Annotated in this window: 50 protein-coding genes and 1 pseudogene (1 of these 51 cut by a window edge); 27 read left to right on the plus strand and 24 right to left on the minus strand. The window is 62.1% G+C overall.

The window, feature by feature from the left end; translation table 11 throughout:
* Window positions 1-653: IS4 family transposase (locus ACF8GB_RS02245; RefSeq protein ID WP_392526511.1), on the minus strand; the 653-nt coding region annotated here is incomplete at its 3' end.
* Window positions 654-853: 200 nt separating this feature from the next.
* Between ACF8GB_RS02245 and ACF8GB_RS02250 the strand changes: the two are divergent.
* The 3 genes and pseudogenes from ACF8GB_RS02250 to ACF8GB_RS02260 form a co-directional block, all read left to right on the plus strand.
* Window positions 854-1,054, plus strand: a pseudogene (locus tag ACF8GB_RS02250) (integrase); the annotation flags it as partial.
* A 584-nt stretch (window positions 1,055-1,638) separates the two neighbouring features.
* A complete protein-coding gene (locus tag ACF8GB_RS02255) occupies window positions 1,639-1,821 on the plus strand; it encodes a type II toxin-antitoxin system HicA family toxin (protein ID WP_196121395.1) in 183 nt (60 codons plus the stop codon).
* A gap of 87 nt (window positions 1,822-1,908) precedes the next feature.
* The gene (locus ACF8GB_RS02260; RefSeq protein WP_058638931.1) at window positions 1,909-2,355 is read left to right on the plus strand and encodes a type II toxin-antitoxin system HicB family antitoxin; all 447 of its coding nucleotides are present in this window, start codon (window positions 1,909-1,911) and stop codon (window positions 2,353-2,355) included.
* 297 nt (window positions 2,356-2,652) lie between these two features.
* Here the strand turns inward: ACF8GB_RS02260 and ACF8GB_RS02265 are convergent, their stop codons facing one another.
* Both ACF8GB_RS02265 and ACF8GB_RS02270 read right to left on the minus strand, forming a co-directional pair.
* Window positions 2,653-3,810 carry an ATP-binding protein gene (locus tag ACF8GB_RS02265; protein WP_392526491.1) on the minus strand — a complete coding sequence of 386 codons (1,158 nt, stop codon included), beginning with the start codon at window positions 3,808-3,810 and terminating at the stop codon, window positions 2,653-2,655.
* Complete coding sequence (locus ACF8GB_RS02270) at window positions 3,803-4,615, minus strand: alpha/beta fold hydrolase (RefSeq protein ID WP_392526492.1); 813 nt, start codon at window positions 4,613-4,615, stop codon at window positions 3,803-3,805. The genes ACF8GB_RS02265 and ACF8GB_RS02270 overlap by 8 nt, the downstream gene beginning before the upstream one ends.
* A 337-nt stretch (window positions 4,616-4,952) precedes the next feature.
* Between ACF8GB_RS02270 and ACF8GB_RS02275 the strand changes: the two genes are divergently transcribed.
* Entirely contained in the window at window positions 4,953-5,159 is a 207-nt protein-coding gene (locus tag ACF8GB_RS02275) for a DUF3079 domain-containing protein (RefSeq protein WP_023535792.1), read from the plus strand.
* Window positions 5,160-5,231: 72 nt separating this feature from the next.
* On the opposite strand, the gene ACF8GB_RS02280 is transcribed toward ACF8GB_RS02275, so the two are convergent.
* Window positions 5,232-7,529, minus strand: coding sequence for a TonB-dependent siderophore receptor (locus ACF8GB_RS02280; protein WP_392526493.1), 2,298 nt, complete (start codon window positions 7,527-7,529; stop codon window positions 5,232-5,234).
* Between the two features lie 140 nt (window positions 7,530-7,669).
* Between ACF8GB_RS02280 and ACF8GB_RS02285 the strand changes: the two genes are divergently transcribed.
* Both ACF8GB_RS02285 and ACF8GB_RS02290 read left to right on the plus strand, forming a co-directional pair.
* Window positions 7,670-8,392: a response regulator gene (locus tag ACF8GB_RS02285; RefSeq protein WP_196186318.1), complete on the plus strand. Its 723-nt coding sequence runs from the start codon at window positions 7,670-7,672 to the stop codon at window positions 8,390-8,392.
* Window position 8,393: 1 nt separating this feature from the next.
* Window positions 8,394-9,761 carry an ATP-binding protein gene (locus ACF8GB_RS02290; protein ID WP_392475175.1) on the plus strand — a complete coding sequence of 456 codons (1,368 nt, stop codon included), beginning with the start codon at window positions 8,394-8,396 and terminating at the stop codon, window positions 9,759-9,761.
* Between the two features lie 69 nt (window positions 9,762-9,830).
* On the opposite strand, the gene ACF8GB_RS02295 is transcribed toward ACF8GB_RS02290, so the two are convergent.
* Window positions 9,831-11,150 carry an OprD family porin gene (locus ACF8GB_RS02295; RefSeq protein ID WP_078477829.1) on the minus strand — a complete coding sequence of 440 codons (1,320 nt, stop codon included), beginning with the start codon at window positions 11,148-11,150 and terminating at the stop codon, window positions 9,831-9,833.
* A 460-nt stretch (window positions 11,151-11,610) separates the two neighbouring features.
* Between ACF8GB_RS02295 and ACF8GB_RS02300 the strand changes: the two genes are divergently transcribed.
* Complete coding sequence (locus ACF8GB_RS02300; RefSeq protein WP_196186320.1) at window positions 11,611-13,713, plus strand: TonB-dependent siderophore receptor; 2,103 nt, start codon at window positions 11,611-11,613, stop codon at window positions 13,711-13,713.
* Between the two features lie 74 nt (window positions 13,714-13,787).
* Here ACF8GB_RS02300 and ACF8GB_RS02305 read toward each other — a convergent pair whose 3' ends face one another.
* Both ACF8GB_RS02305 and aguA read right to left on the minus strand, forming a co-directional pair.
* Entirely contained in the window at window positions 13,788-13,985 is a 198-nt protein-coding gene (locus ACF8GB_RS02305) for a hypothetical protein (protein ID WP_078477827.1), read from the minus strand.
* Window positions 13,986-14,162: 177 nt separating this feature from the next.
* The gene (aguA, locus tag ACF8GB_RS02310) at window positions 14,163-15,269 is read right to left on the minus strand and encodes an agmatine deiminase (protein ID WP_058605942.1); all 1,107 of its coding nucleotides are present in this window, start codon (window positions 15,267-15,269) and stop codon (window positions 14,163-14,165) included.
* A gap of 268 nt (window positions 15,270-15,537) precedes the next feature.
* Here aguA and rfbC point away from each other — a divergent pair, with 268 nt between their 5' ends.
* Genes rfbC through ACF8GB_RS02330 form a run of 4 tightly spaced genes read left to right on the plus strand, consistent with a single transcriptional unit; the run spans window position 15,538 to window position 19,795 of the window.
* A complete protein-coding gene (gene rfbC, locus ACF8GB_RS02315; protein ID WP_058638940.1) occupies window positions 15,538-16,083 on the plus strand; it encodes a dTDP-4-dehydrorhamnose 3,5-epimerase in 546 nt (181 codons plus the stop codon).
* Window positions 16,084-16,125: 42 nt separating this feature from the next.
* Window positions 16,126-17,940, plus strand: a complete 1,815-nt coding sequence (locus tag ACF8GB_RS02320; RefSeq protein ID WP_058605940.1) for an ATP-binding protein — start codon at window positions 16,126-16,128, stop codon at window positions 17,938-17,940.
* Window positions 17,937-19,340 (plus strand): sigma-54 dependent transcriptional regulator, encoded by a 1,404-nt coding sequence (locus ACF8GB_RS02325; RefSeq protein ID WP_182139392.1) that lies wholly within the window; start codon window positions 17,937-17,939, stop codon window positions 19,338-19,340. The genes ACF8GB_RS02320 and ACF8GB_RS02325 overlap by 4 nt, the downstream gene beginning before the upstream one ends.
* Window positions 19,340-19,795, plus strand: coding sequence for a YiiD C-terminal domain-containing protein (locus tag ACF8GB_RS02330; RefSeq protein ID WP_182139393.1), 456 nt, complete (start codon window positions 19,340-19,342; stop codon window positions 19,793-19,795). Before ACF8GB_RS02325 ends, ACF8GB_RS02330 begins: the two co-directional genes overlap by 1 nt.
* A 254-nt stretch (window positions 19,796-20,049) precedes the next feature.
* On the opposite strand, the gene cysQ is transcribed toward ACF8GB_RS02330, so the two are convergent.
* Together cysQ and nudE are read right to left on the minus strand one after the other, a co-directional pair.
* A complete protein-coding gene (cysQ, locus tag ACF8GB_RS02335) occupies window positions 20,050-20,868 on the minus strand; it encodes a 3'(2'),5'-bisphosphate nucleotidase CysQ (protein WP_392526494.1) in 819 nt (272 codons plus the stop codon).
* Window positions 20,865-21,431 (minus strand): ADP compounds hydrolase NudE, encoded by a 567-nt coding sequence (gene nudE / locus ACF8GB_RS02340; protein ID WP_058605999.1) that lies wholly within the window; start codon window positions 21,429-21,431, stop codon window positions 20,865-20,867. The genes cysQ and nudE overlap by 4 nt, the downstream gene beginning before the upstream one ends.
* 63 nt (window positions 21,432-21,494) lie before the next feature.
* Here nudE and yrfG point away from each other — a divergent pair, with 63 nt between their 5' ends.
* The gene (gene yrfG, locus ACF8GB_RS02345; RefSeq protein ID WP_058605998.1) at window positions 21,495-22,157 is read left to right on the plus strand and encodes a GMP/IMP nucleotidase; all 663 of its coding nucleotides are present in this window, start codon (window positions 21,495-21,497) and stop codon (window positions 22,155-22,157) included.
* Between the two features lie 59 nt (window positions 22,158-22,216).
* Here yrfG and lysM read toward each other — a convergent pair whose 3' ends face one another.
* Complete coding sequence (gene lysM, locus ACF8GB_RS02350) at window positions 22,217-22,657, minus strand: peptidoglycan-binding protein LysM (protein WP_196121388.1); 441 nt, start codon at window positions 22,655-22,657, stop codon at window positions 22,217-22,219.
* 191 nt (window positions 22,658-22,848) lie between these two features.
* Here lysM and fdhD point away from each other — a divergent pair, with 191 nt between their 5' ends.
* The 3 genes from fdhD (at window position 22,849) to ACF8GB_RS02365 (ending at window position 26,705) form a co-directional block, all read left to right on the plus strand.
* Entirely contained in the window at window positions 22,849-23,679 is an 831-nt protein-coding gene (gene fdhD, locus ACF8GB_RS02355; protein WP_058637086.1) for a formate dehydrogenase accessory sulfurtransferase FdhD, read from the plus strand.
* Between the two features lie 5 nt (window positions 23,680-23,684).
* Window positions 23,685-26,030: an FdhF/YdeP family oxidoreductase gene (locus ACF8GB_RS02360; RefSeq protein WP_326383682.1), complete on the plus strand. Its 2,346-nt coding sequence runs from the start codon at window positions 23,685-23,687 to the stop codon at window positions 26,028-26,030.
* Between the two features lie 195 nt (window positions 26,031-26,225).
* The gene (locus ACF8GB_RS02365; protein ID WP_058605994.1) at window positions 26,226-26,705 is read left to right on the plus strand and encodes a glycine zipper domain-containing protein; all 480 of its coding nucleotides are present in this window, start codon (window positions 26,226-26,228) and stop codon (window positions 26,703-26,705) included.
* Between the two features lie 50 nt (window positions 26,706-26,755).
* Here ACF8GB_RS02365 and ACF8GB_RS02370 read toward each other — a convergent pair whose 3' ends face one another.
* The 3 genes from ACF8GB_RS02370 to hslO all read right to left on the minus strand — a co-directional run bounded on the left by ACF8GB_RS02370 (window position 26,756) and on the right by hslO (window position 29,949).
* The gene (locus ACF8GB_RS02370) at window positions 26,756-27,193 is read right to left on the minus strand and encodes a thioesterase family protein (RefSeq protein ID WP_196185997.1); all 438 of its coding nucleotides are present in this window, start codon (window positions 27,191-27,193) and stop codon (window positions 26,756-26,758) included.
* 135 nt (window positions 27,194-27,328) lie between these two features.
* Entirely contained in the window at window positions 27,329-28,870 is a 1,542-nt protein-coding gene (locus ACF8GB_RS02375) for a phosphoenolpyruvate carboxykinase (RefSeq protein ID WP_023535742.1), read from the minus strand.
* A 179-nt stretch (window positions 28,871-29,049) separates the two neighbouring features.
* Window positions 29,050-29,949, minus strand: a complete 900-nt coding sequence (gene hslO, locus ACF8GB_RS02380) for an Hsp33 family molecular chaperone HslO (RefSeq protein ID WP_392526495.1) — start codon at window positions 29,947-29,949, stop codon at window positions 29,050-29,052.
* Window positions 29,950-30,054: 105 nt separating this feature from the next.
* On the opposite strand from hslO, the gene ACF8GB_RS02385 reads away from it, so the two are divergent.
* On the plus strand, window positions 30,055-30,849 hold the full coding sequence (locus tag ACF8GB_RS02385) for a phosphatase PAP2 family protein (protein WP_392526496.1): 795 nt from the start codon (window positions 30,055-30,057) through the stop codon (window positions 30,847-30,849).
* Between the two features lie 24 nt (window positions 30,850-30,873).
* Here ACF8GB_RS02385 and ACF8GB_RS02390 read toward each other — a convergent pair whose 3' ends face one another.
* A complete protein-coding gene (locus ACF8GB_RS02390) occupies window positions 30,874-31,275 on the minus strand; it encodes an RNA-binding S4 domain-containing protein (protein ID WP_058604726.1) in 402 nt (133 codons plus the stop codon).
* Between the two features lie 109 nt (window positions 31,276-31,384).
* Between ACF8GB_RS02390 and ACF8GB_RS02395 the strand changes: the two genes are divergently transcribed.
* On the plus strand, window positions 31,385-31,867 hold the full coding sequence (locus tag ACF8GB_RS02395; RefSeq protein ID WP_023535750.1) for an ATP-dependent zinc protease: 483 nt from the start codon (window positions 31,385-31,387) through the stop codon (window positions 31,865-31,867).
* The gene (rimK, locus tag ACF8GB_RS02400; RefSeq protein WP_027914119.1) at window positions 31,864-32,769 is read left to right on the plus strand and encodes a 30S ribosomal protein S6--L-glutamate ligase; all 906 of its coding nucleotides are present in this window, start codon (window positions 31,864-31,866) and stop codon (window positions 32,767-32,769) included. The genes ACF8GB_RS02395 and rimK overlap by 4 nt, the downstream gene beginning before the upstream one ends.
* An 84-nt stretch (window positions 32,770-32,853) precedes the next feature.
* On the opposite strand, the gene ACF8GB_RS02405 is transcribed toward rimK, so the two are convergent.
* Complete coding sequence (locus tag ACF8GB_RS02405) at window positions 32,854-34,167, minus strand: ATP-binding protein (protein ID WP_058604725.1); 1,314 nt, start codon at window positions 34,165-34,167, stop codon at window positions 32,854-32,856.
* A 13-nt stretch (window positions 34,168-34,180) separates the two neighbouring features.
* A complete protein-coding gene (gene ompR / locus ACF8GB_RS02410; protein ID WP_058637080.1) occupies window positions 34,181-34,921 on the minus strand; it encodes a two-component system response regulator OmpR in 741 nt (246 codons plus the stop codon).
* Window positions 34,922-35,137: 216 nt separating this feature from the next.
* Between ompR and ACF8GB_RS02415 the strand changes: the two genes are divergently transcribed.
* The 5 genes from ACF8GB_RS02415 to ACF8GB_RS02435 all read left to right on the plus strand — a co-directional run bounded on the left by ACF8GB_RS02415 (window position 35,138) and on the right by ACF8GB_RS02435 (window position 45,775).
* Entirely contained in the window at window positions 35,138-37,462 is a 2,325-nt protein-coding gene (locus tag ACF8GB_RS02415; protein WP_058637079.1) for a Tex family protein, read from the plus strand.
* Entirely contained in the window at window positions 37,462-37,845 is a 384-nt protein-coding gene (locus ACF8GB_RS02420; RefSeq protein ID WP_058637078.1) for a PaaI family thioesterase, read from the plus strand. The genes ACF8GB_RS02415 and ACF8GB_RS02420 overlap by 1 nt, the downstream gene beginning before the upstream one ends.
* A 139-nt stretch (window positions 37,846-37,984) precedes the next feature.
* Entirely contained in the window at window positions 37,985-39,577 is a 1,593-nt protein-coding gene (gene gshA, locus ACF8GB_RS02425; protein ID WP_145253835.1) for a glutamate--cysteine ligase, read from the plus strand.
* Entirely contained in the window at window positions 39,577-40,212 is a 636-nt protein-coding gene (locus ACF8GB_RS02430) for a TetR/AcrR family transcriptional regulator (protein ID WP_078477823.1), read from the plus strand. Before gshA ends, ACF8GB_RS02430 begins: the two co-directional genes overlap by 1 nt.
* Window positions 40,213-40,291: 79 nt before the next feature.
* A complete protein-coding gene (locus tag ACF8GB_RS02435; protein ID WP_392526497.1) occupies window positions 40,292-45,775 on the plus strand; it encodes a hypothetical protein in 5,484 nt (1,827 codons plus the stop codon).
* 48 nt (window positions 45,776-45,823) lie between these two features.
* Here the strand turns inward: ACF8GB_RS02435 and ACF8GB_RS02440 are convergent, their stop codons facing one another.
* The 8 genes from ACF8GB_RS02440 to ACF8GB_RS02475 form a co-directional block, all read right to left on the minus strand.
* Window positions 45,824-46,039, minus strand: a complete 216-nt coding sequence (locus ACF8GB_RS02440) for a molybdopterin-binding protein (protein ID WP_003255829.1) — start codon at window positions 46,037-46,039, stop codon at window positions 45,824-45,826.
* Window positions 46,040-46,070: 31 nt separating this feature from the next.
* On the minus strand, window positions 46,071-46,883 hold the full coding sequence (gene ssuB / locus ACF8GB_RS02445) for an aliphatic sulfonates ABC transporter ATP-binding protein (protein ID WP_058637074.1): 813 nt from the start codon (window positions 46,881-46,883) through the stop codon (window positions 46,071-46,073).
* Window positions 46,880-47,677, minus strand: coding sequence for an aliphatic sulfonate ABC transporter permease SsuC (ssuC, locus tag ACF8GB_RS02450; RefSeq protein ID WP_196126456.1), 798 nt, complete (start codon window positions 47,675-47,677; stop codon window positions 46,880-46,882). The genes ssuB and ssuC overlap by 4 nt, the downstream gene beginning before the upstream one ends.
* A 10-nt stretch (window positions 47,678-47,687) precedes the next feature.
* The gene (gene ssuD / locus ACF8GB_RS02455) at window positions 47,688-48,836 is read right to left on the minus strand and encodes an FMNH2-dependent alkanesulfonate monooxygenase (protein WP_058637072.1); all 1,149 of its coding nucleotides are present in this window, start codon (window positions 48,834-48,836) and stop codon (window positions 47,688-47,690) included.
* A gap of 57 nt (window positions 48,837-48,893) precedes the next feature.
* Window positions 48,894-49,859, minus strand: a complete 966-nt coding sequence (locus ACF8GB_RS02460) for a sulfonate ABC transporter substrate-binding protein (RefSeq protein ID WP_058637071.1) — start codon at window positions 49,857-49,859, stop codon at window positions 48,894-48,896.
* 84 nt (window positions 49,860-49,943) lie between these two features.
* The gene (gene ssuE, locus ACF8GB_RS02465; RefSeq protein ID WP_058637070.1) at window positions 49,944-50,537 is read right to left on the minus strand and encodes an NADPH-dependent FMN reductase; all 594 of its coding nucleotides are present in this window, start codon (window positions 50,535-50,537) and stop codon (window positions 49,944-49,946) included.
* A gap of 179 nt (window positions 50,538-50,716) precedes the next feature.
* Window positions 50,717-51,358, minus strand: coding sequence for a peroxiredoxin (locus tag ACF8GB_RS02470; protein ID WP_100850592.1), 642 nt, complete (start codon window positions 51,356-51,358; stop codon window positions 50,717-50,719).
* Between the two features lie 160 nt (window positions 51,359-51,518).
* Window positions 51,519-52,853: an OprD family porin gene (locus tag ACF8GB_RS02475; protein ID WP_392475182.1), complete on the minus strand. Its 1,335-nt coding sequence runs from the start codon at window positions 52,851-52,853 to the stop codon at window positions 51,519-51,521.
* Between the two features lie 491 nt (window positions 52,854-53,344).
* Here ACF8GB_RS02475 and tauA point away from each other — a divergent pair, with 491 nt between their 5' ends.
* The 4 genes in view from tauA to tauD are tightly spaced (at most 48 nt apart) and all read left to right on the plus strand, a layout consistent with a single transcriptional unit that may run on beyond the window.
* The gene (gene tauA, locus ACF8GB_RS02480) at window positions 53,345-54,316 is read left to right on the plus strand and encodes a taurine ABC transporter substrate-binding protein (protein ID WP_392526498.1); all 972 of its coding nucleotides are present in this window, start codon (window positions 53,345-53,347) and stop codon (window positions 54,314-54,316) included.
* Window positions 54,317-54,343: 27 nt separating this feature from the next.
* Window positions 54,344-55,129 (plus strand): taurine ABC transporter ATP-binding subunit, encoded by a 786-nt coding sequence (tauB, locus tag ACF8GB_RS02485; protein WP_392526499.1) that lies wholly within the window; start codon window positions 54,344-54,346, stop codon window positions 55,127-55,129.
* On the plus strand, window positions 55,126-55,965 hold the full coding sequence (gene tauC / locus ACF8GB_RS02490; RefSeq protein WP_078477816.1) for a taurine ABC transporter permease TauC: 840 nt from the start codon (window positions 55,126-55,128) through the stop codon (window positions 55,963-55,965). The genes tauB and tauC overlap by 4 nt, the downstream gene beginning before the upstream one ends.
* A gap of 48 nt (window positions 55,966-56,013) precedes the next feature.
* A protein-coding gene (gene tauD / locus ACF8GB_RS02495) for a taurine dioxygenase (protein ID WP_392526500.1) crosses the window boundary here: on the plus strand, window positions 56,014-56,638 show its 5' portion. Its footprint extends 209 nt past the window's final position; only the first 625 of its 834 coding nucleotides appear in the window; its start codon is at window positions 56,014-56,016; the stop codon falls past the right edge of the window.

Genomic DNA, 56,638 nt, shown 5'->3' on the forward strand with positions numbered 1-56,638 from the left:
AGATCAGCCCCCCAAAAACCTTTGTCGAACAACGTGATTGAGTTGTCTGGAATCTGACCGAGGAAGGTTTCGGCCAAGCGCATCTCGCTACCGCGATAAGGGCTGAGCTGGGCGTCGAGAATTACGTGAGAGCGCACATTCATCAAGGCAACCAGACGCAGCATTGGGAAAGGCGTCTGGCGCTCGGTACCGGTATTGCCAGAGCCAAAATGTTCTCTCAACTCAGGTGAATCGGGGGTTCGCAGCAACGCACCATCCACAGCGAACACCTGCAACCCGTTCCAGTCGTCGCCTTCGTACCGTTCGCAACCCCATTGTTTGCCGGTCTGGCGAAACAATGATTCGACCGGGTCAGCACCCAGTCGCTTGCGCGCTGCAGTCACACCACTGCGTGCCAGCAGTTGATCGGAAGCCAGGCCCTGGGCACAGATGTTCAGACGCCTGGCCACCTCGTGGACAGGCTCGTCACGAAACAGGGCCATGCCCAGCACCAACCAAAGCACCTGCTCACTCGGTAGACGTCGCCGCCGTATCGTGGCTTGGGCAGAGAGATTGAGCGCACTGGCGACCCATTCGACAGGAATGTTCTGAGTGAAGGTGCTGAGGTCGGAGAAGTTGAAGAGATCGCCGAGGTCGAGCAATTGCTGCTGAATGGGCATAAAAAATCCGATACCAGAGGGCTGGTATCGGATTCTCTAGAAACCCCGGCTTGGACTCAAATGCTTAAGTGAACAGCATTACGCCTTTTGGCGGGTTTTTTCGTTTTGGCGTTCCGTCGAATTTCGGGAATAGCCAGCGCTAATAAGGCTAGTTTCAAGGGTAGAGGTCCGTTTCGATATCGGAGACTATCCTTGTGGCCCGCAAAACTGCCCCGCCTACCGGTACCCCCTGTCGCACGGCAAATCCCAGAAAGCGCGAGTACAAGCTCTTCGATGGGGGCGGTCTTGACCTGCTTGTGCAACCCAACGGCCGCAAAGGAGGGCGGCTCAGGTACGTGAAACCCGATGGCCGAGAAGGCCTGACTGCCCTAAGCAGTTATCCAGTGATCCGTCTGTTTCACTGGGAAGAGACGGGCGCTCTTGACAGTGCTGCAGCCCTTATCGCATTCGGTTTTGCGGCAACTTCACTCCTGACATAGGCGTGACAGACGCCAATGGCTCCAGCAGCAGCGCTGTAGGGGATGGCCCCGCAGACCAAGGGACGGAGTGCACCTGACTAACAGTCGGGCATGCCCCGGTCATCGCATTGCTGCATTTCATCCGACTCAGGATCTCGCAGCACTGGTCTCGTCAGCCAATGCAGCCTCTACCCGCCCACCTTTAACGGCTTAAACAGGCCAGATTATGAGATGCCCTCGTTCCAGGACGTCAGGAGCCGCCAGCCTCAGGCTAGAGGACATCCCCCACAATTCGCAGGGGCCACCCCTGATAACACTCAGCATTCTGGGCAGGATACGGGGGGTCGAGGATTAGCAAACGGAGGTGAAGCGTATGCAACTAGGGTCGATGCGAGCTCATCCCCTGCTGTGGGGAACAAGCGTTGGGTTATCGGATCTTAGACATTGTGTACTGGTGTGTACAATCCTCTGAATCGTTGTGTAGTATACACACATCCGCGGCAAGCTTTGAGGAGGTACCCGTGCACAGCCGAGACATCATCAAGCGGCTAAAGGATGACGGTTGGGTCAGAGTTAAAGGGACTGATGGGAGCCACCAGCAGTTCAAGCATCCAACCAAGAAGGGACGGGTTACGGTTCCTCATCCGAGTAAAGATGTGGCAATCGGGACGCTTCGAAACATCTGGAAGCAAGCCGGTCTCTGACCGGCTTTACACTTGCTGGTAGATCGTAAGCTTGCTGTTAGCAATAGTGAAATCGAATCGCCGAACTTTTTCGGAGGGATGTTTAAAATGAAATACCCAGTTGTTTTGCACAAAGATGAAGATTCCGATTACGGAGTGACAGTTCCAGACGTACCGGGCTGCTTCTCTGCTGGCGAAACGATCGATGAAGCATTGAGCGAAGTCCAACTTGCGTTAGAGATGCACTTTGAAGGTTTGGTAGAAGATGGAGAGCCTCTGCCGCAACCTCAAAACATCGAACTTCATAGGAAGGACCCGGCTTATGCCGATGGCATCTGGGCTTTCGTAGAATTCGACGTCACCCCCTACTATGGGAAGTCGGTTCGCTTTAACGCGTCTTTACCAGAAGGTCTCCTCAAACGCATAGATGATCGCGTGAAAGAAGACAGCTCTTATGCGTCCAGATCAGGATTTTTAGCCGCGGCGGCGCTGCATGAGCTGGCGAAAAACTTAAACGAAGGCATAGACGCTTTAAAAACCAGAAAGACAGTATGACTTGAAAACATTAAGGGCGCCCTACGGGCGCCCTAATAATGACTAGGTATACGAGCAAGAAACGCAACTGAAGCACTGAACCAACTTTGCGAGACTTGAGAGCTCACAGGGTATCCATTGAACTTCTGAAATGCCTTGTTGAGGCTGCTGTGCAGCTCATCGCGGCGCGAGGCCGCTCCCACCCTGGGATTCGCTCGGTTCCGGATGCGGTATTGGGTGGTTGCTCGTATGGGACGGCGCTTACGCAAGATAAGGGTTAGTATTCCCGGCTCATTGAACGCACCTGCCCAAGGCCCCTCATCCCAACCAAACCTCAAACCGTGTCCCCAACACCTCATCCGAGCACATGCTCACACTCCCCCCATGCGCCTCGGCAATCTTCTTCACGATAAACAACCCCAGCCCCACCGACCGCACCGTGTCCTGGCAATCGCTGCCTCGGGTCATCGGCTCGAACAACGTGGGCAGCAGCGCGTCATCGATCGCAGCACCATGGTTATGCACACTCACCACCGCCCCGTCATCCGAGAAGTCCGTTGTCAGGGTGATGGGGTAGCGAAGGTCGCCATAGGCCACGCCATTGGCCACCAGGTTGCCAATCAACTGCTGCAACCGATCCGGGTCGACCTGCACCACGCGTCGGCCGCGGGCGTAGTGCCGAATCTGTGCGTCAGGGAAGGCCACCTTCAGCTCACTTATCGAATAATCCACGGCACGTACCAGGTCCACTCGCTCGCGGCGGATGGTCATGCCGGGGCCGAGCCTGACCGAGGCGAAGTCGAGCAGGTCGACGATCATGCGCAGCGCGCGCTCAGTCGAGTTGTCGATGCCGGCCAGCAACCGCCGCGCACGGTCGTTGGGTAGGTCGCGCTTGAGCATGGACGCGGCCATCTGGATGGCGGTCAGGGGGTTCTTCAGGTCGTGGCTGGCGATGGCGACCATCTGTTCGGAGAAGACGGCGCGGCGCTGGACTTCCTGGTAGGCGGCGGCGAGTTCGGCCTGGGCGCGTTGCAGGGCGCTTTCGGCTTCTATCTTCTGCGCCAGCATTTCTTCGGCGCGTTGCATGGCTTCCAGGGCGGCCTTGCCACTGCTGGTGCTTTCGAGGGCGCTGAACAGCGCCAGGTGGTAGCGAATGCCGTCATCACTTTCGCGGCGTACGCCGCTGAGCACCATGGGCAGCTTGCGGCCGTCGCGGTGGCGCAGGTCAATCTTCACTTCGGAGACGGACCCTTGCATGTTCAGCAATGGGCCCCAGTGGGTCAGCAGGAATACGCGGCCGTCAGCGGGCAGCAGCTGATCGAAACTCATCGCGTGCAGGGTGGCGCTGTCGTATCCCAGCCAGTCGGCCAGGGTCTGGTTGCAGCGCACCAGGGTGCCGTCGGGCGCCATCACCACCAGGGCACAGGGTGCGTGCTCGAAGAAGGCCTGGGTGGACAGCAGCGCCGTGTTATCCATGGTCGAGGCCAAGGTGGGTGAAGAACTCGTCCATCGCGGCAGCACAAGCGCCTGACGCGCTCAGCTGGGGGTAGTGGCCCATGTTCTCGATGATGCTCAGCTGGCTGCTCGGCATGACGGTGTTGAGGTATTTGCCAACCGCCACAGGCACCACGGGATCGCCCGTGCATTGCACGATCAGGGTGGGCAGCTGCAGGCCCGTCACGTCCTTGCGGTGGTCGGACAAAAAGATCACGCGGGCGAAATGCCGGGCGATCTGGGCGTCGGTGCGGCTGAAACTGCTGGCCAGTTCCTGTTCCAAGGCCGGCTGGCCGGGGGTTCCCATCAGCACAGGGGCCATGGAGCTGGACCAGCCCAGGTAGTTTTCGTCGAGGGTGGTCAGCAGGTCGTGCACTTCATCGGGGGTGAAACCGCCGGTGTAGGCCTCGTCGTCCACATAACAGGGCGAGCCGCCCACCATGATCAGCCCCATCAGGCGGCCCGGCCGCTGGCGTTCGGCCAGGGCAGTGATCATGGCGCTGACCGAGTGGGCGACCACGATGACCGGGCCCTGGGCGTATTCGTCGATGATTTGGTTGAGGTCGCTGGCATAGCCCCACAGCGTGGCGTACTTGTCGTGCTTGTAGGCACTGAGGTCCGAGCGCCCTGCCCCGACCAAGTCGTAGGTAACAACCCGAAAGCGCTCGAGAAAGTGCGGCAGTAGCAGCCGCCACATGGATTGGTCGCAGCCTAAACCATGGGAAAGAACGAGGGTCACGTCACCCGCTCCGGCTACCTGGACGTTGTTACGTTTTTGCAGGGTCATACCTCTCCCGAATACCGTTCAACGTCATGCTGAGCTGTCACGATCCGTTTAAGTCCTTGCTGAGAATAGTTGAGAGAAGCCCTTCGGGTAGGTGCCGTTGAGCAACGCGTCAGCGCCCCGCTAAGTGCTTAGTGGGGTTTTGTGCAGAAACAGTTCACGGATCGGGACGCCCACCTTACGCTATATAGGCAAGCGACGTAGAAATTTCTGCCAGTTTTCTGGGGCCAAAGGGTCTGGTGATGATCCGGATGCCCCTGGCTGGTGCTTGACTTCAGTCAACCTGAACAGAGCCAGGAGGGTTAGGCTCAGGTCATGTACTGCTTGCCGGAGGCCCCTCATGGCCAAGAAATTCCCGAAGCACCCCAGTCACCCCGAGCGCATTTGCTGGGGCTGCGATCTGTATTGCCCAGCCAAGGCGCTGGCCTGCGGTAATGGTGCCGACCGGACCATGCACCCGATGGAGCTGTTCGGCGAGGACTGGGACAGTTTCGATGACCGGTTCGAGCCGCCCGCTGTGGATAACGCGAAGCCCCCCACCCTCTGAACGCCCCTTCAGCCCTGCATGAAGCACCTCACCCGCTCAGCGCGGGTGAGGTGTTCGTCCTTGCGACGTGGATCAGAAGGTGGTGTTGACGGTCAGCGACAAGCTGCGCGGGTCACCGTACACGGCCCCTGCATAGAACCCGTAGCGGGTGTAGTAGTGCTTGTCGAACAGGTTGTTGGCATTGAGGGTCACGCTGGTGTCATCGGTCACTTGGTACTTGGCCATGGCGTTCCAGATGGCGTAGCCGGACCAGTTCACGTCGGTGGCACCGCTGCTCACGCCGTTGACAGGCTGGCCCGCCGGGCTGGATATGGCGCGAATGTTGGACTGCGCGGTAACGCCGGCGCCTACGGTCAGGCGGTCGAGTGGGCCGCTGAGGTGGTAGGTGGTGGAGGCCTTGAACAGGTGCGAAGGGTCGCTGCGCCCGTCGCTATCAACGCGGCGGAAGTGCAGGTAGGTGTAGCCGGCGTATACGTTCCAGTCCGGGGTCAGGGCGCCGGCGATTTCCAGGTCGATGCCGTCGGTTTCCTGGCCTGAGCCTGCTTTGTAGGCATCGCCACCGGTCGGGGTGGACAGGCCGCCGTCCAGCACCGCCTTGTTTTCCTGCTTGGTGCGGAAGTAGGCCGCAGAGGCGTTCAGGCGACCGTCGAACCAGGCGCTCTTGACGCCCGTCTCGTAGCTTTGCCCACGGATCGGCTCGACCCGGCTGCCAGCGCTGGTTTCCTGGGTTTGCGGGTTGAAGATGTCGGTGTAGCTGGCGTACAGCGAGTATGTGTCGTTCAGGTCGTACACCGCGCCCAGGTAGGGGGTCACGACGCCGTTTTCTTCCTGGCTGGTGCGCACGGCATTCACGCTGCGGGTGATGGCCGAGTAGTCGGTGGTGCGCACGCCCAGGATCACCGACAACGGGTCGGTGATGCTCAGCCGGGTCGCGGCGTACATGCCCTGCAGGCGAGTGGTGGTCTTGCTGTGCTTGCCGGTCTGCGAAGCCAGCAGGTCATAGTCCCCGTCCACGCCATTGCGCCAGTCGCTGATGGGCAGACCATTGTTGGCGCGGAACTGGCAGCCGACTACCGGATCGGTGATCTTGCCGCCGCCAACCATGCTGCAGCGGTACTCCGGCGACCACTGCACGCTACGGCTGTCGTTGTAGCCGACCATGGCCTGGTGAGTACGGCCGAACAATTGGAACGGACCGGACAGGTCGATCTGCGCTGACTGCTGGGTGGTGTCGCTCGAGCTGTGCAGGCCGTTGAGCACCGCGCCGCTGCCGTCCTGATTCCAGTAGCCGCCGAACCGGCCGCGCCCTGCCGAGTTGACCTTGCCCAGGCCTCGGTGGTTGAGGGCATCGGTGGTGCTCTGGGACGCCTTCAGGTCCAGCGACCAGTCGTTGTCGAAGCGGTGCACCAGCGAGCCGAAGACGGTACGGGTGGTGTACTCGCCAAAGCTCCAGCTCGGTACCAGGTTGGAGCTGCGTGGCAGGTCGGTCTTGCTGCCGTCGCGGTACCAGATGGGAATGTTCGCGCCCCAACCGCCGCCCACCACCTTGTTGTATTCGTACTGGTAGCCGGCGCCCAGGGTGGTGGCATCGTCCAGGTCGAACTCGAAGTTGGCCAGGGCCGCGCGTGAACGGTCGGACTGGTAGTCACGGAACGAGTTGGCGTCCTGCTGGGTCACCACGAAACGCGAGCGCAGGCGGCCGTCTTCGGACAGCGGCAGGTTCAGGTCGGCGCCCAGACGGCGTTTGTCCCAGCTGCCGTAGGTGGCGTACGCGCTGCCGCCGAAGGTGCGGGTGGGCGCCTTGCGAATCAGGTCGATGGTGGCGGACGGGTCGCCGGTTCCGCCGAGCAGGCCGTTGGCACCGCGCACGATGTCGATGCGCTCGTAGAGGTCCATGTTCAGGGCATTGCCGCTACCGCTGAAGTCCGACGCGCCGGGTGCCTGCAGGCCGTCGATTTTCCAGTTGGTGATGGAGTAGCCACGGGCACGGTAATCGGTGCGTCCGCCCACTTCGGATTTGCTGGCGGTCACCCCTGGGGTGGTCTCCAGCGCCTGCTCGATGCTGTGGATGGCGCGGTCATCCATCTGCTGACGGGTGATGGTGGTGACCGACTGTGGCGTTTGCCGTGGGGTCAGCGCCAGGCCAGTGGAGCTGCGCGTGCGTTCGACGGTGTAGCCCAGCTGGCCGGCATCGTCCTGGGGCAGCAGGGCGCTGTCTTCGATTTGCGTGGCATCGAGTACCAAGGGTGCGCTGTCGGCGGCCATGACGCCACTGCTGATGGCAAGGCCGACGAAGAAGGCAATTGGCTTGAGGCGGGTGCCGCCACAGATGATTGTAGTGAAGGTATTGGTGATGCTTGGGGGGGTCATTTGGGAAGGCTTCGTATTTGCAGATGATTTTTTGTTAGGATTCTAGGGATCAGTCCTCTGGGCTCTACACCCGACATGTACGGGGATGTAATGCAACGTAATGGGCGCTAACGACGCCCGCCTCACAGGTGTTTTTTCAGATGAGCACAACCCTGCTGGTTGTTGATGACGACGACGAGATTCGCGAGCTGCTGTGCGATTACCTAAGCGACGCAGGCTATGCCGTACTGGCGGCTACCGACGGCAAGCAGATGCACGAGCACTTGGCGCGGCAAAAGGTGGACCTCGTGGTGCTGGACCTGATGCTGCCCGGTGAAGATGGCCTGAGCCTGTGCCGTCAGTTGCAGGCCCTGCCGGGGCTGGCGGTGATCATGCTGTCGGCAAAGGGCAGTGCACTGGACCGCATCATCGGCCTGGAAGTGGGGGCCGACGATTACCTGGCCAAGCCTTTCGAACCCCGGGAACTCATTGCCCGGATCAAGGCCGTGCTGCGCAGGCCCCATCGGTTGGAGGCTGCCGTACAGGAGCCGACCCAGGTCGAAGCTCATGTCTTTGCAGGCTTTCGCCTGGAACACATCAAGCGCCTGCTGACGCGCCCCGATGGGCAAACCTTGACCCTGCCGCGCTCCGACTACCGGGTGCTGCGCGAATTGCTCGAAGCCAACAACCGTGTGGTGTCTCGCGACCAGTTGACGCGCAGTGCCTTCAGCCGCGACCACCTGCCAGACGACCGCTCGGTCGACATGTGCGTCAGCCGCCTGCGCCAGCACTTGCGCCATGCGCCCGGCGATGTGGCGCAGATCCTCACCATCCGCAATGAAGGTTATCTGCTGAGCATTGCTCAGAGCCAGGCCACGGCCTGACATGCGCTGGGCTCGCCGACTGTGGCCGCGCACGCTGTTCGGGCAGCTGATGCTGATCATGGTAGGCGGCACGTTGGCCATCCAGTTGATGTCCAGCAGCATCTGGTTCGATGTGCGCTTCGCCCAGGTGTTCGAAGCCCCCGTGCGCTTGATTGCGGCGCGCAGCGCCCCGCTCATCCAGCAGGCCAGCTGTCATGCCGGCGTGCTCAAGGTGCCGGCCCATTACCAACTACGCTGCGCCGAGCAGCTGCCCTCACCGCAGCAGGATGAACGGCGCGGGCGCAAACGGGTCGAGTTGCTGCTTCACCAGGCCCTGAAATACGAGCTTGGCCGTGAGCCGCAGGTGCATTTGATGAAGGTGCAGTTGACCGACGAACTGGGCCAGCCGATCGTCTGGCGCAGCCTGTTCGGCCTGCGCACGGCCCAGGCCCACCTTCAGTTTGCGGTGCCGTTGGCAGACGGGCATTGGTTGACCATCGACGGGCAGGAACTGCAAGGCTGGAGCGGCGAGTCCGCCTGGCTGCTGATCAGCGACTACCTGTTGCGGGTGTACGCGCTGCGCATTGTCGCCGTGCTGGTGGTGTGCCTGATCGCCGTGCGCCTGTGCCTGCGTCCGCTGCGCCGCCTGGCGGATGCAGCGCTGGCGCTGGGCAGCAACCTAGAACAACCGCCGCTGGCGCTCGACGGCCCCGACGAGGTTCGTCAGGCCGCGCAGGCCTTCAACGCCATGCAGCAGCGCCTGATCGCCATGGTCAACGACAAGGCTTACTTTCTCGCCGCCGTCTCCCATGACCTGCGCACCCCGTTGACGCGCATGCGCCTGCGCCTGGAGCGCATGCCCGATGACGAACACCGGAAGCGGTTGCGGCAGAACATTGCCCAGATGGACGACATGATCGGCCAGGTGCTGGACTACCTGCGTGCGGGCGAGCAGCAAAACCTGCAGCCGGTCGACATTGATCGCCTGGTTGTACGCCAGTGTGCGGAGCTGGCTACTGCCGATGAGCCCATCCCTGTGCTCGGTCATGGCGGGGTAGTGAGCGTCGATGCCCTGATGGTGCAGCGTTGTCTGCAAAACCTGCTGGTCAATGCATTGCGTTATGCCAGTCAGGTGAGTGTGTCGGTGGAGCGCGTAGGGCCACGGGTGCTGGTTCACGTCGAGGATCGAGGCCCAGGCATTGCGCCGCACCTGCTGGCGACCGTTACCGAACCGTTCGTACGTGGCGAGCGTTCGCGTAACCAGGCATCGGGCGGGTATGGGCTCGGGCTGAGTATCGTCGAGCGGATCATGACCAGTCATGGGGGGGCGTTGCGGATGCGCAACCGTGAGGGGGGCGGGTTGCGCGTGACCATCGAGCTGCCTGTCTAGACGTGGGCAGCCCGTGGGCTCAGGCCACCGGCGCACGCGGTGCGAAGGTGGCCTGCGTGGGTGACCGGATCAGAAGATGCTGATCGGGTACTCGACGAATACGCGGACTTCGTTGCCGTCGTCGTTGTAACCGTTCTGGCGCACGGCATTGTTGGTGCGCAGGAACGAGCTGCGCAGCTTGACCGACAGGTCCTTGGCCGGGCCTTCCTGGACCACGTAGCGGATCTGGTTGAAGATCTCGCGCTCCTTGCCTTCGCCGAAGCCCTGTGGGTTGGCGACGTTGCGGGTATTGATGTTGTCACCCACCACGTAGGCCAACTTATAGGTCAGGCCAGGAATGCCGTAGGCACCGAAGTCCAGGCCATAGCCCAGCTGCCAGGAACGCTCGTCCTCGGCATTGAAGTCGGACCAGTAAGAGTTGGCCAGGAAGATGGTCGAGCCACCGTCACCCACGCCGCCCTGGTTCTGGTACCAGCCGTAGTTGTAGCCGGTGCTACCGGTGCTGCGCTGGTGAGCGAGGGTGAACGAGTGGGCGCCGTAGGCGTAGGTAGCAGCCAGGCTCCAGATGGTGTTCGAGTCACCGTTCAGGCCCGCTTCACGCACGTACTTGTTGTCGATGCTCGACTTGTAGCCGTTGAAGTCCAGGGTCAGGGACTGATCGTCGGCGATGGCGTAGACGTAGTTCAGGCCCAGGTAGTGCTTCTTCATCACGTCTTCGGTGTCGGCGGTGTACAGCGACGCAGTGAAGTTGTCGTTGAACTTGTAGCTACCGCCCAACACGTTGATCGACTTCAGGCCACCGCCATCACGGCGTTCGGCGCTCTTGCGCGCTTCCTGGGTGAAGCGACCGGCGTTCAGCTCCAGGCCCTCGATTTCCTTGGAGGTGATCAGGGTGCCGGTGAAGCTTTCCGGCAGCAGGCGCGCATCGTCGTACTGGAGCACTGGCAGTGCAGGCATCTGGTCACCGTACTTGAGCACGGTGTTGGAAATGCGGAACTTCACGGCAGCACCGGCACGGGCCAGGTTGTGCGGCGAACGGGCATTGCCATCGGCATTGGTGGTGTCGTGCGGCTTGAAGAAGTCGACGCCGCCGCCACCGTTGTGGCCCTTGCCGCCGTCCAGGCGCAAGGCGTACAGGCCGAATGCATCGACGCCGACACCGACGGTGCCTTGGGTGAAGCCGGACGAGAAGTTGCCGATGAATGCCTGGCCCCACTCGATCTGGTCATCGGTGCCGTGCTTCTTGTCACGGTTGATGTAGGCGTTGCGCAGAAGGACGTTGGCGTGGCTGTCCTCGATGAAGCCGTTGCTGGCGGCCTGGTCATTGGCCTGGGCCTGGGTCGCGGCGATCATCGCCAGGGCGACCAGGCTGATCCTGGTATTCAACATGTTATTTTCCTTATTTCTTGATCGAAAACGCGCTGCGTAATGACGCCATGAACCAACGCCCCTTCGTAGGTTCGACGCTATGCAGGTTCTGCCAGAAGGCCCTTTGCCGGTAAACGCGGCCGGCCCTGGCAACAGCATGGCCAAACGGATTGGCCAGCAGGCGTGGCCGAATCCTAGCGGCGTGCGATTACAAATGTCAAAAAAACGTGAAATTCAGGTTGATATAACTAAAAACCGAGCGTTCATGAGGCATTTCCTTTAGAACTAAAGCTGTAGGAGGATATTCCTTCTCGGTATTGAAAACTCATCTTGATCAAGGCGACAAGTTCACTTAGGTCCCCATTCTGACTAGTCACAAAGTGATAGAAACGTAAAAATCCAGAAACCATAATAGGCGAGCGTTAGCAAATAGCACCCATTATCATTCGCGCCTTCATTACTGCCCGGTCAAACGCGCGTCATGCCTGCCCCTTCTCGCCTCGCTCCTATCACGCTCTCCATTTCATGCCTGCTGGCTGCCAGCCCCACAAGCGCCGCTACTACCACACTGCCTGAGCTATCCGTCACCGCCGACAGCGAGCGGGACAAAGACAGCCCGCGGGTGCGTGAAGTCAGTACTGCGACCCGAACCGCCACCGCCGTACGCGCCGTGCCGCAGGCGGTGGATACGGTCAAGACCTCGCAGGTGCTGGACTACGGCAGCAACACGTTGGGCAAGGCGCTCGAAGGTATCCCCAACGTCAGCAGTGGTGCCGACACGCGCTTCGATAGCGTGCGCATTCGCGGCTTCGAAGCCGGCAATGACTTCTACCTGGACGGCGTGCGTGATGACAGCCAGTACATCCGCGACCTGCACAGCATCGAACGGGTCGATGTGCTCAAAGGCCCTGCGGCCGTGCTGTATGGACGGGGCGGCCAGGGGGGTATCGTCAACCGCATCAGCAAGGCGCCCGAGGCGGGCCGTCGTTCCACCCTGGAGGCACGGGCAGGCAGCGAGGACCTGCGCAGCCTGTATGCCGACCTCAGCGCAGACCCCAGCGACACGGTCAGCCTGCGCCTGAACATGGGCAACCAGGACAACAACAGTTTCCGTGACGGTGTCGACGGTAGCCGCCAGCTGTTCGCGCCCTCGGTCAGCTGGCAGGTCACGCCGGCGCTGAACTGGCTGGTGCAATACGAGTACAGCCGCTTCAACCGCACGCCGGACCGCGGTATCCCCGGCGTCGATGGTCGCCCCGCGAATGTCAGCCGCAGCACGACCTACGGCGATACACAGCGTGACTTCATCGATGACCGGGCGCAGTCCTTGCGGTCACGCCTGAACTACGAGCTCAACGATGCATGGCAACTGCGTCATACCCTGAGTCTGTTCAAGCTCGACAGCGAATTCGACAACACCTACCCCACCGCCTATAACCCCAGCAATGGCACGGTGACGCGCCAGCGCTGGCAGCAGGACCTGAACACCCGCAACCTGTTCAATACCCTGGAAGCCGAAGGCACCTTCGACACACTGGGCCTAGGGCACACGCTACTGCTGGGCCTGGAATTCGGCAGCCAACGCCGCGACCCCACTTTGTACACCGCGGCTGCGGCAAACGCCGGCGGCAGGCCCGTGCCGCCCGTGGACCTGTACGACCCTGACCGGAGCAGGCAGCACAACGGTCGCATGGTGATGTCGAGCAATAACCACACCGTGGTGCAAAGCCGAGGCCTGTACCTGCAAGACCAGCTTCGCCTGAACGATCAATGGCAGTTGCTGGCAGGCGTGCGTTTCGATGAATTCGACGTTCAGACCACCAACAAGGTGCGCAGCCTGTCCGAAAAACAGAGCAGCCGAACCACCAGCCCTCGCATCGGGGTGGTGTATACCCCGTGGCAGGACCACTCGTTCTATGCGTCATGGAGCAAGACCTTCTCGCCAGTAGGCGGTGGCCTGATCGGTATAACGCCGGGCGCACCGGGCAACAGCAACGAGACGGCACCTGAGCTGACGCGGCAAAAGGAGGTTGGCGTGAAGAGCGACTGGTTCGACCAACGCCTGACCACCACCCTGGCGGTCTATGAGCTCGAGCTGTACAACCGTCGTACCCGCGACCCGCTTGACCCGGAAGTCACCTTGCTCAGTGGCCTGCAGCGCTCGCGCGGCATCGAGTTGACCGCCATGGGCAATGTGGTTGGCAACTGGTACGTGCGTGGCGGGATTGGTCTGCAAGATGCCACGATCGTCAAGGACAGCAATGGCCAGCAGGGTAACCGGATCAATGACGTGGCCAAGCGTAACGCCAGCCTGTTCGTCACCTGGAAGCCAGAACTGGGCTGGTACGCAGAAACAGGCCTGACGCTGGTCGGTCAGCGGTATGCCGACAACCAGAACACCACGGTCCTGCCAGGTTATGGCCGCTGGGATGCGCTGGCCGGGTACCGCACCCAGGAGTGGGACGTGCGGGCGGCGCTGAGCAACATTGCCGACCGGACTTACTACAGTTCGGCGACCAGTGCAGCGCAGATCCAGGTCGGCGACCCGCGCAGCCTGGTCGTCACAGGCACCTACAGCTTCTGAACGTCAACAGGGGCAGCCTTTGCGAGGCTGCCCCTGCCGGTGTGCTACAGGGTTTGAGGAACGTTGGATCGCGGCTAACGCCACACCGCCATCAACGCATGAAGCTCAGCCTCGCTGATCAGCCCTTCGGGGTAACGCCCGGCAAGTAGCCGTCGTGGGTCGGTCGTCCTGACCCTGCTGCTTCCATGGTGCTTCAACCACTTCGCCAAACGCTCGAGCGATGCATGGTCTAGTGCCAATGGGCGCAATGCCGACTCACTTGCTGCATTCATTTCTACACGTACTCCTGGCCCGTGAGCAGCTAACCTACGCAAGTAGTGTTACAAGCAGACAACCCGATGACACCGGGCTATCTGTTTGAAAAACAATACAAAAGCTATGCCACTACACGTGCCAGGCGTCGCCGGGCTGGGAAGCGAGCGTACACCCTCGCCGCGCCCCACGGGCCATCAACGGTGCACAGGCGCCGGCTGCTGCTGGGTCAGGCAATGAATGTTACCGCCGCCCAACAGCAATTCCCGCCCAGGGATCATCACCACCTCATGGTCAGGAAAGATGCTCGACAGTATGGCCTTGGCCTCGGCATCGGCCGGGTCGTCGAAGCTCGGCGCGATGATGCCGCCGTTGACGATCAGGAAGTTGACGTACGAGCCTGCCAGACGCACCGAAGGGTCACGCTCCTGGCTGCCCGACACCTGGTCGACGCCGGCACATTCCTCTTCGGTGGCATACAGCGGCCCGGGGATTGGCATCTTGTGCACGACGAAGGCCCGCCCCCTGGCGTCGCGGGTGGTCTGCAGCACTTCCATGGCCGCGTGGCAACGCGCGTAGTTGGGGTCGTTCGCGTCATCTGTCCAGGCCAGTAACACTTCACCTGGGCGCACGTAACAGCAGAAGTTGTCGACATGGCCATCGGTTTCGTCGTTGTACAGGCCGTCCGGCAGCCAGACCACGGTATCGACCGCGAGGTTGTCGCGCAGCACAGCTTCGATCTGCTCGCGGTTCAGGTGTGGATTACGGTTGTGGTTCAGCAGGCACTCTTCGGTGGTGATCACCGTGCCTTCGCCGTCCACATGGATCGAGCCGCCTTCGAGCACGAACCCTTCGGTGCGATAACGCTGGCAGCGCTCCATCTCCAGCACCTTGCCAGCCAACGCCTCGTCTTTGTTCCACGGTGCGTACAGGCCACCCTCGAAGCCGCCCCAGGCGTTGAAGTCCCAGTCTACGCCGCGCACTTCGCCGTTGTCGTTGACCACGAAAGTGGGGCCGGTATCACGCACCCAGGCATCGTCGCTGCTGAGTTCGACAACCCGGATATTGGGCTGGTCCAGCAGGCGACGCGCGTTTTCATACTGGCCGGCAGAGACGCCCACGGTGACCGGTTCGAAGCGCGCGATCGCCTTGGCCAGGGTGACATGGGCCGCCTGTGCCGGCTTGCCGCCCAGGCGCCAGTTATCCGGCCGCTCGGGCCAGACCATCCAGACCTGGGTTTGCGGGGCCCATTCGGCGGGCATGTGGAAACCATCGGCACGGGGCGTGGAAGTGAGGGTTTTCATCGTTGACCTCTGTCATGGCCCTGCCCGGAAGGGTATGGGCGTAAAAAGCGTTTATAACCGATATAAATCCGTGTTGAAACAGAATAATGCCGCAAGACCCTGATAAGCCCGACACAATATTTCGATAATAATCGGCAAATACGTGACGCCGGTCGGGCGCAACCTTCACCCTAGCATTGACCAGAGCAGTGCCGCGCGCCTTGCTCGACAGGACAAGCACGCTTCTGCCAGCTAGGGTCATAACGCACAGCATGCAGAGTGTTTCCCGATGAACGTGATACCCACTACCCTTCCCGAAGTGCTGATCATCGAACCCAAGGTCTTCGGCGACAGCCGAGGTTTTTTCTTCGAGTCCTTCAACGCCCGCGAGTTTGCCCGGCTGACCGGCGCCAAGGTCGAGTTCGTCCAGGACAACCACTCGCGCTCTGGCCGGGGCGTGCTGCGTGGGCTGCATTATCAGGTGGCCAATACCCAAGGCAAACTGGTGCGCGTGGTACAGGGCGAGATCCGCGATGTGGCCGTGGATGTGCGCAGGCACTCGCCCACGTTCGGCCAGTGGGTGGCAGTGCACCTGTCGGCGGAAAACCATCGTCAGCTGTGGATCCCGGCAGGCTTTGCCCATGGCTTTGCGGTGATGGGCGATTCGGCGGAGTTTCTGTACAAGACCACCGACTACTACAACCCACAGGCCGACCGCTGCATCCGCTGGGACGACCCGACACTGGCCATCGACTGGGGTCTGCAACAGCCGCCTGTGCTCTCAGACAAGGACAAGCTGGGCGTGTCGTGGGCAGAAGCACAAGTGCTGCCTTAACTAGCGCATAATTGCTTCAGACCCTTCTGACGCAATGATGTGATGATCGCCAAGAACACACCTCCTCGCCGCCCTCGCTGGCGCAGCCTGGCTTTACTGGCGCTGTGCCTGGTGCCGCTGCTATGGCCGCTGCATCACCTGGCTGAGCGCTATTACCGGCAAGAGTTGGCCTCGCAGAACCGGCAGACCCTCGACCTGTATGTCGCCAACCTGCTGGGCACGCTGCACCGCTATGAAACCTTGCCGCAGATCCTTGGCGATTTGCCAGCCCTGCGCGGGGTGCTGGCCGACCCGTTTCGCCTGGAAGCGGTCACCAATGCCAACCGCCTGCTGAAAAACATCGTGCAGCAGACCGGCGCCGAGGTGATGTACCTCATGGACGTCAGCGGCAATACCCTGGCGGCCTCAAACTGGGACAAACACGACAGCTTCGTAGGGCGCAACTTCGCGTTTCGCCCCTACTTCAACGAAGCCATGGCCGGGCACCTCGGTCGTTTCTTCGGCCAGGGCACAACGTCCGCGAAGCGGGGTTATTTCTTCGCCGCCGCCGTGCGCGACGGCGAACGCACCGTCGGTGTGCTGGTGGTCAAGGTTGACCTCGATCATACCGAGACCTTATGGGGCCGCACGCCCGAGCAACTGTTGCTGACCGATCACAACGGCGTGGTCATCCTCACGTCACGCCCGGAGTGGCGTTTTCGCGCTACCCGGCCGCTGACCGCAGCCGAGCGCCAGGCCATCATCGCCATCCAGCCGTACCCAACCCAGGCCCCCCAGCCGCTGGTGATCAGTGACGATGCCTGGATCACCCAGACCCGGGCCATTCCAGAAACCGGCTGGCAGGTCAGCATACTTGCGCCGCGCATCCTGGTGGACCGCTCCGCGCAGACGGTCACGGCCATCGGTGCCGGCGCTCTGCTGGTCATCGTGCTGCTGACCGGCCTGGTGATGCAGCGGCGCCGTCATTATATGGACCGCATCGATTTCGAGGCCCGCGGGCGCCAGCAACTCGAACAGCGGGTGGCCGAGCGTACCGCCGACCTCGAAGGGCTCAATGCGCGCCTCAAAAGCGCCGTGCTCGAACGCGAGAATGCCCAGCAGGAGGCCGTGAGGGCCCAGGACGAACTGGTGCAGGCAGGCAAGCTGTCGGTGCTGGGCACCATGTCGGCGAGTATCAGCCATGAGCTCAACCAGCCCCTGGCAGCCATTCGCAGCTATGCCGAAAACGCCGAGATCCTGTTGGACCACCAACGTACCGAAGACGCGCGCGGCAACCTGAAACTGATCGGCGAGCTGACCGGACGCATGGCCTCGATCATTGCCCACCTGCGTGCCTTTGCCCGCCGCGACCGCCACGCTCCAGAAAGCGTAGCCCTGCAACCGGCCCTGGACGACGCCCTGGCCCTGCTTGCCAAACGTCGCCGGGCAATGGCGGTTGAGCTGGTGCGCGACCTGCCGGAAGCCACGCTGTGGGTACAGGCGGGCGAAACCCGCCTGCGCCAGGTACTGGGCAACTTGCTGGCCAATGCCCTGGACGCGTTGACCGAGAAGGCCAACCCGCGCCGGCTGTGGATAAGTGCCGAACAGCAGGACGATTGCGTTTATCTCTCCATTCGCGACAACGGCCCCGGCTTCAGCCGTCAGGCACTGGAGCATGCCATGGAGCCCTTTTTCACCACCAAGACCCGCACCCAGGGGCTGGGCTTGGGCCTGGCCATATGTGACAGCCTGATGCGCACCCTAGGGGGTGAGCTGCTGCTGGCCAACCACCCCGAGGGCGGTGCGTTGCTGACCTTGAAAATGCGCGTAGCCCCACCGGGTGCCACCTTGCCCAATTCAGAGGATTCTTCGGCATGAGCCCCGAAACACTGATCGACAGTCGCGCCCAGGTGATCCTGGTCGACGACGACGCACACCTGCGCCAGGCCCTGAGCCAGACGCTGGACCTGGCCGGGCTCAAGGTCGTGGCATTGGCCGATGCCCATGGCCTGGCCGAGCGTATCCCGGCAGACTGGCCAGGCGTTGTAGTCAGCGATATCCGCATGCCGGGTATCGATGGCCTGCAGCTGCTTGAGCAATTGCATGGCCTGGACAGCGAGCTACCGGTGCTTTTGATCACCGGGCACGGCGATGTCCCGTTGGCGGTACAAGCCATGCGCGCCGGTGCCTACGACTTCCTGGAAAAGCCCTTCGCCAGCGACGCCCTGCTCGACAGCGTGCGCCGCGCCCTGGCACTGCGCCAATTAGTGCTGGAGAACCGCAGCCTGCGCATGGCATTGAGCGACCGCCAGCAACTGGCCACACGTTTGGTGGGCCAGTCTGCGGCCATGCAGCGTCTGCGCGAGCAGATCGGCGCACTCGCCGGCACGCGAGCCGACGTATTGATCCTTGGTGAGACCGGGGCTGGCAAAGAAGTGGTCGCCCGCGCCCTGCACGACCTGTCGAGCCGCCGGGACGGGCCCTTCGTGGCCATCAACGCTGGCGCTTTGGCCGAATCGGTGGTCGAGAGCGAGCTGTTTGGCCATGAGCCCGGCGCCTTCACGGGCGCGCAAAAACGCCGCATCGGCAAATTCGAATTTGCCAATGGCGGTACGTTGTTCCTCGATGAAATCGAAAGCATGAGCCTGGATGTGCAGGTAAAGCTGTTGCGCATGCTGCAGGAGCGCGTCGTCGAGCGGTTGGGTGGCAATCAGCTGATACCGCTGGACATCCGCATCATCGCCGCCACCAAGGAAGACTTGCGCCAGGCCGCCGACCAGGGGCGTTTTCGCGCCGATCTGTATTACCGCCTGAACGTCGCGCCCTTGCGCATTCCGCCGCTGCGCGAACGTGGCGACGACATCCTGATGCTCTTCCAGCATTTCGCCGATGCCGCCAGTCAGCGCCATGGCCTGGGGCCGCACGCCCTGCAACCCGCGCAACGGGCTTTGCTGCTGCGTCATGACTGGCCGGGCAACGTGCGCGAACTGCAAAACGCGGCCGAACGCTTCGCCCTCGGGCTGGAACTGGCGCTCGATGGCCAGGCGCCGCCTGCAACCCACGCTCCCGCCCCCGTCACCGGCAACCTGAGCGAGCAGGTCGAGCACTTCGAGCGCTCGTTGATCACGGCCGAACTGGCTCAGCCGCACGGCTCGCTGCGTAGCCTGGCCGAAGCGCTGGGTGTTCCACGCAAGACGCTGCACGACAAGTTGCGCAAGCATGGCCTGAGCTTCGAAGGCGGCGGCGGTGGCCATGACGACCATGAGGAAACCCGTTGATGAGCAAACCGATTCACCCTCTGCAGACAGTGCTTCACTCCGATATTCCATTGACCCGGGACATGGGCCTGGAGGTACTGGACTGGCAACAGCATACCCTGCGCCTGCAACTGCCCTTGGCCGCCAACGTCAACCACAAGAACACCATGTTCGGCGGCAGCCTCTACTGCGCAGCGGTACTGGCCGGCTGGGGCTGGTTGCACCTGCGGCTAAAGGAACTGGGCATCGATGATGGGCACATCGTCATTCAGGAAGGGCAGATCAGCTACCCGCTGCCGGTTACCGGCGCTGCCGTGGCCAGTTGCGCTGCTCCGGACGAGAAGGCCTGGTCGCGATTCCTGGCAATGTATCAGCGGCGTGGGCGGGCACGGCTGACGCTGGAAACAACGGTGAGCAATGTGGGCAGTGATGAAGTGGCGGTGATGTTCAGCGGGCAGTATGTGTTGCACAGGTGAGCGGCGGGCGGCCAATTGGCGGTCTTGATTGAAACCGGGAACTGGGGCCGCTTCGCGGCCCATCGCGGCACGAGGCCGCTCCCACAAAGACCGCATTTGCCTGCGGGTCCGTGCATTAAAAAAGGCTATCGATTTCTCGGATGGAAGCGGCTTTGCCGGGGCGCCGGACCGGCCGCGATGGGCCGCAAAGCGGCCCCTTCGGTCCTCTACCCATGAACAATTTCAATCCCTAAAGCCACACTTATCCTCGCCAGTCAAACAAGCCCAAGCAAGGCCTCTCGCCAACGGGCCCCCGCCGGCAGGGCAAGGAAGTAGGGATTGAGCAACGATTCGCGCGCCGGATAGCGGAAGGGTTGGCCGTCGACCTCAATCACCTCGCCCCCGGCACCCTCGACCACACCCTGGGCGGCCGCCGTGTCCCACTGGGAGGTCGGCGCCAAGCGTGGGTAGCAGTCGGCGCTGCCTTCGGCCAACAGGCAGAACTTCAGTGAACTGCCCACCGACACCAGCTCAAGCGGCCCCACAGCAGCACTCAACCCGTTCAGCAAAGCCTCTTGCCGAGGGCTGGAGTGTCGGCGGCTGGCAACCACGGTGAACGGCGACCCGGCAGGCGGGATGGCGCGTACCTGGATGGCCTGCGCGGTTTCACCCCGCTCCGCTCGCCAGGCACCCAGTGCCCGCCCTCCAAAGTAGCAACGCCCCGAAGTGGGCATCGATACTACCCCGAACACCACCTCGCCCTGATCGATCAAGGCAATGTTGACCGTAAACTCCTCGCTGCCGGCAATGAACTCCTTGGTGCCGTCGAGCGGGTCGACCAACCACCAACGGCGCCACGTCTGGCGCTCCGCCAACGGGATATCGCAGTCTTCTTCGGACAGGACGGGAATGTGCGGGGCCAGGGCCTGCAAGCCCTCTGCAATCACCTGGTGTGCTGCCAGGTCGGCAGCCGTGACGGGCGAGTCGTCGGCCTTGTTGACGACGGCCACATCAGCGCGCCAGAACGGCAGGATCGCCTCGCCCGCCGACAGCGCCAACGCCACCACGTCCCGCATCAATTGCTGATCGTTCATGGTGCCAGTACCCCGCGCTGGATCAGCAGGTCACGCGCCAGGTACAAGGCAGCCAGCGCTCGCCCTTCGCTGAACTGCGGGTGCATGGCCAAGGCCGACAGCTCCCGCAGGTTGACCTTGTCCACGCCCATCGGCTCCGGCTCATCGCCCTCAAGCCGTTCCTCATACAGGTCGGTGGCCAGTACCACCTGGATCTTCTGGCTCATGTAGCCCGGGGACAGGGACAGCTCGGTCAGGTGCTCCAGTTGCCGTGCACCAAAGCCGGCTTCTTCCTTGAGCTCCCGGTCAGCTGCCGCCAGCACGTCCTCGCCCGGTTCGATCAAGCCCTTGGGTAGCGACAGTTCATATTCGTCAGTCCCGCCGCAGTACTCTTCCACCAGTACAGCGTGCTCGGCATCGAGCATGGCCACGATCATCACCGCACCATAGCCATTGCCCCGGCCCACCAGCCGCTCGTAGGTGCGTTCCACGCCGTTGCTGAAGCGCAACTCGACGGCCTCAACTCGGAACAGGCGGCTGCTGGCGACGATCTCGCGGCTGAGGACGGTAGGTTTCTGGCGCATGGGGGGCTCCTTGGCGTGAACGGGTTACTATACCGTGGCTTGCCGACCGAACGAGAGTTTCCCATGCCTGTTCTTCCCTGGTCCGCCATCGATACCGTCCTGCTGGACATGGATGGCACACTGCTCGACCTGCACTACGACAACCGCTTCTGGCTGGAGCACCTGCCGCAGCGCTATGCAGAGCTGCACGGCGTGAGCCGGGCGATGGCGCAGCTGGAACTCGAGCCGCTGTTCGAGCGCAACGCCGGTACCTTGAACTGGTATTGCCTGGACTTCTGGAGCCGTGAGCTGCGCCTGCCGATCCGCGAGCTCAAGCGCGAAATCGCCGACCTGATCGCCTTGCGGCCCGATGCCGATACCTTTCTGGCCGCGATCGGCCAGGCAGGCAAGCGGGTGATCATGATCACCAATGCACACCGCGATTCACTCTCGCTCAAGCTCGAACGCATCGAACTGGCACCCTACTTCGACCGCATGATCAGCTCCCACGACTACGGGTTTCCCAAGGAGAGCCCGCAGTTCTGGGATGCCTTGCAGGCCGATATCGGCTTTGAACCTGCCCGCAGCCTGTTCATCGACGACACGCTGCCCATCTTGCGCAGTGCCCGGCAATTCGGCGTGGGCCACTTGCTGGCGGTGCGCCAGCCGGACAGCCAGGCGCAGCCTCGAGACACCGCAGAGTTCGCAGCTGTCGAAGACTATCGGGAATTGCTGAACGGTCTTTGAACGCAAACCCGCGCCATGGGCGCGAGTTGCGGTGACAAGCCTCTGGATGGGCCTATCGGTTACTCGGGAATACGCAGCACCTGGCCCGGATAGATCTTGTTCGGATCCGACAGCATGGGCTTGTTGGCCTCGAAGATCTTCTGGTACTTGTTGGCATCGCCGTAGACCTTCTTGGAGATGGCGCTGAGGGTATCGCCCTTCTCCACGGTCACGAAGCGCGCCGCCTGGGCTACGGGGCCGGTGACGGTGATCTGGTCGTCGACGCTGGCCACGCCTTCAATGTTGCCGGCTGCCAGAATGATCTTCTCTTTCTCTTCCTGGCTGGCCACCTCGCCCTTGAGGGTCACCTTGTCGCCTTCCACGGTGGCAGTGATGTTGGGGTTACCCAACCCGACGTTTTCGACGTGCTTCTTCAACTGCTCCTCGGCCTCGGCATTGCCGGGGGTCAGCAGATCGATCAACTTCTCGCCTGCTTCCTTCACAAAGCTGAATAGACTCATGACGCTCTCCTTGTTGATGTGAAACCGTTGGACAATGAAGTCTGGGCCAAGACTCAATCGGTCATCGCACTGCGACCTATCGACGCGGTCTATCACGGCATAGACCCTAGCAATTAGACGTCGCCGGCAGGCAAGCCTAGGCTTGTAGCCTCAGTAAGCCGGCGCCCGTCGCCGATCAAGAGCACGCCTGGATGAACAGCAAGCCACCGCTGTGTGCGGCCTCGTTACCGTTAGCCATGCCCGCCGCCAGCACTACCTATGATTACGTCCAGCTCGGCGATGGCCAGCCCGGCAGCACGCCACTGGCCGAAGAAGTCGCCCTGGCGATCGTGTACAACGGCCTGAACCAGGCCGTCATGCTCGTCAGCCCGACCGACCTGGAAGATTTTGCCGTTGGCTTCAGTGTGGGCAGCGGCATCGTTGAAAGCACTGCCGAAATCTACGACGTCAAACTGTCGGGAAGCGGCGCTTCGATGTATGCAGACCTGGAAATCTCCAGCCGCGCCTTCTGGAACCTGAAGAACCAACGCCGCCAACTGGCCGGCACCAGCGGCTGTGGCCTGTGCGGCGTCGAAGCCCTGGAGCAGGCGCTGCCGGACCTGGCCAAATTGCCGGGCGCACCGTTGCCCCCTGCCCAGTGGCTGGTCGGCCTGCGCCAGCGGATCGACGCCTTTCAGCCGCTGGGCCAGCACTGCGGCGCCGTGCATGCGGCCTTGTTCATGGACCGCCATGGCGAACTGCTGCTGGGCCGCGAAGACATTGGCCGGCACAACGCCCTCGACAAGCTCATTGGCGCACTGTTGCGTCAGGGTATCGACAGCGACGGCGGCCTGGCCATCGTCACCAGCCGTTGCAGCCTGGAATTGATCCAGAAGGTGCTGCGTGCCGGCATCCAGACCCTGGTCAGCCTGTCGGCGCCTACGGGCCTGGCCCTGCAATGGGCACGCAGGCACAACCTCAACCTCATTCATTTGCCCAAACACAGCGCACCGCGGGTCTACAGCCCGGCGGCGGAGTCGTAACAGCCGTGACCTCGTACCAGCCTATTCCGAAAAACGCCCCAGCCTCCTCTCCTCGCTACAAGCCCTACCACGGCCCTGCCGGCGGCTGGGGTGCATTGCGCAGCGTGGCCAAAGCCTGGGTTGGCAGCGACAACCCGCTGAAGAACATCCGTGCCCTGCTCAAGACCAACCAGAACGGCGGCTTTGACTGCCCAGGTTGCGCCTGGGGCGACTCGCCTGAAAGCGGCATGGTCAAGTTCTGCGAAAACGGCGCCAAGGCGGTCAACTGGGAAGCCACCAAACGCCGCGTGGACGCTGCATTCTTCGCCCGCTACAGCGTCACCTCGTTGCTGCAGCAAAGCGATTACTGGCTGGAGTACCAAGGCCGACTGACCGAGCCGATGGTGTACGACGCCGCCACTGATCGCTACCAGCCCATCAGCTGGGACGCCGCGTTCGCCCTCATCGGCCGAGAGCTGAACAAGCTCGCAAGCCCTGACCAGGCCGAGTTCTACACCTCCGGGCGCGCCAGCAACGAAGCGGCGTACCTCTACCAGCTCTTCGTGCGCGCCTACGGCACCAACAACTTCCCGGACTGCTCGAACATGTGCCACGAGGCCAGCGGTGTGGCGCTGGGGCAGAGCGTGGGGGTAGGCAAGGGTACCGTCACGTTCGAGGATTTCGAGCACGCCGACGCGATCTTCGTCTGGGGCCAGAACCCGGGCACCAACCACCCGCGCATGCTGGACCCGCTGCGCGATGCAGTGAAACGCGGTGCGCAGGTGGTGTGCATCAACCCGCTCAAGGAGCGCGGCCTGGAACGCTTCCAGCACCCGCAAAACCCGCTGGAGATGCTGACCAACAGCGACCGCCCCACCAATACCGCGTTCTTCCGCCCGGCCCTGGGTGGCGACATGGCCATGCTGCGGGGCATGGCCAAGTTCGCCCTGCAATGGGAGCGTGAGGCGCAGGCCAAGGGTGAGCCGGCGGTCTTCGACCACGCCTTCATCGCCGAGCACGGGCATGGCCTGGACGACTACCTGGCGGTGGTCGATACCACGCCTTGGGCGCATATCCAGCAGCAGGCGGGCTTGGCACTCGAAGACATCGAACTGGCCGCCCGCATGTACTGCCGGAGCCAGCGCGTGATCATGTGTTGGGCCATGGGCATCACCCAGCACCGTCACTCGGTGCCGACCATCCAGGAACTGGTCAACCTGCAAATGCTGCGCGGCAACATCGGCGCGCCAGGGGCCGGGCTGTGCCCGGTTCGCGGTCACAGCAACGTGCAGGGCGACCGCACCATGGGTATCAACGAGCGTCCGCCGGCCGCCCTGCTCGACGCCATCGAAGCGCGCTTCGGCTTCCCGGTGCCGCGCAAGAACGGGCACAACACCGTCGAGGCCATCCATGCCATGCTCCAGGGGCACGCCAAGGTGTTCATCGGACTAGGCGGCAACTTCGCCCAGGCCACGCCTGACACCGAGCGCACCGCGCGAGCGCTGCGCAACTGCGAACTGACCGTGCACATCAGCACCAAGCTCAACCGCAGCCACCTGGTTCACGGCAAGCAGGCGCTTATCCTGCCTTGCCTGGGCCGTACCGACATCGACATGCAAGCGGACGGGCCTCAAGCGGTCACCGTCGAAGACTCGTTCAGCATGGTCCACGGCTCCAACGGCCAGCTCAAGCCACTGTCCCGGCAGATGCGGTCTGAGCCCGCGGTCATCGCTGGCATCGCTGCTGCCACCCTGGGCAAACACCCTGTGGACTGGCAATGGCTGGTGGCCGACTACGACCGTATTCGGGCTCTGATCGCCGACACCATTGCAGGCTTCTCTGATTTCAATCAGCGCATGCGGCAGCCTGGGGGATTCTACCTGGGCAATAGCGCCGGCCGGCGTGAGTGGGCCACGGCCAATGGCCGCGCCAACTTCAAAGCCAACCTGCTGCCAGATTCGCTGCTCGACGAGCGCGTGCGTGCCAGCGGCCAGGTGCCGGACTTGGTATTGCAATCGATGCGCTCGCACGATCAGTACAACACCACCATCTATGGCCTGGACGACCGTTACCGAGGCGTGCGCGGCCAGCGCGACGTGTTGTTCGCCAACGAAGCCGACATCGTTCGGCTGGGCTTCAAGCCTGGTCAGAAGGTCGACATCGTTTCACTGTGGGGGGATGAGCATGTTCGCCGAGTGCGCGGCTTTACCCTCCTGGCGTTCGACATACCTGCCGGGCAGGCAGCGGCCTATTATCCAGAAGTGAATCCGCTGGTACCGCTGGAGAGCATTGGCGAGGGTAGCCACACGCCAACGTCCAAGTTCATTGCCATCAAGCTGGTACGCGCCGAGGACGACGGACGAATTCTCTGAATGAAAAAGCCCTGGTCCAATGCAGGATCAGGGCTCTGTCACAAGAGCATAAGACCGCAGGAAAAAGATAAAGTTTCACTTATAAATCAATGAGTTGACGAATTGTGTACAACCCGTGCAATTCGTCGGATATTCGTTGCCACTGGATGCAGATAGAAGCACATTCGCCTCGTCATCCCTTTGAGGCTCTCTTGAATGAAGAAGTACTCCTCGATTCTGTTGTTGTCTTTTGGCTTGCTCAGCGGCGTTGCCATGGCAGGCGGCTCCACCGAGGCCGGCATTGGCGGCGCATTGGGTGGGGTACTGGGCTCAGTCGTAGGCCAGTCCATTGGTGGTAGCACTGGCGGCGCCATTGGCGCAGGCCTGGGCGGCGCCGCCGGCAGTGCGGTCGGCGCCGACAAGCGTCAGCGCGGCGAAGCGGCCATCGGCGGTGCGCTCGGCGCAGCAGGCGGCAACGTAGTAGGCCGTAGCGTTGGTGGCACCACCGGCAGTTACATCGGTGCAGCCGCTGGCGGTGGCGCAGGCGGTGCCCTGGGCAACTACATGGGCAACAAGGCCGATCAGGATGATCGCCGCGACCATCGCCGCTACCGCCGCGACTACGACGACCGTCGTCACTGGGACCGTGGTCACCATTATGGCCACCGCAAGCACGGCCGCCATCGCCACCCTTGATGAGTCAGGGTAGCCGCTGCGCATAGAACCCCGCCTTGATGGCGGGGTTTTTATTGAGCCCGCTCTGCAAGCGCCGCTAACCTCGCCGCCAATTGCGCCGGTAGCACTACCGGCTGGCCACTGGCACGGTCAATGAACACCTGCACCACCGTCCCCGCCGCACAAGCCTGGGCCTCACCATGGCGATAGAGCGCCAGCCGGTACTCCACGGTGCTCCCAGCCAGACGCGTCACCCCCAGCGCCACCTCCAGTACGTCCGGAAAGCCCGGCAGGGCGTAGAAGTCTGCCGCCGAGCTGACCACAAACGCCGCCAGTTCGCCGTCGCGCAGGTCCAGTTCCGCGTGCTCAATCAGAAAAGCATGGATGGCCGTTTCAAAGTACGCATGCACGGTCGAGCCGGCGATATGGCCGTTGGCGTCGTTGTCTTGCGCGCGGGTCAGGATCGGATGCACGTGGGAAAAGGCAGTGCGCTGGGGAGGCTGGATCATCGGGCGGGCTCACGGCTTCACATTGGGTGTACACAGTGAACCAGAAAATGAGCCGTTTGATCGAATTAACCCTTTTGAAGCCCCCAGCAAAAAGCCGCCCCGAAGGGCGGCTCTTTTACTACAACCTGCTTCAGCTTACAGCTGAGGACCCGCAGCCTTGATGGCGTCGGATACATCGAACTTCTTGAAGTTTTCGATGAACAGGTTGGCCAGGCCTTTGGCGGCTTCGTCGTAGGCAGCCTTGTCAGCCCAGTTGGTGCGCGGGTTGAGCAGGTCAGTCTCGACGCCTGGTACCGACTTCGGCACGTCCAGGTTGATGATGTCCAGGTGCTCGGTTTCAGCACCGACCAACGCGCCGCTCTGGATGGCAGCGATCACGGCACGGGTGGTCGGAATGCTGAAGCGCTTGCCCACACCGTAGCCACCGCCCGTCCAGCCGGTGTTGACCAGGTAGACCTTGGAGTTGAAGCCGTTGATGCGCTTGATCAGCAGCTCGGCGTACTCACCAGCAGGGCGCGGGAAGAACGGCGCGCCGAAGCAGGTGGAGAAGGTCGACTTGATGCCGCCGCCCGAGCCCATTTCGGTGGAACCGACCAGCGCGGTGTAGCCGGACAGGAAGTGGTAGGCCGCCTGCTCGTTGTTCAGGATCGATACGGGCGGCAGTACGCCAGTCAGGTCGCAGGTCAGGAAGATGACCGCGTTCGGCTCACCACCCAGGTTAGCCTCGGAGCGCTTGGCCACGTGTTCCAGCGGGTAGGCGGCGCGGCTGTTCTGGGTCAGGCTGACGTCGCTGTAATCGGCGTGCTTGTTGGCATCGAGCACGACGTTTTCCAGGACGGCGCCATGCTTGATGGCTTTCCAGATGACCGGCTCGTTCTTCTCGGACAGGTCGATGCACTTGGCGTAGCAGCCACCTTCCATGTTGAAGACGACACCTTCACCCCAACCGTGCTCGTCGTCACCGATCAGGTAGCGGCTCTCGTCGGCCGACAGCGTGGTCTTGCCGGTGCCGGACAGACCGAAGAACAGGGTGACATCACCCTCTTCGCCGATGTTGGCCGCGCAGTGCATTGGCAGTACGTCGGCAGCCGGCAGCAGGAAGTTCTGCACTGAGAACATGGCTTTCTTCATTTCGCCAGCGTAACGCATGCCAGCGATCAGCACTTTCTTCTGGGCGAAGTTGATGATCACGCAACCATCGGAGTTGGTGCCATCACGCTCAGGCTCGCAGACGAAGTTGGCGACGTTGAGGATCTGCCACTCGCCACGACCAGCCGGGTTGAACTGCTCCGGGTTGATGAACAGGCAACGCCCGAACAGGTTCTGCCAGGCCGTCTGGGTGGTCATCTTGACTGGCAGGTAGTGCTCGGCCGCCGCCCCTACGTGGACGTAGGAAACGAAGTGATCCTGGGCGTTGTTGAACGCCTCGACGCGGTCCCACAGGGCATCGAACTTGTCGGCCGGGAACTTGCGGTTGATCGGGCCCCAGGCAATGGCGTCCTGGGTGGAAGGTTCTTCGACGATGAAACGGTCAGCCGGGGAACGGCCGGTACGGTGGCCGGTCTCCACGACCAGTGCACCCGTGTCGGCTAGTACACCTTCACCGCGTTGCAGCGCTTCTTTTACCAGCTCATCGACGCTCAGGTCGGTGTACACGGTGTTGTTGGCTTGCGTCATGAGATACCCCATCCGGCCCGAGGCCGAGTGCTCCAAACGTTTTGTAGTCGTTTCAGAAAAACTACTACAGCGAAAAAAGTGGCCGGATTATGCCAGAAACGCCCAAAAAAAGTAGGCCCCTCCTGTCAGAACCGAGCTTTTGCGCAATTCGACAGGAGAATCTCCTGTAGTGAAACGTTTCAGTGAAGAGTTTCTGAGGCAGAGTCCGTGCCGCCGCCCGCAAAGAGCTGTGCGACATCGCTGGCATCGAAGAAATACCGCTCATTGCAGAACTGGCAGTCGATCTCCACCGTACCCCCGCATTCCTCTACCAACGCCTTGGCATCGGCTTCACCCAGGCTTACCAGCGCATTGCCGGAACGCTCGCGCGAGCAGCTGCAGTTGAAGCGCAGGGGCTGGACGTCGAACAGGCGCACGGCATCTTCGTGGTACAGGCGGTGCAGCAGGGTTTCGTTGGCTTCGGCCCACTCTTGCGGCTTGAGGGTCTTGGCCAGGGCCACTACATGCTGCCAGCTGTCTTCACGTTCCTCGTCGTCGGGCTGACGGTCGCGCGGCAGCTGCTGCAGCAGCAGGCCACGGGCCTTGCCCGCCTCGGCGTGCAGCCAGAACCGAGTGTTCAGCTGCTGGGATTGCACGAAGTAATTGGTGAAGCATTCCGAGAGGTCGGCACCGTCGAGCTCGACAGTGCCCTGGTAGCGCTGGCCCCTGACCGGATCGATGGTCAGCGTCAGGTGCCCGCCTGGCATCAGCTCGGACAGGGTGGCATCGGCTGCAATCTGGTCGGCCTCGTAGCGGGCCATGCCGCGGATGTCTCGGTCCCCGGAGCACTCGACCATCAGCAATGGAAGAGGCCCTTCCGAGCGCGCCTGCAGGATCAGCAGGCCGTCGAACTTGAGGGCACCGACCAGCAGCGCGGTGGCGGCCATCAGCTCGCCGAGCAAGGTCTTGACCGGCGCCGGGTACTCGTGACGCGCCAACACCGCGGCGTAGCTGTCATCGAGAGACACCCACTCGCCGCGCACATCGCGCTCGTCGAAGATGAAACGTTGGGTGAAATCTGTATCTGGCAAATCGCTCATGGTTGTCTGGCTATCTGAAAATAATGACAAGATAATTGCCGGGATTTGCAATCCCGTCGTCGAGCGTTTCGGGCGCTCATTCCCGTTAGGAGATCGAGGTATCTTATGGACAATCGACCACTGTTCCAAGCGAGGTGGTCCCGGGGGCCATTGGTAGCCTGTACGCTACTGCCCATCGCGCTACTGTGTTTCTGGTTATGGCCTGTTGGCCAGATGCTGTGCCTGACATTCGACGAATGGCTGTTCCACAGCCTCAACGCACCGCTGGCTGAAAGCACCGCCTGGCGCTACATCTGGACCGTTGGCAGCCTGCGCCCGTTCGACATCGTCGTCGGCCTGATCCTGCTGGCCACGCTGATCCGGGGCGACTGGGTGTTCAAGGCCGCCCAGGTTCGCCAGGCATTTTTCGGCTTTCTGGTCACGCTACTGCTCTTAGTGGTGATTCGAGCACTGTTTTCCAAGTGGGTCGACGCTGCCGGTTGGCAACACAACAGCCCATCGATGATGCTCGATGGCGCCGTGCACCTGAGTGACTACTACCCACACCTGGAGGCAACCTGGGAGCTCAAGGACCGTTCCAGCAAGAGCTTCCCGGGCGATCATGCTTCGGTACTGCTCATCTGGGCGTTGTTCATGAGCGTCTTCAGTCGCCGCGTCGGGCAGTACCTGGTGATCTGGGGGCTGGCGGTGCTGTTCATGCTGCCACGCCTGGTCGCTGGCGCACACTGGGGCCAGGATGATTACATCGGCGGCCTGTTGATGGCGGTGCTGGCTCTGGGCTGGAGCCTGTACACGCCCCTGGCGGCCAGAAGCAGTGCTGCGCTGGTGCGCTGGACCGCCCCGCTGTTCAGGCTGCTGGGCAGGTTGCCGTTGGTCGGTCGGATGGCCGTGCTGCGCTAAGCCCAGGCCGCCTGGCGGCCCCGGCTACTCGAAGCTTCCGTGCAATTGATGTATCTGGCGGCGCTGCTTCTTGGTCGGCCGCCCATCGGTGGTGACACCGGTGGCACCGGCCTTGCGCAGCGCCGCAGCCTGCTCGCGCCGGCGCACGCTTTCTTCGGTTTCTTCATACAGGGCCTGCGCTTGCGGTGCACCGCGGCGTACGGCCGACAGCGCCTTTACCACCACCGTGCGCTCGTCGAAGCCCGTACGCAGGACGAATTCATCGCCCACCCGCGGCTCCTTGCCCGGTTTGCATCGCTCGCCACGGCAATGCACCTTGCCACTTTCGATGGCCGCCTTGGCCAGCGCGCGCGTCTTGTAGAAACGCGCCGCCCACAGCCATTTGTCCAGGCGAACCTTGTCGTCATCTTCGACTTTCTGTGCCATCCCGATACCTCGAATTCCGTGATTGGGGGAACTGTACTACCGTAAGCATCGGATGCAAAAATTCCCCGCCATGCTTACAGTTCACTCTCTCATCCGCTGGGTGCGTTTCGTGAAGACATTTGATCATCTGACTGTAATTGGCCTGCGGGAATGGGTAGCCTTGCCCGAGCTGGGCGTGGCAGGGCTACGCGCCAAGATCGACACCGGCGCCAGCACCTCCAGCCTGCATGCCACCGAGATAGAACCTTTCGAACGCAATGGCCAGCCGTGGGTCCGATTCACTGCGCACCTGGGTTCGATCGTGCAATTGCGTCATCGCCGCTGCGAGGCGCCGCTGGTGAGCATGAAAACCATTCGAAGCTCCAATGGCCACGCCCAAACCCGTTATGTCATTCGCACCACGCTCGCGTTGGGTGACAGGGTATGGGCTGTCGAATTTACCCTGGCTTGCCGCAAGAGCATGCGTTACCGCCTGTTGCTGGGTTCCAAGGCCCTGATTCACGGCCAGTTGGTCGTCAATCCGGGCCTGAAGTACGTACAAGACAAACCTGCCTTTCCGGCCACCCACACTACCTTGACAGGTGCTGCATGAAGATCGCTGTGCTTTCGCGTAATCCGCGTCTGTATTCCACCCGCCGCCTGGTCGAAGCCGGTACCCAGCGTGGTCACGAGATGGTGGTGATCGATACCCTGCGGGCCTACATGAACATCGCCAGCCACAAGCCGCAGATTCACTACCGCGGCAAGCCACTGGAAGGGTTCGATGCAGTCATCCCGCGCATTGGTGCCTCTGTCACTTTCTATGGCTGCGCTGTGCTGCGCCAGTTCGAAATGATGGGGGTGTACCCGCTCAACGAGTCGGTCGCCATCGCACGTTCGCGCGACAAGCTGCGCTCGTTGCAATTGCTGTCGCGCCGCGGCATTGGCTTGCCGGTAACCGGCTTCGCCCATTCGCCCGATGACATTCCGGACCTGATCCAGATGGTCCACGGCGCCCCGCTGGTGATCAAGGTCCTCGAGGGCACCCAAGGCATTGGCGTGGTGCTGTGCGAAACCACCAAGGCAGCCGAATCTGTGATCGAAGCCTTCATGGGGCTCAAGCAGAACATCATGGTCCAGGAGTACATCAAGGAAGCCGGTGGCGCTGATATCCGCTGCTTCGTGGTGGGTGACAAGGTAATCGCGTCGATGAAACGCCAGGCCAAACCCGGCGAGTTTCGCTCCAACCTGCACCGTGGTGGGGTTGCCAGCCTGATCAAGATCACCCCGGAAGAGCGCATGACGGCTATTCGCGCAGCCAAGGTAATGGGCTTGAGCGTGGCCGGCGTCGACATTCTGCGCTCCAACCACGGCCCACTGGTAATGGAGGTCAACTCGTCACCGGGGCTGGAGGGCATCGAGGTGACTACCGGCAAGGACGTAGCCGGCATGATTTTCGAACACCTGGAGAAGAACGGCGGGCCCAACCAGACCCGAACCAAGGGCAAGGGCTGATCGCCCCGCTGGCTGCCTACCAGGCCAGCCTGCTTCCTCGGTGGCTGATCGGCCCCTGGAAGCACGCCAGTGCCAGACTTGCGATCAGACAGCGTTGCGCGGCAATAGCAGCCCCAAGGGTAACCGTACCCGCGCTTCGATACCGCCCCCAGAACGATTGCGCAGCTCGACGTTGCCGCCATGCTGGGCGGCGATTCGCTTGACGATGGCCAGGCCCAGCCCGGTGCCTTTGCCGCCTCGGGCACGGTCACCCCGAATGAACGGGTTGAAGATGGTCTCGAGCTCGGATTCGTCGATTCCTGCCCCTCGGTCAAGCACGCTCAGCACCACATACGGGGCGCTTTCGTCCCCCGAGACATAGGCTGCAACCTCGACGCCCTTGCCCGCATGGTGCAGGGCATTGCCAATCAGGTTGCCCAACATGCGCTTGAGCGACACCCGGCGCAATGGAAACGGCGGTATGGGCTCCAGGCACAAGCGAACACGTTCCTCGGGCTGGTTGTAGGGTGCGACCACTTCACGCACCAACGCGCCAAGATCGACTTCTTCGAGGGGCTCGTCCCGCCCGTCGCGAATGAACGCCAGGAACTGGTCGAGAATGGCGTCCATGTCTTCGATATCGCGCACCATGTCGTCGCTCAGCTCACTGTCGCTGCCGAGCAAGGACAGTGAAAGTCTCAGCCGGGTCAGCGGGGTGCGCAAGTCGTGGGAGACGCCAGCCAGCATCAACTCGCGCTCGCGCCCGGCTTGCTCGACATCCTCGGCCATCTGGTTGAAGGCTTTGTACACCTCGGTCATTTCGCTGGGCGTGTCGCTGACCGGCAGGCGCACACTGCGCCCCTGGCCAAGCTGGCGCGCGGCGAACACCAGGCGTTTGAGCGGCTGGTTCAACTGACGCACGAATATCCAGGCTGAGGCAGTGGACAGCAAGCCAATGGCCAGGAACCAGCCCAGCACGTTCCAGATTTTCTGCCCGCGCAACGGGTGGGGATACAACGGCACTTTCAGCCAGCCCGGGCCCAGGCTGGGCGCGTTGACCCATAAGGCAGGCGGTGCATGGATGCGCAGCCGTACCTCGGTGTCCTCGCCAAGCTCGGCCTGCATCTGCCGTTGGTAGATTTCGCTGTAGGGCCAGTGCTGCTCGCCCTCCGGTACGCCAGCACCGGTTACCCGGATCAGGCCTGCCGCCTCGGCGATCTGGTCACGGTTCTCTTCATCGGCCGCCCAATAGGCGCGCAAGGTCAATGCCACGCCGTGGCTGTACTGCCGATCGACCAAAACGTCCTCGTTCATCAGCAGGTAGACCAGGGTCAACGCCTTGGAGAACAGGACGACGATCAGCACCAGCCACAAGGTGCGCGCGAAGAAACTCTGCGGAAACCACAGCGGCGTCTTCATCTAGGCAGCAGCGTCATTTGCCGGCGTTTCCATCCGGTACGAACACATAGCCCACACCCCATACCGTCTGGATGTAGCGCGGTTTGGACGGGTCTGGCTCGATCATGCGGCGCAGGCGCGAGATCTGTACGTCGATGGAGCGCTCCAGCGCATCCCATTCACGCCCGCGTGCCAGGTTCATGAGTTTGTCGCGGGTCAACGGTTCGCGGGCATGCATCACCAGGGCCTTGAGCACGGCGAATTCGCCCGTGGTGAGCATGTGCACTTCGTCGCCACGCTTGAGTTCGCGAGTGGCCAGGGACAACTCGTAGTCGCCGAAGGTGACCGACTCGTCCTCGCTGCCCGGCGCACCGGGCACCGAAGGTGCCTGGCGACGCAGCACGGCCTTGACCCGGGCCATCAGCTCGTCGGGGTTGAACGGCTTGCCGAGGTAGTCGTCGGCGCCCAGTTCCAGGCCCTTGATGCGGCTGAGCTCGTCACCTTTGGCCGTGAGCATGATGATGGGGATCTGATTGTTCTGTTGGCGCAGGCGCTTGCAGGCGGACAAGCCGTCTTCGCCCGGCAGCATCAGGTCGAGCACCACCAGGTTGAACACTTCACGCTGGAGCAGGCGGTCCATCTGCTCGGTGTTGGGGACCGCGCGGGCACGATAACCCTTGCTGGTGAAGAAACGTTCAAGCAGGCTGCTGAGCCCTGGATCGTCGTCGACGATCAGAATTTTTTCACCTTCAGCGGTAGTTGGCGTGCCGGTCATGAATTACTCCTCTGGTATCGCTGCGCATTATGGCGTAGCCGCTGCAACGCGTGCCGTGAGCATTGTTAGCAGATTTTTCCCGGGACGCCACTTCCAACTGGCGCCAGGCCATCACCGCAAGCCGTTTGCGATGGGTATAATGCGCCGCTTTCATCCAGCGCCGCCGGGCGAAAGGCCCACCGGCGACTCCGTATTCAAGAACGTCAGGTGGTTTACATGGACAGCATCAACAGCCGTATCGCCGAGGAACTGGGCGTACGCCCACAACAGGTCGAGGCGGCCGTGGGCCTGTTGGACGAAGGCTCTACCGTGCCTTTCATCGCCCGTTACCGCAAAGAGGTGACCGGCAGCCTGGACGACACCCAGCTGCGCCACCTGGAAGAGCGCCTGCGCTACTTGCGCGAACTCGACGAGCGCCGCATCAGCATCCTTGCCAGCATCGAGGAGCAAGGCAAGCTGACGCCGGAACTGGCGCGCGAGATCAAGCTGGCCGACACCAAGACGCGCCTCGAAGACCTCTACCTGCCCTACAAGCAAAAGCGCCGCACCAAGGGCCAGATCGCCCTGGAAGCTGGCTTGGGCGAGCTGGCCGACAGCCTGTTCGCCGACCCGTCCCTGGCCCCGGAAAGCGAAGCGGCGCGCTTTGTCAGCGCCGACAAGGGCGTGGCAGACGTCAAGGCTGCGCTGGAGGGAGCCAAATACATCCTCATGGAGCGTTTCGCCGAAGATGCAGCCCTGCTCGACAAACTGCGCAGCTTCCTCAAGCAGGAAGCGGTGCTCAGCGCGCGCGTGGTGCCCGGCAAGGAAGAAGAAGGCGCCAAGTTCCGCGACTACTTCGCCCATGACGAGCTGCTGCGCAGCGCGCCGTCGCACCGCGCGCTGGCGATCTTCCGCGGGCGCAACGAAGGCGTGCTCAGCGCCTCGCTGAAAGTGGGCGAAGAGCTGCCGGGTACCCTGCACCCGTGCGAATTGATGATCGGTGAGCACGTCGGCATCGAGAACCGCGGCCGCGTGGCCGATAAATGGCTAGGCGAAGTGGTGCGCTGGACCTGGAAGGTCAAGCTCTACACCCACCTGGAGACCGACCTGTTCGGGGAACTGCGCGACAATGCCGAGGGTGAGGCAATCAACGTCTTCGCCCACAACCTGCATGACCTGCTGCTGGCAGCGCCTGCCGGCCCGCGCGCCACGCTGGGCTTCGACCCTGGCCTGCGCACAGGCTGCAAGATCGCCGTGGTCGATGCCACTGGCAAGCTGCTCGACTACACAACCGTGTATCCCCATGCCCCCAGAAACGAATGGGACCGCACGCTTTCGGTGATGGCTGCGCTGTGCGCCAAGCATTCGGTCGAGCTCATCGCCATCGGCAATGGCACCGCCAGCCGCGAGAGCGACAAGCTGGTGGCTGACCTGGTCAAGCAGTACCCTGCCCTGAAGATCACCAAGGTCATGGTCTCCGAAGCCGGCGCCTCGGTGTACTCGGCATCGGAGCTGGCGGCTCGGGAATTCCCCGACCTGGATGTGTCGATCCGTGGCGCGGTCTCGATTGCACGTCGCCTGCAGGATCCACTGGCCGAGCTGGTCAAGATCGATCCCAAGTCCATCGGCGTGGGCCAGTACCAGCACGACGTGTCGCAAGTGAAGCTGGCACGCGGCCTCGACGCCGTCGTCGAGGATTGCGTGAACGCCGTCGGCGTGGACGTGAACACCGCGTCGGTCGCCCTGCTCACGCGTATTTCGGGGTTGAACACGACCCTGGCACAGAACATCGTGGCCCACCGTGATGCCAACGGCCCGTTTGCCACCCGTGCGGCCTTGAAGAAGGTCAGCCGGCTGGGTGAGAAGACCTTCGAGCAGGCCGCAGGCTTCTTGCGCGTGATGAACGGCGACAACCCGCTGGACGCCTCTGCCGTTCACCCCGAGGCTTACCCGCTGGTGCAGCGCATCGCTGCCAATACCGACCGGGACATCCGCTCGCTGATCGGGGACAGCAGTTTCCTCAAGCGCCTGGACCCGAAGAAGTTCACCGACGAAACCTTTGGCCTGCCCACGGTGACCGACATCCTGCAGGAACTGGACAAGCCTGGCCGCGACCCGCGCCCGGAGTTCAAGACGGCCACCTTCCAGGACGGGGTCGAGGACCTCAAGGACCTGGAGCCTGGGATGATCCTGGAAGGCGTAGTGACCAACGTCACCAATTTCGGCGCGTTCGTGGATATCGGCGTGCATCAGGATGGGCTGGTGCACATCTCGGCGCTGTCGGAAAAGTTCGTCAAGGACCCACGCGAAGCGGTCAAGGCTGGCGATGTGGTCAAGGTCAAGGTCATGGAAGTGGACATTCCGCGCAAGCGTGTTGGCCTGTCCATGCGCATGAGCGACACGCCGGGCGAAAAGGTCGAAGGCAACCGGGGTGGCGGACGTGGCCAGGGGGGTGGCCGTCAGCAACCGGCGCCCCGTCAGCGCGAGACCGCCACTGCAGCGCCGGCCAACAACGCCATGGCTGCCCTGTTCGCCAACGCCAAGCAGTTGAAGAAGAAGTGATGGACGTGGCGCCGGAGTACGTACAAAGCGCCTTCAGCCAACTGCTGGGCTGCAGCCTGCAACGCCTGGAAGCGGGCGTTGCCGAGGTAAGCCTGGCGGTGGCGCCGCACCTGCGCAACCGGGGCCAGAAGCTTCATGGCGGGGCGATCTTCAGCCTGGTGGACATCGCCATGGGGCTGGCCTGCTCGTCCAGCCACGGCTTCGAGCAGCAGAGCGTCACCCTCGAATGCAAGATCAACTACCTGCGCGCCGTCAGCGATGGCGAGGTGCTATGCACCGCTCGGGTATTGCACGCAGGGAAGCGCACGCTGGTGGTCGACGCTGACGTAGTTCAGGGCGACAAGCTGGTGGCCAAGGCGCAAGGAACCTTCGTCGCTCTCTAGCTCACAAAGCACTATCTGCGGTAATTTCGGCAGTGCGCGCGCACTGCTGGGGCCGCGGTAAACCAGGCGACAACGCCCGTTCCCTTCCACCTACCCTTGTAGACCGTCCTCTCTACCCCCATATTGGGGCGACTGACGCGTGAAGGAATACATCTTGAGCACACTCCTCAACCGCCGCCTGAGCTTGCTCGGCGCCAATCTCCCCTTGCTCAAGCAGTGTCTGCACGGCATTGAGCGCGAATGCCTGCGCGTGACAGACAGTGGCCGTCTGGCCCAGACACCGCACCCTGAAGCACTAGGCGCGGCGCTGACCAACGAACAGATCACCACCGATTATTCCGAATCACTGCTTGAATTCATCACCCCCGCGCTGCCTGACGCCGCTGCGGTGCTGGAAAACCTCGAGCAGATTCACAGGTTCGTCTATACCAAGCTTAGCGATGAGTACCTGTGGAGCCCGTCGATGCCGTGTTCGCTGCCGGCTGAAGAAGATATCCCCATCGCCGAGTACGGCACCTCCAACATCGGCAAGCTCAAGCATGTCTATCGCAAGGGCCTGGCCCTGCGCTACGGCCGCACCATGCAGTGCATCGCCGGCATCCATTACAACTTCTCGCTGCCCGAGGCCCTGTGGCCATTGCTGCGCGAAGCCGAAGGCAGCACTGAGAACGAACGGGATTACCAATCGGCCGCCTACATTGCCTTGATCCGCAATTTCCGTCGCTACAGCTGGCTGCTCATGTACCTGTTCGGCGCCTCGCCCGCCTTGGACAAGGGCTTTCTGCGGGGTCGCGCCCATCAGCTCGAAGAGCTCGATGGCGAAACCCTCTACCTGCCCTACGCCACCAGCCTGCGCATGAGCGACCTGGGCTACCAGAGCAATGCCCAGGCGGGCCTGACGCCCTGCTACAACAACCTGGCCAGCTATACCGACAGCCTGCGCAAGGCGGTGGGCACGCCGTACCCACCCTATGTGGAGATTGGCACCCATGTCGATGGCGAGTGGGTACAGCTGAACACCAACATTCTGCAAATCGAGAACGAGTACTACTCCAACATCCGTCCCAAGCGGGTGACCTACTCAGGCGAGCGCCCAATCCAGGCGCTTACCTCCCGCGGGGTGCAGTACGTGGAGGTGCGCTGCCTGGACATCAACCCGCTCCTGCCGGTGGGCATCGACCTCACCGAGGCACGCTTTCTCGATGCGTTTCTGCTGTTCTGCGCGCTGGACGACAGCCCGCAGCTCAACAACAACGAATGCAGCCAGTGCACCAGCAATTTCCTGAGCGTGGTCAAAGAAGGCCGGCGTCCAGGCCTGAAGTTGCAGCGTGATGGGCAGCCTGTACCTCTCAAAGACTGGGCCAGCGAGTTGATTGCTCAGATCGGTCAATTGGCCAACCTGCTCGACCAGGCCCAGGGCGGAGATGATCACGTGCAGGCCCTGCAAGCCCAGCAGGCGAAAGTCGACGACCCTGAGCTGACCCCATCGGCCCAAGTGTTGGCGCGCATGACCGAGCATGACGAGAGTTTCATCGCGTTCTCGCTGCGGCAAAGTCGTCTCCACGCCCAGACACTGCGCGAGCAGCCCCTGAGCCCCGACCAGCAGCAGGCCTTCGAAACACAGGCGCGCGAGTCCCTGGCCAAGCAATCCCAGATGGAACAGGAAGAAGTGGGCGAGTTCGACACCTTCGTGGGCGCCTACCAGGCCAGTATCCTGGCAATCAGCAACTGATGACCCGCAACACCTCAGCGCGCAAGCCGCGCGCCAGCAGCCAGGCCCGGATCGAAGCGATCCTGGCAGCTGCCCGCGAGCTCCTGGCAGAGGGCGGGGTGGCTGGCCTGTCGATCTACAGCGTGGCCGAGCGCGCGCAAATCCCGCCGTCGTCGGTCTACCACTTCTTCGCCAGCGTGCCTGCGCTGCTCGAAGCCCTGACTGCTGACGTTCACCGGGCATTTCGCGAAGCCCTCAGCGCGCCCATCGACAGCAGCGCGCTCACCACTTGGCACCAGCTGTCCCGGCTGATCGAACAGCGCATGCTGGACATCTATCACCAGGACGCCGCGGCCAGGCAGCTGATTCTGGCCCAGCATGGGCTCAGTGAAGTGGTGCAGGCCGACCGCCGACACGATATGGAACTGGGCGAACTGATGCACCGCCTGTTCGACCGGCACTTCCAGTTGCCGAGCCTGCCAGACGATGTACACGTGTTCGCCCTGGCCATGGAGCTGAGCGACCGGGTCTATGCCCGGTCGATGCAATTGTTCGACCAGATCACCCCACGCATGGCCGAAGAAGGCATGCGTGTGTTCGAAGCCTATATGTCCCTCTATCTGCCGCCCTTCCTGCCACCGCGCAAGGCGAGCTGAACCTATACATCTACCACCGGCTGAACCATCGCGATGCTTTCAATGGGGGCACCACATGCCGACCCATTAGGACATCACCATGCCCACCACTCCCGCCCAGTCGGAACTTATCAAGACGTTCTCCGCCTCGTCCCTGACCGCCGTACCCGAACGTCTGGCCGGCAAAGGTAATTTGCTGGTCGCCGCACAGCCGGCCTTGACAGCCTGCACCACGCAGCTCAGAGCACTGTTCGGTCAGGCGCCCAGCCTGCGTCAGACATTGCTCGATACGCTGCAGGCTCAGTTACGGATAGACCCAACCCATTGCGGGCTGCGTGATGAGACCAGGCAGATCACCTTGCTTTCATTCGCAGCCCGCCTGCTGACGAACCCAGCGTTCACCCGCCCGTTTGCCAGCTGGACAACGTGGGGCTTTGCACAGGGCAGTGCTCAGGCTCAGCTGAACGCCGCTGACTGGATACGTTACCTTGGGCCGCTGGCAAGCACCGCTAGGCTGCGGGCTACCAATGGTTACTGGGCTGCCCGCATGCCGGGTACTGCCGTATCACGCCAAAGCCACGCAAGCACCCTGCTGCGCGAGCATTTCGAGCGCAGCCTGGACATTGCTTACGGACTGGGAAAGCTGGAAATCACTGCCTGGCTGACTGCAAGGCGAGCCACACCAAGCTTTGCTCAACTGCAATGGCAGCCCACCGGCGCGCCAACGCTTAATAGTGTTGCGGCGATAGTTGTAGAGCCCGAACCAGAAGCCACCGGCTGGTTGCTGTACATCCCAGGACTCACGACCTGCACTGTGCCTTTCAATGACCTGCAGCACCTGCGCACTTGGGTATTCGAGAACCGTCATATCTTTTGGTCGGACCCGCGATGGCCCATCACCCTGGGCAGCAGCGACAATGTACTCATCACGCCGCTACACGGCGATGGATTCAGCGCTCTAATGGCAGAAACGCTGGCGCAGCAAGAGGGCCTCATCGACCACCACCTGCTGCAGGCGTGCCAAACCCACGCCATTGACCCACTGGACTGGACAGACCTGCAGGCATGGGAGAATAAGCGAAACGCCATCGTGGCAGGGGCTCTGCCTGAGAACCTGGCGGCACAAATCGCTCAGGTATGTGCCGACGACGCCGCCATGGCTGCGCAGGAGGTGCACTTCGCCTGCCTGGAGCAGCACCTGCCCATCGCCTGGCGCCAGCAGCGTGTCGAACAGCAGGAAGCCCTGCTGGAGGGTTACCTGAAAGGCGACATTGCACCGACTTCGGCCAAAGTGACACTGCTGCGCGAACAACAGGTGGCGCAGGACCTGTTGAAGAGCACGCTGGACACCTACCTACTCGCCCTGCCAGAGCCCGTGAGTAGCGTCATGCTGCAACAGCCGGCGGGCGACATCCCCAGGCGCACACAGATTGCAGAGTGGCTATGCAAGGCATTGCTGGCCGAAGCACGGCTGCAACACACGCTGGGCGAGTTGACAGCTACCCATCTTGGCTGGGTGGAACACCTTGTGGACAGGCCTGAGCCAAGCCTGCAAAGGCCTGTACAGGTTCGCGCCTTGGCAGTGACCAGCGCCGGTCAGCGCTGGGTATTGAGCGGTTACATAACAGTGCGTGAGCTGCCGGCTGAGACAGGCCAAGCGCATGACCCAAGCCTGCTGCTGTACCGCCCAGGCCAACGTGGCGGGCTGCTGATGTTCGCGGACGAACCGGCACTTGAACGCAGCCTGCTGGCTACACTCGACGGTGCATGGGCTGATGCACTACTGGAGGCGGCCCACGCCAGTGATGGCGTGCCGCTGCACGCTAGTCTGAGCAACGCGCCCACCTTTGCATTCGAGCATCCGCCCGTCGATGGGCACTTCATGTTGCACTGCGTTGACGCCATCGCTGCGGCTCTGCCAGCCGACACGTCATGCGAACAAGCGCGTCAGCGGCTGTGCATCAGTGAACATCTCGCCAGGTTGACAGCCTTTGCGCGATTCGCCGAGAAAAACCGCAGCAGCCATTTTCAACAAAACCTGCCCCGATTGAGCCATCTCGATGCACAACAGATCGCCGCAGTGGCTGCCCAGATCGAAACACTGCAAGCGTCACTGCACACCTCTGCAAGCCTTCTCGCTTTAAGTCTGCAGCCGCGCGACCAATTTGCCCGCCAACTGCTCAAGGACTACTTGCAAACCGAATTCGGTGTGCAGGATGCCGGGCAGATCACCCTCGACATCGCTGACAGTGTCACCATCAGCAAAGTGGTCACGGGCCAATCGGCCGCCGGTGGTGCCGGAGCGCGGGATGTGCCCATATTCAGCACGGCCCGCAGCGATGTGCCACTTGAAACATTCATCATGGTGGCGCTCGATGAACATCGCCGCTTGCGCCTGGGCAATGCCACCGTCAAGTTCGAACCTGCCAACCCTTACCTGGCCGCGCGGCTTACGCCGGCGCGCATTGCCGCACTGGTCACCGAACTGGATGCCGCGGGCCGCTTCGAGACACACATCGTTCAAGCCTACCTGGGCTTGGAGCACGAAACGCCCTGGCAGGTCGCTTGGCGTCAGGAAACCCTGCGTGCGCCTTACGAACATCGCTTGAAGCTTCTGCTGCTAAGCCGCCCTGCCAGCCTGGATGCCAGCGGCCAACGCATGCTTGAAACGTTTTACAACGAACAGGTGGCTGCAGGCGCAGCCAGGACCCTTGCCTACCACTCGCTGGAGTTGAAGCCAGGAGTAGCAGCAGATGGTTCGAGCGACAGCGTCGCTTTGTCCGGCATCACGCTGGTGCAGGGCCAGACAAGCCCTGTGTTGCTCTATATGCCGGATGCGCCCAATGGCAAGGTCGTCAGCCAGTACTCAGACAGCGATGCGGCATGCCAAGCGCTGCAAAGCATGGCCTTGGACAAAGCCATGGCCCGCTACCTGGCTGAGCAAACCTTGAGCGGTGATCCGGATGAGCATGAGCGATACATCGACGCCGCACTGAAGTCAGGATTTCACGGGTTTATCGGCATAGGCATTGCGCGTCTCGAATCCTTGCCTACCTATGAAGCTCGTCAAGGCATGGGGGCGCTCATTCGCACCCATCGTAACACCTCTCGCAGCCAGGCCGATGTGGCCCTCGCTGCGCCACAGGTATTTGACCATTACTTCTTCATGGGGCTGCGAATGGTACTGGGGGTATTGCCAGGCGTGGGTACCGGCCTTGCACTTTTCGATGGCTGGCAGGCGGCTACTGCTGCGGTCACTGCTTTCGAACAACGCAACCTGGAAGAAGGCCTGATGCACCTCGTCAGCCTATTGCAGTCGCTCAGCGATGCTGTACTGACCATGGCCCCAACGGGTGCAGCTATTGGCAAGCCTGCTATCACAGCGCGGCTATTGGCCCAGCAACGCCAGCGCCTGCAACCCCTGCGGCAGGTGAGCGGAATACCCCAACCGACCCACAGTGCCTTCGGCGGCTATGAAACGGACCTGCCCATCGGCCCGATGAAGCGCTCCAGCCTTCCCCAGGGCGCTGGCGTGTTCGAGCATACGGCAACGCGGCAAACATACATCACGCGCAATGCCGCCTGGTACGCGGTTGAATGGGACGCCGCTTACCTGACCTGGAGGCTGAAACCCCACGGTATGCGCAGCTATCGTCAACCTGTACGCCTCAGCGAGCACGGTGTTTGGGAAACGCCTGGCCGCCTCAGTGGCCTGCTGGTGGACAGCGCCCTGCGCGGAGGCGGCGGTGCACTCACCACACTGCTCAATCACGGTGTTGCCTATTGGCGCAGAGCAATGCGCGCCCAGCCCAGGCGCCTTACAGGGCTGGAATTGGCACACGACATCAACGACGAACTCGTACGCTGCCGGTCCCGTTTGGCGCAGAAGCAGGCGGCCTACCGCGCGGCAGTGGAGGCTGTGGCCGAAGGTACGCAGCCCACTGACGGGCAACGAGCTGCCTACGTCAATGCACGCACGCAACTGGCTGAAGAAGTTCAGGGCAACATCGCGTTCAATGAGCAGGCCGTGGCGCGCCTGCGGGAGCAACGTGCCACGCTGGCTCGGGCAGATTACGTACGCTTCAAGACCCTGTGCGAGGAAAACATTGTTGAAATGGCGGTGCTGGACATGCACCTGGTTTCAGCACGCTTTACCTTCGCCACCAACCAGATCAAGCTGGCGTACAGCGCCGTTCAGGCATTAGCTGAATCTACCGTACCCACGTCGGTGGCCAAGCGCCTGACCCAGAATACGTTGGCGGCAAATAGAGAGATGGTGCTGACGCTGATGGAGGCCGAACGCCTGGCAACCAGCCATCAGGTACGGCGCAGGGCCTTGCAAGGCAATACCCTGAGCACATACATGGCCCGTGCCCAGCAGACCGGCCTGGTGCTGGACCTGAGCAACATCCGCGTGGTCAGGGCGTCGATTCTGTCGGTCACCCTTTTCAAGGCAAGCGCGGTAGAACACCCGCATATGGGGGCCTTCATGACCCACTTCCATGAACAGGGGGTTGCTCTGCGCAGCACGCTGTACAGCCAGGTTCAGCTGCCGCAAGCGCGCCTCAGCCGGGCCCAGGAACGCACGTTCCTCAGCCACGCCAGAAGCCGCTATGTGCGCTACCTGAACCACCTGACGGCATGGGAAGACAACTTCACGGACTTGCTGGCACCAGCAGAAACCTTGTCGTTTCGTCAACTCATGCGGGAGTTGATCGACGAAATCGATGCCAACCTCGCCAAGGCCAGCTCAGCCCGCCCTTCTACCGACCACCCCCCGCGGGGCGCGAGCCGCCCACGCTTGTTCGAGACGGTGGAGGGGCCGTTGATCGGTAACGAGTTCGTCGAGCGCGGCCAGGCGCGCATGCGTATCAACCAGCCCAATTCCGAACAGCCGCACACCGTTTACGCCAAAAGCGAAAACGGCAAATGGCAACAGGTAGCAAACGAGCCCCAGATGCCGACGCCCCCCCTCTCCTCGCTGCTTGAAACCGCCAGTGCCCGTCTGGCCGCCATCGATCAGCAACGGGCCAAGCTGCACCAGTATCGGAAACCACAAACTCTCCCGGTAGACCTGGAAGACATCGCCGAAGGCCACGCCCAGCAGCTGCGTTTTCTGGGCGAGAGCATCCGGCGCAAGGCGGGTACTTCGTTAAACGCCAGCCACCTGGCGCTGATCCAGCAACTGGACACCGCTGCAGCAGAGATGCATGCCCTGGGCCGGCAACTGCGCATAGCCCAGAGCAAAGCAAGCAGTAAGCCGACGGTGGCTTACCTGGAATACCTGGTGGAGCAGCAGGAGGTAGAGCTTGGCTGGTCGCGCACGCTGAACCCGAAACGGGACCGCAAAGGCAACCCGGTGGAGTATCTTGAGGAATACCGCATAGTGGATCGGGCCAGCGGGCAGCCGCTGTGGTATGCGCACTTCCACTTCCGGCACAAACCCTCAAGCGGCTTCACTCGACTTGAAGCAGGCCACCTGAAACTGGCCAGCGAACGGGACCTGGGGGAAGGGGCGTGGCGCGCGGCCATGACCGAGGCTCAGGCCAACAAACTGTTCGGCAGCCTGCGCCCGGCTGACTGACAAATGCTCCATCACCCGGGCTGCCTGACAGCCCGGGTGCCACTTGCCTTACAGCTTGGCGATGGACACTTCGGTGGATTTAACGAAGGCGATCACTTCGCTGCCAACCTGCAGCTCCAGTTCACGCACCGAGCGGGTAGTGATCACCGAGGTGACGATACCGGAAGCAGTCTGCACGTCGATTTCCGACAATACCGGGCCTTCCAGAATTTCTTTCACAGTGCCTTTGAACTGGTTACGAACGTTGATGGCTTTGATGGTCATGGGGTAATTCCTTCTAAGGGCTTCAGTGGGTTCAGAGCGCCCAGCGCAGTTGCGTGGGCAAAGGGGCTACAGGGTCAGGTTCGGGGGCTGTGCCCGGCGCCGACAGAACACGTTGCAGGACCTCGCTTTCCAGCGCGGCCAGGCGATGGGAGCCACGTGCACGGGGCCGAGGCAGGTCGACGGCAAGGTCCAGGCCCACCTCGCCTTCTTCGATCAGAATCACCCGGTCGGCCACGGCGACCGCCTCGCTCACATCATGCGTCACCAGCAACACGGTGAAGCCATGCTGGCGCCACAGGCGCTCGATCAGTTGCTGCATTTCGATGCGGGTCAGGGCATCCAGCGCGCCGAGCGGCTCATCAAGCAACAGCAGGCGCGGCTGGTGGATAAGCGCACGGGCCAGGGCCACGCGCTGCTTCTGCCCACCGGACAACGCTGCAGGCCATTCATGGGCGCGATCGGCCAGGCCTACCGCTTCCAGTGCCTGCAAGGCACGGGGCTGCCAGTCTCCTTTAAGACCCAGGCCAATGTTATCGATGACCCTTTTCCACGGTAACAGGCGGGCGTCTTGGAACATCAAGCGGGTTTCTTCTCGAGCCTCTTCCAGCGGCGCCGCACCGGCCAGCAGCTGCCCGGCAGTGGGCTGGTCGAGCCCGGCCAGCAAGCGCAGCAGCGTGCTTTTGCCGCAGCCGCTGCGCCCTACGATGGCGACGAACTGGCCAGCCGGGATGTTCAGGTCGAGGCCCTTCAATACTTCGCGCGGGCCAAACGCCTTGCGCAGGCTGCTGGAAGCCAGCGGGATACCGCGCAGCAGGCGTTGTGGCGAGTCGTTCAGAATGGTCATACGGCCTCCTTCCTTGCCACCTGATAGGCCGGGTGCCAGCGCAGCCATATACGTTCAAGGCCGCGGGCGGCCAGGTCTGCAAGCTTGCCCAGCACGGCGTAGAGGACGATGGCCAGCACCACCACATCGGTTTGCAGGAACTCACGGGCGTTCATGGCCAGGTAACCGATGCCGGCATTGGCCGAGATGGTTTCGGCAACGATCAGGGTCAGCCACATGAAGCCCAGGGCAAAGCGCACACCCACCAGAATCGAAGGCAGCGCACCCGGCAGAATCACCTGACGGAACAGGCTGAAACCAGACAAGCCGTAGCTACGGGCCATTTCGACCAGTGCTGGGTCGACGTTGCGGATGCCGTGGTAGGTGTTCAGGTAGATAGGGAACAGCGTGCCCAGCGCTACCAGAAAGATCTTCGCCGACTCATCAATACCGAACCACAGGATCACCAGCGGAATCAGTGCCAGGTGCGGCACGTTACGGATCATCTGCACCGAACTGTCGAGCAGGCGCTCGCCCCAGTTGGACAGCCCCGTGATGAAACCCAGCACCAGGCCGATGCTGCCACCGATCAGAAAGCCCAGCCCGGCACGCCAGCCGCTGATGGCCAGGTGCGTCCAGATTTCTCCGCTGCGTACCAGGTCGACGCCGGCTGTCAGCACGGCGCTGGGCGCTGGCAGAATGCGGGTCGACAGCCAGCCCGCGCTGACCGCCAGTTGCCACGCGGCTAGCAGCAGTACCGGCAGCGCCCAGGGCGCCAAGCGCTCTATCACGGTATTCGAGGTTTTCCGACTCATACAATGCCCCTCATCGCTGGGCCACGGACTTGGGCAGGATGTCGTTGGCAACCATCTCGCCGAACGGGCTCACGTAGCCGCCGCTGGTCGCAGGCTGAGGCCGTTGTACGTCCAGGTGCGGGAACAACAGTTCGGCCACCCGGTATGACTCTTCAAGGTGCGGGTAGCCAGAGAAGATGAAGGTGTCGATGCCCAGGGCGGCATATTCCTTGACCCGCGCGGCGACGGTCGGGCCATCGCCCACCAGCGCAGTGCCTGCACCTCCGCGAACCAGACCTACCCCCGCCCACAGGTTAGGGCTGACTTCAAGCTTGTCGCGGCGGCCATTGTGCAGCGCGGCCATGCGCTGCTGCCCTACCGAGTCGAAACGGGCGAGCGACGCCTGGGCGCGAGCGATGGTGTCGTCGTCCAAATGGGATATGAGTTTTTCAGCCGCTTCCCATGCTTGCGCATTGGTCTCACGCACGATCACATGAAGGCGAATGCCAAACCGCACTTCGCGGCCCTGGGCAGCTGCCTTATCACGCACCTGGGCGATCTTTTCAGCCACCGCGCTGGGCGGCTCGCCCCAGGTCAGGTACAGCTCGACCTGCTCTGCAGCCAGGTCTTGGGCGGCTTCGGAGGAACCACCGAAATACAACGGTGGACGAGGCTGCTGGATGGGTGGGTACAGCAGCTTGGCGCCTTTGACCTGGATGTGTTTACCGTCGTAATCGACTTCTTCGCCTTCAAGCACCTTGCGCCAGATGCGGGTGAATTCGACAGACGCTTCATAGCGCTCCTGATGATTGAGGTGCAGGCCGTCACCGGCCAGCTCGTCCGGATCGCCACCGGTTACCAGGTTGAACAGCGCCCGGCCATTGGACAGGCGATCGAGCGTGGCGGCCTGCCGCGCGGCGACCGTCGGCGAGATGATTCCAGGGCGCAGGGCCACCAGGAACTTCAGGCGTTCGGTAACAGGGATCAGGGACGCGGCCACCAGCCAGGAATCCTCGCAGGAACGCCCGGTGGGTATCAGCACGCCGCCGAACCCCAGGCGGTCGGCCGCCTGGGCAATCTGCTGCAGGTAACCATGGTCCACCGCCCGGGCGCCTTGCGCGGTGCCCAGGTACTTGCCATCACCGTGCGTGGGGAGGAACCAGAAGATGTTGAGGCTCATTGGAGTTGTCTCCTAAGGGGTAGCTGAGCCGGGGAACGCCCGGCACGGACAGATCAATCAAGGCGCACTGGCAACCTTGGCCGGGGGTGTCCAGATCACGTCCTTGATGCGCAGCGGCTTGGGTATCAGCTTGAGCGTCTGAAAGGTGTCTGCGATTTTCTGCTGGGCCACCACGACGTCCGACGTCAAGGGCGCTGCGCCGTAGCCTTGGCGCTTGACGGACGTCAGGGTGATGTCCGGCGCGAGCCCGAGCAGCGGGGCGACCTGGTCGGTGACTTCCTGCGGGTTGGCCTGCGACCACTCACCGACCGCACGTACCTGATCGATGACGGTATTGATGACGGCCGGGTGCTGATTCGCATAACTGCGCGTGGCCAGGTAGAACTGATGGTTGTCGACCAGGCCCTGGCCGTCACGCAGGGTGCGGGCTTGCAGCTGCTGCTCGGCGGCGGCCTGGTACGGGTCCCAGATGACCCAGGCATCGACACTGCCACGCTCGAACGCTGCGCGCGCATCGGCCGGGGGCAGGTAGACCGGTTGAATATCGGTGTACTTCAGGCCTGCATCTTCGAGCGCCCGCACAAGCAGGTAATGGACGTTGGAGCCTTTGTTGAGGGCGACCTTCTTGCCCTTGAGTGCCTGCACCGACTGGATCGGCGAGTCCTTGGGCACCAGGATGGCCTCACTGTGGGGCGCGGGTGGCTCGTAGGCCACGTACAGCAAGTCGGCCCCGGCGGCCTGTGCGAATACCGGAGGCGTTTCGCCGGTCACACCGAAATCGACAGACCCGACGTTCAGCCCTTCAAGCAGCTGGGGACCACCGGGAAACTCGGTCCACTGCACCTGCACGCCTTGCTCGGCCAGACGCTTTTCCAACGTGCCCTTGGCCTTGAGCAGCACCAGGGTGCCGTATTTCTGATAACCGATGCGCAGGGTTTCAGCCTGTGCCTGGGTAATGGCGCCGAGGGACACAGCCGCCGCAAACAGGGCGACCAGACCACGACGCAAGAAGATTGTGCGCATGGCGCTCTCCTGTGCGATGGGGTTCGGGTTGCACCTGCTTGCCTCGTTGACGGGCGAGTAAGGTGATACAGCGGGTTTGCCGGGTCAGATGCTCCAGCGAGCACTGATCAGGCGATCATTGAGCACGCCGGGTGCGACCGGGCGCGGGCGCCTGGCCAGGGCCAGGTGGAAGGTTTCCAGCGAGTCGTGCAGCCGTTCTTCAAGGGCAGGCGCCAGCTGGGCCGGCTTACTGCCTTCGGCATAGGCGATCTGGCTGTCATCGGCAAAGATCCCTTGCAGGGTCTCCTGGGCCTTGAGAGCCGACAGTACGGGCTTGAGGGCGTAATCCACGGCCAGCATGTGGGCGATGCTGCCCCCAGTGGCGATGGGCAGCACGACCCGGTTGGCCAGTGCGCGCTCGGGCAGCAGGTCAAGCAGGGTTTTCAGCGCGCCGGCGAACGACGCCTTGTACACCGGTGTGGCAACGATCAGGCCATCGGCCTGGGCCACCAACTGTTGGAAGTGCTGCACGTGTGGGCTTTCGAAGCGGGCATGCAACAGGTCTTCGGCAGGAAAGTCGCGCACCTGCAAGGTGACGACTTCAACGCCACGGTGCTCGAGCCACTGCCGCGAACGTTCGAGCAGCACGCCTGAGCGTGAACGAGGACTTGGGCTACCACCGATTGATACGACCAGCATTGCTGCGCTTCCTTGGGTTACGGTGGAATGACATTAGCAGTTTCCTTATATATCTATAAATCATATTTAATTCTTTGTTTATTCGATTTAGATATTTTCAAGCTAATTTAGGTCAAAAAAAAGGGCCGTCGAAACGGCCCGAAAATCCCTGCTTGGCTAAGCGTTATGCAACACAGTACTTACGCTCGGTTCGGTTGAGGCGTCAGACGCAAATAGGGTTTGACCGCCGTGTAGCCTTTTGGAAATCGTTGCCGGATCTCTTCTTCGTCCTTGAGCGAAGGAACGATCACCACATCGTCACCGTCCTGCCAGTTGCCTGGGGTGGCTACCTTGTGCGAATCGGTCAGTTGCAGCGAGTCGATTACCCGCAAAATCTCGTTGAAGTTTCGCCCGGTACTGGCGGGGTAGGTAATCGTCAGGCGAACCTTCTTGTTCGGGTCGATGACGAACAGTGAGCGTACGGTCAGGGTATCGCTGGCGTTTGGGTGGATCAGGTCGTACAGGTCCGACACCTTGCGGTCGGCATCGGCGAGGATCGGGAAATTGACCACGGTCTGCTGGGTTTCGTTGATGTCTTCGATCCAACGGTGATGCGAGTCCACCGGGTCGACCGACAGTGCAATGGCCTTGACCCCGCGCTTGGCAAATTCATCCTTGAGCTTGGCCGTGAGCCCCAATTCGGTGGTGCACACCGGGGTGAAGTCGGCAGGGTGCGAGAACAGCACGCCCCAGCTGTCGCCCAGCCATTGGTGAAAATGGATTTTGCCTTCGCTGGAATCCTGTTCGAAATCCGGGGCGATATCGCCGAGTTTGAGGCTCATGGGATGCAGCTCCTGTGCTGGGGTGCCTGTGGAATGAATGTGCCTGAATTTCATCAACCTTAAAAAGAATAAATAAAGCTTTGTTAATGCTTTTTATGCATAACAATTTTCGCTCACAAAAAAGCCTCGCATCAAGCGAGGCTCTTCATGTGGCTACGGCTTACAGGAAGTTGTAAGTGTAGTTCACGATGAAACGGGTCTGGTCCAGATCGGCCACCGAGCTTTCACCGGTGCCGCGGTAAACACCGTGGCGCAGGCTCGCACCCAGGCCTTTGAACGTGCCTTCCTGGATGACGTAGTCGATCCGGGCGTCACGCTCCCACTCGCTGAAGTGGCCATTGCCGCTGGCGTTCTTGCCGTCTTCACCCTTGAGGTAGGAAACCGAGGCCTTCAGGCCCGGTACGCCGAGGCGCGCGAAGTCGTAGGCGTATTGACCGAAGGTAGTGTTCTCACCGGCCTTGGCGAACTGGTTGATCATGCTGTCGGTGAACAGGTAGAAGCTGGCGCCGCCAGCGCCTTCGAGCGAGGAACGCGAACCGTCCTTGCGCACGCTACCCTGGTTCAACCAGACGAAACCGCCGTCGTCGTTGACGCGCTGGTGACCGAGCATGAGCGAGTGACCACCCAGGGTGTAGGTGAACATCGCCGACCAGGTCTTGTTGTCGACCTCGCCAGGTGTCTTGGCAAAGCCGCCGTTGTTGTTGAAGGTGTAGCCCGAGTCGCCGTTGCGGCCGTCGCTGCTGCTGTTGAAGTAGCGCAGGTCAGTCTTGAACGACTGGTCGTCGGCGATCTTGAAAACGTGGGTAGCGCCCAGGAAGTGCTGCTTGTAGAAGTCTTCCAGGTTCGAGTAGTAGTACTGCAGGGTCAGGTCTGGGGTGAGCTTGTAGTCCAGGCCGCCATAGCGGAACTTGTTGCTGTCACGGAAAGCGCCGTTGACCGACAGGCCGGTGCGGTTGCTCGAGGCGCGGCCCATGGCGTGGGTCAGCTGACCGGCGTTGATGGTCAGGTTGTCGATTTCCTTCGACTGGATGGTGCCACCTTCGAAGGTCTGCGGCAGCAGACGGCCATCATTGGAGACCAGGATCGGCAGGTTCGGCGCCAGGGCGCTACCGTAGTGGACTTCAGTCTTGGAGAACTTGGCCTTGGCGTTGGCGCCCAGGCGAGCCCACTGGCTCACGGCAGAGCCGTCGGAGTCGCTCGGGAAGAAGTTGCTGTTGTCAGGGTGTTTGCCACGGCCGCCGTCGAGGTGGATACCCCACAGGGCCTGGGCGTCTACACCGAAACCAACGGTGCCCTGGGTGAAACCGGACAGGTAGTCCAGTTTGAAGCCCTGGCCCGATTCACGGTTGTCGGCGCCACCGTCACGGTTGTCGCCATTGAAGTACATGGTGCGCGAGCTGACCGACAGCTTGCTGTCTTCCACGAAACCGGCAGCACCTGCTTGTTGGGCGAGAACACCCAGTGCCACGGCCATGGCCAGGCTGGACTTGTACATGCTTTGCTCCTCTACGTTCTAATTTTTGTGTATCTCAGGCGGCCGGGTCTATTGCCCCGCTCACCATGGATGGGCGATTTAGTCCCAAAGCGTGACCCTTTAGTCAATCATTTCTAAACGTTTCGCGACTTTGGTCTAAGGCGCCAACCTGGGCTACAGGATAATGACAATCCTATAAATCCAAAATGACTGTTTTGTGAATCGGTAAGACTTTTAAGGAATATGTAAGGAACCATTACTGCATTTTGTTGTAGCAAGTGGGTTTCTCATAACCCCCGGCTATTTGCAATCGTTTGCTCATAACCTCATTCCAATTGGATCTATAGGGAGGCTCAGCCTAACAGCGTCGGCTGACTTTGCCATTGCGCGTGGTCAATCATCGACCAAGGGTGCCAAATGAGCGCTAAGCTAATTCTTAAAAGTTATTTATTTTTAGTTTTTTAGATCAATTAGCCTTGTCTCATGCATCCCTTGCCCGATGAGAGCTCACCATGAACCCGCACCGCACCCTGCGAATTCTCAGTACCCTGGCGCTTGCTGGCGCCAGCTGGATAGCCCAGGCGTCAGACTTGACGGTGGCCTATCAAACAACGGTCGATCCTGCCAAGGTGGCGCAAGTCGATGGCGACTATGAGGCGGCGACCAAAGCCAGCATCGACTGGCGCAAGTTCGACAACGGTGCCGATGTAATCACCGCCGTTGCCAGTGGGGATGTGCAGATCGGCTACCTGGGCTCCAGCCCATTGGCAGCCGCCGCAACCCGCAAGCTGCCGATCGAGACGTTTCTGATCGCCACGCAGATCGGGGCTGGCGAAGCCTTGGTGGTGCGCGACGCGATCAAGACCCCTCAGGATCTGGTGGGCAAGAAAGTCGCCGTACCCTTCGTGTCGACCGGGCACTACAGCCTGCTGGCAGCGCTCAAGCACTGGAACATCGATCCTGCCAAGGTGCAGATCCTGAACTTGGCACCACCAGCGATCATCGCTGCATGGAAACGTGGCGACATCGACGCGACCTATGTGTGGGACCCTGCGCTGGGCGTGGCGAAGGAAAGCGGCAAGGTGCTGATCACCTCGGGCGAGTTGGCCAAGGCAGGGGCCCCCACCTTCGACGCCTGGATCGTGCGCAAAGACTTCGCTTCCAAGCACCCCGACGTGGTCAGGGCTTTCGCGCAGGTCACCCTAGAGGCGTATGCAGATTACCGAAAGGATCCGCAAGCCTGGCTGGCGAACCAGGACAACGTCGCCAAGTTGGCCAAGCTGTCCGGCGCCAAGCCTTCGGACATCCCGGTGTTGCTGCAAGGCAACGTCTACCCGCTGGCCGCAGACCAGGCCAGCGCCCTGGGCACGCCTACTACCCAGGCCCTGACCGACACGGCCACGTTCCTCAAGCAACAAGGCAAGGTCGAGGCCGTACTGCCGGACTACAGCCCTTACGTCAGTGCCCAGTACCTCCCCCACTGAATTTGCAGACAACCACAGGAGCCTGACATGGCCTTGCTCGAACTGGAGCGCATCAGCGCACAGTACCCGGGTGCCGCGAGCCCGGTGCTGGCCAACATCACCCTGAGCCTAGGGCCGCGGCAATTGCTGGTGGCGCTCGGGCCCTCAGGCAGCGGCAAGACCTCGCTGCTGAACCTGGTCGCAGGATTCGTCAGTCCCAGCGCGGGACGCATCACGCTCGACGGCGTTCCTGTGCAGGGGCCAGGTGCCGAGCGTGGCGTGGTCTTTCAGGACGATGCCCTGCTGCCCTGGCAGAACGTGCTGGGCAATGTCGCCTTTGGCCTGGAACTGGCCGGTGTGCCACGCGCGGCACGTGAAGCCAAGGCACGCGAGATGCTTGCCCTGGTCGACCTTGCGGATTTCGCCGAGCGGCGCATATGGCAGCTTTCAGGCGGCCAGAAGCAGCGCGTGGGCCTGGCCCGTGCATTGGCAGCCGACCCTGGCGTACTGCTGATGGATGAACCGTTCGGCGCACTGGATGCGTTCACCCGCGAGCACATGCAGACGCTGCTGCTGGATATCTGGCAGCGCACCGACAAACCCGTATTCCTGATCACTCATGACATAGAGGAAGCCGTGTTTCTCGCCACTGAATTGGTGCTGCTCGCACCCAACCCAGGGCGCATCGTCGAGCGGCTTGAGTTGGACTTCGGCCAGCGTTACGCCAACGGCGAGTCGGCGCGGGCGATCAAGTCCGACCCGCGCTTCATCGAGGCTCGCGAGCATGTGCTGGCCCGGGTCTTTTCCCACCGTCAATCCCCGGAGCGCGCATGAGCAGCCTTGATATGCCAGCGGCCAGTGAGCCCACTGTTCAATCAGCACCTGCCGCCCGCCGGGCTCGTCTGCTGCCCACCCGCTGGATCAGCGCATTGACCCTGGCCAGCCTGGTGTTGACCTGGTGGCTGGTCACGGCCGCCGGGTGGGTCGAGCCCCTGTTTCTGCCCTCACCTGCTGACATCATGGCCAAAGCCTGGGTCTTGCTTACCCAGGGCTACATGGACGCCAGCCTGTGGCAGCACCTTGGCGCCAGCCTCGGGCGTATCGGCACGGCATTGCTGGCTGCGGTGTTCACGGCCATTCCGGTGGGTATCGCCATTGGGTATAGCCGGGTGGCACGGGGCATTTTCGACCCGTTGATCGAGTTCTACCGGCCCATCCCCCCGCTCGCCTACTTGCCGCTGATCGTCATCTGGTGCGGGATCGGCGAGTTGTCGAAGGTGCTGCTGATCTACCTGGCGATCTTCGCGCCCATCGCCATCGCCACTGCCACGGGTGTGCGCACCACCGACCCTGCCAAGCTGCGCGCCGCGCAATCGCTAGGCGCGACCAGGGTCCAGCTGATTCGCCACGTGATTTTGCCAAGCGCGCTGCCCGACATTCTGACGGGCATTCGGATTGGCCTGGGCGTCGGTTGGTCGACGCTGGTGGCGGCCGAACTGATCGCCGCCACCAGCGGCCTTGGCTTCATGGTGCAGTCGGCCGCGCAGTTTCTGGTCACCGATGTGGTGGTGCTGGGCATCCTGCTGATCGCGCTGATCGCTTTCGCGCTGGAGATGAGCCTGCGCGCGCTGCAACGCCGACTGGTGCCCTGGCACGGGCAAAGCCACTGACCCCTACCGCTCGTGCGCCCGTCAGGGCGCCTGCCTGAAGAGACCGACATGAGCCTGACCATTACCCCACTCAGCCCGGCGCTGGGCGCACAGATCAGCGGCGTGGACCTTGCCCGCGACATCAGCGACGAGGTGCGCGATGCCATCGAGCACGCGTTGCTTCGCCACCAGGTGCTGTTCTTCCGCAACCAGCCCATCGCCCCCGTCCAGCAGGCGCGTTTTGCCGCCCGCTTTGGCGACCTGCATATCCACCCCATCTACCCCAACGTACCCGGCACGCCCCAGGTGCTGGTGCTCGATACTGCGGTCACCGACGTCCGTGACAACGCCGTCTGGCACACCGACGTGACCTTCCTACCGACACCGGCCCTGGGCGCAGTGCTCAGTGCCAAGCAGTTGCCGGCCTATGGCGGCGATACCCTGTGGGCCAGTGGCATTGCAGCCTTCGAGGGATTGTCAGCGCCACTGCAGGCGATGCTGGTCGGGCTGACGGCGACCCACGACTTCACCAAGTCATTTCCGCTGGAGCGCTTTGGCACCACGCCACAGGAGCTGGCGCGCTGGGAGCAGACCCGGCGCGAGAACCCGCCGCTGTCGCATCCGGTGGTGCGCACGCACCCGGTGAGTGGGCGCCAGGCACTGTTCGTCAACGAGGGATTTACCACGCGCATCA

The sequence above is a fragment of the Pseudomonas sp. xss_4 genome (genome assembly GCF_043104125.1).
GTDB lineage: Bacteria > Pseudomonadota > Gammaproteobacteria > Pseudomonadales > Pseudomonadaceae > Aquipseudomonas > Aquipseudomonas parafulva_B.

Excerpts from the sequence above, each read along its gene's own strand:
- ACF8GB_RS02260 (WP_058638931.1), top strand. The coding sequence starts at position 1,909 with ATGAAATACCCAGTTGTTTTGCACAAAGATGAAGATTCCGATTACGGA.
- ACF8GB_RS02265 (WP_392526491.1), bottom strand. The coding sequence starts at position 3,810 with ATGGATAACACGGCGCTGCTGTCCACCCAGGCCTTCTTCGAGCACGCA.
- ACF8GB_RS02270 (WP_392526492.1), bottom strand. The coding sequence starts at position 4,615 with ATGACCCTGCAAAAACGTAACAACGTCCAGGTAGCCGGAGCGGGTGAC.
- ACF8GB_RS02275 (WP_023535792.1), top strand. The coding sequence starts at position 4,953 with ATGGCCAAGAAATTCCCGAAGCACCCCAGTCACCCCGAGCGCATTTGC.
- ACF8GB_RS02280 (WP_392526493.1), bottom strand. The coding sequence starts at position 7,529 with ATGACCCCCCCAAGCATCACCAATACCTTCACTACAATCATCTGTGGC.
- ACF8GB_RS02285 (WP_196186318.1), top strand. The coding sequence starts at position 7,670 with ATGAGCACAACCCTGCTGGTTGTTGATGACGACGACGAGATTCGCGAG.
- ACF8GB_RS02290 (WP_392475175.1), top strand. The coding sequence starts at position 8,394 with ATGCGCTGGGCTCGCCGACTGTGGCCGCGCACGCTGTTCGGGCAGCTG.
- ACF8GB_RS02295 (WP_078477829.1), bottom strand. The coding sequence starts at position 11,150 with ATGTTGAATACCAGGATCAGCCTGGTCGCCCTGGCGATGATCGCCGCG.
- ACF8GB_RS02300 (WP_196186320.1), top strand. The coding sequence starts at position 11,611 with ATGCCTGCCCCTTCTCGCCTCGCTCCTATCACGCTCTCCATTTCATGC.
- ACF8GB_RS02305 (WP_078477827.1), bottom strand. The coding sequence starts at position 13,985 with ATGAATGCAGCAAGTGAGTCGGCATTGCGCCCATTGGCACTAGACCAT.
- aguA (WP_058605942.1), bottom strand. The coding sequence starts at position 15,269 with ATGAAAACCCTCACTTCCACGCCCCGTGCCGATGGTTTCCACATGCCC.
- rfbC (WP_058638940.1), top strand. The coding sequence starts at position 15,538 with ATGAACGTGATACCCACTACCCTTCCCGAAGTGCTGATCATCGAACCC.
- ACF8GB_RS02320 (WP_058605940.1), top strand. The coding sequence starts at position 16,126 with ATGATCGCCAAGAACACACCTCCTCGCCGCCCTCGCTGGCGCAGCCTG.
- ACF8GB_RS02325 (WP_182139392.1), top strand. The coding sequence starts at position 17,937 with ATGAGCCCCGAAACACTGATCGACAGTCGCGCCCAGGTGATCCTGGTC.
- ACF8GB_RS02330 (WP_182139393.1), top strand. The coding sequence starts at position 19,340 with ATGAGCAAACCGATTCACCCTCTGCAGACAGTGCTTCACTCCGATATT.
- cysQ (WP_392526494.1), bottom strand. The coding sequence starts at position 20,868 with ATGAACGATCAGCAATTGATGCGGGACGTGGTGGCGTTGGCGCTGTCG.
- nudE (WP_058605999.1), bottom strand. The coding sequence starts at position 21,431 with ATGCGCCAGAAACCTACCGTCCTCAGCCGCGAGATCGTCGCCAGCAGC.
- yrfG (WP_058605998.1), top strand. The coding sequence starts at position 21,495 with ATGCCTGTTCTTCCCTGGTCCGCCATCGATACCGTCCTGCTGGACATG.
- lysM (WP_196121388.1), bottom strand. The coding sequence starts at position 22,657 with ATGAGTCTATTCAGCTTTGTGAAGGAAGCAGGCGAGAAGTTGATCGAT.
- fdhD (WP_058637086.1), top strand. The coding sequence starts at position 22,849 with ATGAACAGCAAGCCACCGCTGTGTGCGGCCTCGTTACCGTTAGCCATG.
- ACF8GB_RS02365 (WP_058605994.1), top strand. The coding sequence starts at position 26,226 with ATGAAGAAGTACTCCTCGATTCTGTTGTTGTCTTTTGGCTTGCTCAGC.
- ACF8GB_RS02370 (WP_196185997.1), bottom strand. The coding sequence starts at position 27,193 with ATGATCCAGCCTCCCCAGCGCACTGCCTTTTCCCACGTGCATCCGATC.
- ACF8GB_RS02375 (WP_023535742.1), bottom strand. The coding sequence starts at position 28,870 with ATGACGCAAGCCAACAACACCGTGTACACCGACCTGAGCGTCGATGAG.
- hslO (WP_392526495.1), bottom strand. The coding sequence starts at position 29,949 with ATGAGCGATTTGCCAGATACAGATTTCACCCAACGTTTCATCTTCGAC.
- ACF8GB_RS02385 (WP_392526496.1), top strand. The coding sequence starts at position 30,055 with ATGGACAATCGACCACTGTTCCAAGCGAGGTGGTCCCGGGGGCCATTG.
- ACF8GB_RS02390 (WP_058604726.1), bottom strand. The coding sequence starts at position 31,275 with ATGGCACAGAAAGTCGAAGATGACGACAAGGTTCGCCTGGACAAATGG.
- rimK (WP_027914119.1), top strand. The coding sequence starts at position 31,864 with ATGAAGATCGCTGTGCTTTCGCGTAATCCGCGTCTGTATTCCACCCGC.
- ACF8GB_RS02405 (WP_058604725.1), bottom strand. The coding sequence starts at position 34,167 with ATGAAGACGCCGCTGTGGTTTCCGCAGAGTTTCTTCGCGCGCACCTTG.
- ompR (WP_058637080.1), bottom strand. The coding sequence starts at position 34,921 with ATGACCGGCACGCCAACTACCGCTGAAGGTGAAAAAATTCTGATCGTC.
- ACF8GB_RS02415 (WP_058637079.1), top strand. The coding sequence starts at position 35,138 with ATGGACAGCATCAACAGCCGTATCGCCGAGGAACTGGGCGTACGCCCA.
- ACF8GB_RS02420 (WP_058637078.1), top strand. The coding sequence starts at position 37,462 with ATGGACGTGGCGCCGGAGTACGTACAAAGCGCCTTCAGCCAACTGCTG.
- ACF8GB_RS02430 (WP_078477823.1), top strand. The coding sequence starts at position 39,577 with ATGACCCGCAACACCTCAGCGCGCAAGCCGCGCGCCAGCAGCCAGGCC.
- ACF8GB_RS02435 (WP_392526497.1), top strand. The coding sequence starts at position 40,292 with ATGCCCACCACTCCCGCCCAGTCGGAACTTATCAAGACGTTCTCCGCC.
- ACF8GB_RS02440 (WP_003255829.1), bottom strand. The coding sequence starts at position 46,039 with ATGACCATCAAAGCCATCAACGTTCGTAACCAGTTCAAAGGCACTGTG.
- ssuB (WP_058637074.1), bottom strand. The coding sequence starts at position 46,883 with ATGACCATTCTGAACGACTCGCCACAACGCCTGCTGCGCGGTATCCCG.
- ssuC (WP_196126456.1), bottom strand. The coding sequence starts at position 47,677 with ATGAGTCGGAAAACCTCGAATACCGTGATAGAGCGCTTGGCGCCCTGG.
- ssuD (WP_058637072.1), bottom strand. The coding sequence starts at position 48,836 with ATGAGCCTCAACATCTTCTGGTTCCTCCCCACGCACGGTGATGGCAAG.
- ACF8GB_RS02460 (WP_058637071.1), bottom strand. The coding sequence starts at position 49,859 with ATGCGCACAATCTTCTTGCGTCGTGGTCTGGTCGCCCTGTTTGCGGCG.
- ssuE (WP_058637070.1), bottom strand. The coding sequence starts at position 50,537 with ATGCTGGTCGTATCAATCGGTGGTAGCCCAAGTCCTCGTTCACGCTCA.
- ACF8GB_RS02470 (WP_100850592.1), bottom strand. The coding sequence starts at position 51,358 with ATGAGCCTCAAACTCGGCGATATCGCCCCGGATTTCGAACAGGATTCC.
- ACF8GB_RS02475 (WP_392475182.1), bottom strand. The coding sequence starts at position 52,853 with ATGTACAAGTCCAGCCTGGCCATGGCCGTGGCACTGGGTGTTCTCGCC.
- tauA (WP_392526498.1), top strand. The coding sequence starts at position 53,345 with ATGAACCCGCACCGCACCCTGCGAATTCTCAGTACCCTGGCGCTTGCT.
- tauB (WP_392526499.1), top strand. The coding sequence starts at position 54,344 with ATGGCCTTGCTCGAACTGGAGCGCATCAGCGCACAGTACCCGGGTGCC.
- tauC (WP_078477816.1), top strand. The coding sequence starts at position 55,126 with ATGAGCAGCCTTGATATGCCAGCGGCCAGTGAGCCCACTGTTCAATCA.